At 71.3% G+C, this 56,318-nt stretch carries 54 protein-coding genes and 1 riboswitch (1 of these 55 running past the window's edge); of the genes, 34 read left to right on the forward strand and 20 right to left on the reverse strand.

Annotated elements, in window-relative coordinates:
* On the forward strand, nucleotides 1-110 hold a 110-nt coding region (locus ABZ194_RS23360), incomplete at its 5' end, for a zinc ribbon domain-containing protein (protein WP_355599178.1).
* A gap of 217 nt (nucleotides 111-327) precedes the next feature.
* Here the strand turns inward: ABZ194_RS23360 and ABZ194_RS23365 are convergent.
* From ABZ194_RS23365 to ABZ194_RS23375, 3 genes are read right to left on the reverse strand one after another with little or no spacing between them, the layout of a single operon-like run.
* Nucleotides 328-1,341, reverse strand: coding sequence for an NAD(P)/FAD-dependent oxidoreductase (locus ABZ194_RS23365; RefSeq protein WP_355599124.1), 1,014 nt, complete (start codon nucleotides 1,339-1,341; stop codon nucleotides 328-330).
* Complete coding sequence (locus ABZ194_RS23370) at nucleotides 1,338-1,931, reverse strand: isoprenylcysteine carboxyl methyltransferase family protein (protein ID WP_355599125.1); 594 nt, start codon at nucleotides 1,929-1,931, stop codon at nucleotides 1,338-1,340. Before ABZ194_RS23370 ends, ABZ194_RS23365 begins: the two co-directional genes overlap by 4 nt.
* Before the next feature lie 8 nt (nucleotides 1,932-1,939).
* Nucleotides 1,940-3,136, reverse strand: coding sequence for a 3-oxoacyl-[acyl-carrier-protein] synthase III C-terminal domain-containing protein (locus tag ABZ194_RS23375; RefSeq protein WP_355599126.1), 1,197 nt, complete (start codon nucleotides 3,134-3,136; stop codon nucleotides 1,940-1,942).
* A gap of 241 nt (nucleotides 3,137-3,377) precedes the next feature.
* Between ABZ194_RS23375 and ABZ194_RS23380 the strand changes: the two genes are divergently transcribed.
* A complete protein-coding gene (locus ABZ194_RS23380) occupies nucleotides 3,378-4,262 on the forward strand; it encodes a UbiA family prenyltransferase (RefSeq protein WP_355599127.1) in 885 nt (294 codons plus the stop codon).
* Between the two features lie 130 nt (nucleotides 4,263-4,392).
* On the opposite strand, the gene ABZ194_RS23385 is transcribed toward ABZ194_RS23380, so the two are convergent.
* Complete coding sequence (locus ABZ194_RS23385) at nucleotides 4,393-5,547, reverse strand: RtcB family protein (protein ID WP_355599128.1); 1,155 nt, start codon at nucleotides 5,545-5,547, stop codon at nucleotides 4,393-4,395.
* Nucleotides 5,548-5,812: 265 nt separating this feature from the next.
* Nucleotides 5,813-6,184, reverse strand: coding sequence for a hypothetical protein (locus ABZ194_RS23390; protein WP_355599129.1), 372 nt, complete (start codon nucleotides 6,182-6,184; stop codon nucleotides 5,813-5,815).
* A gap of 771 nt (nucleotides 6,185-6,955) precedes the next feature.
* On the opposite strand from ABZ194_RS23390, the gene moaA reads away from it, so the two are divergent.
* Genes moaA through ABZ194_RS23405 form a run of 3 tightly spaced genes read left to right on the forward strand, consistent with a single transcriptional unit; the run spans nucleotide 6,956 to nucleotide 8,863 of the window.
* Nucleotides 6,956-7,945 (forward strand): GTP 3',8-cyclase MoaA, encoded by a 990-nt coding sequence (gene moaA, locus ABZ194_RS23395; protein WP_355599130.1) that lies wholly within the window; start codon nucleotides 6,956-6,958, stop codon nucleotides 7,943-7,945.
* Complete coding sequence (locus ABZ194_RS23400; RefSeq protein ID WP_355599131.1) at nucleotides 7,942-8,556, forward strand: NTP transferase domain-containing protein; 615 nt, start codon at nucleotides 7,942-7,944, stop codon at nucleotides 8,554-8,556. Before moaA ends, ABZ194_RS23400 begins: the two co-directional genes overlap by 4 nt.
* Before the next feature lie 58 nt (nucleotides 8,557-8,614).
* A complete protein-coding gene (locus ABZ194_RS23405; protein WP_355599179.1) occupies nucleotides 8,615-8,863 on the forward strand; it encodes a DUF6457 domain-containing protein in 249 nt (82 codons plus the stop codon).
* A gap of 168 nt (nucleotides 8,864-9,031) precedes the next feature.
* Here ABZ194_RS23405 and ABZ194_RS23410 read toward each other — a convergent pair whose 3' ends face one another.
* On the reverse strand, nucleotides 9,032-9,307 hold the full coding sequence (locus tag ABZ194_RS23410; RefSeq protein ID WP_355599132.1) for a DUF3099 domain-containing protein: 276 nt from the start codon (nucleotides 9,305-9,307) through the stop codon (nucleotides 9,032-9,034).
* A gap of 109 nt (nucleotides 9,308-9,416) precedes the next feature.
* On the opposite strand from ABZ194_RS23410, the gene ABZ194_RS23415 reads away from it, so the two are divergent.
* Nucleotides 9,417-9,629 (forward strand): dodecin, encoded by a 213-nt coding sequence (locus ABZ194_RS23415; RefSeq protein ID WP_355599133.1) that lies wholly within the window; start codon nucleotides 9,417-9,419, stop codon nucleotides 9,627-9,629.
* A 101-nt stretch (nucleotides 9,630-9,730) separates the two neighbouring features.
* Here ABZ194_RS23415 and ABZ194_RS23420 read toward each other — a convergent pair whose 3' ends face one another.
* Together ABZ194_RS23420 and ABZ194_RS23425 are read right to left on the reverse strand one after the other, a co-directional pair.
* Entirely contained in the window at nucleotides 9,731-11,098 is a 1,368-nt protein-coding gene (locus tag ABZ194_RS23420) for a metallopeptidase TldD-related protein (protein WP_355599134.1), read from the reverse strand.
* Between the two features lie 32 nt (nucleotides 11,099-11,130).
* Nucleotides 11,131-12,630 carry a TldD/PmbA family protein gene (locus ABZ194_RS23425; protein WP_355599135.1) on the reverse strand — a complete coding sequence of 500 codons (1,500 nt, stop codon included), beginning with the start codon at nucleotides 12,628-12,630 and terminating at the stop codon, nucleotides 11,131-11,133.
* Nucleotides 12,631-12,707: 77 nt separating this feature from the next.
* Here ABZ194_RS23425 and fabG point away from each other — a divergent pair, with 77 nt between their 5' ends.
* Nucleotides 12,708-13,412, forward strand: coding sequence for a 3-oxoacyl-ACP reductase FabG (gene fabG / locus ABZ194_RS23430; RefSeq protein WP_355599136.1), 705 nt, complete (start codon nucleotides 12,708-12,710; stop codon nucleotides 13,410-13,412).
* A 2-nt stretch (nucleotides 13,413-13,414) separates the two neighbouring features.
* A complete protein-coding gene (gene fabI / locus ABZ194_RS23435) occupies nucleotides 13,415-14,179 on the forward strand; it encodes an enoyl-ACP reductase FabI (protein WP_355599137.1) in 765 nt (254 codons plus the stop codon).
* Between the two features lie 21 nt (nucleotides 14,180-14,200).
* Here fabI and ABZ194_RS23440 read toward each other — a convergent pair whose 3' ends face one another.
* Complete coding sequence (locus tag ABZ194_RS23440; RefSeq protein ID WP_355599138.1) at nucleotides 14,201-15,055, reverse strand: hypothetical protein; 855 nt, start codon at nucleotides 15,053-15,055, stop codon at nucleotides 14,201-14,203.
* A 173-nt stretch (nucleotides 15,056-15,228) separates the two neighbouring features.
* Entirely contained in the window at nucleotides 15,229-16,173 is a 945-nt protein-coding gene (locus ABZ194_RS23445; protein WP_355599139.1) for an aldo/keto reductase, read from the reverse strand.
* Nucleotides 16,174-16,238: 65 nt separating this feature from the next.
* On the opposite strand from ABZ194_RS23445, the gene ABZ194_RS23450 reads away from it, so the two are divergent.
* From ABZ194_RS23450 to mshC, 5 genes are all read left to right on the forward strand, one after another.
* On the forward strand, nucleotides 16,239-16,937 hold the full coding sequence (locus ABZ194_RS23450) for a histidine phosphatase family protein (protein WP_355599140.1): 699 nt from the start codon (nucleotides 16,239-16,241) through the stop codon (nucleotides 16,935-16,937).
* Nucleotides 16,938-16,947: 10 nt separating this feature from the next.
* A complete protein-coding gene (locus tag ABZ194_RS23455; protein ID WP_355599141.1) occupies nucleotides 16,948-17,523 on the forward strand; it encodes a DUF3090 domain-containing protein in 576 nt (191 codons plus the stop codon).
* Nucleotides 17,520-18,281: an SCO1664 family protein gene (locus ABZ194_RS23460; RefSeq protein ID WP_355599142.1), complete on the forward strand. Its 762-nt coding sequence runs from the start codon at nucleotides 17,520-17,522 to the stop codon at nucleotides 18,279-18,281. Before ABZ194_RS23455 ends, ABZ194_RS23460 begins: the two co-directional genes overlap by 4 nt.
* A gap of 34 nt (nucleotides 18,282-18,315) precedes the next feature.
* Nucleotides 18,316-18,528, forward strand: coding sequence for an NRDE family protein (locus tag ABZ194_RS23465; RefSeq protein WP_355599143.1), 213 nt, complete (start codon nucleotides 18,316-18,318; stop codon nucleotides 18,526-18,528).
* A 91-nt stretch (nucleotides 18,529-18,619) separates the two neighbouring features.
* Entirely contained in the window at nucleotides 18,620-19,843 is a 1,224-nt protein-coding gene (gene mshC, locus ABZ194_RS23470) for a cysteine--1-D-myo-inosityl 2-amino-2-deoxy-alpha-D-glucopyranoside ligase (RefSeq protein ID WP_355599144.1), read from the forward strand.
* A 243-nt stretch (nucleotides 19,844-20,086) separates the two neighbouring features.
* On the opposite strand, the gene ABZ194_RS23475 is transcribed toward mshC, so the two are convergent.
* The 4 genes from ABZ194_RS23475 to ABZ194_RS23490 form a co-directional block, all read right to left on the reverse strand.
* The gene (locus tag ABZ194_RS23475) at nucleotides 20,087-20,290 is read right to left on the reverse strand and encodes a cold-shock protein (RefSeq protein WP_355599145.1); all 204 of its coding nucleotides are present in this window, start codon (nucleotides 20,288-20,290) and stop codon (nucleotides 20,087-20,089) included.
* 213 nt (nucleotides 20,291-20,503) lie between these two features.
* Entirely contained in the window at nucleotides 20,504-20,980 is a 477-nt protein-coding gene (def, locus tag ABZ194_RS23480) for a peptide deformylase (RefSeq protein WP_355599146.1), read from the reverse strand.
* Nucleotides 20,981-21,055: 75 nt separating this feature from the next.
* Nucleotides 21,056-21,703: a hypothetical protein gene (locus ABZ194_RS23485; protein ID WP_355599147.1), complete on the reverse strand. Its 648-nt coding sequence runs from the start codon at nucleotides 21,701-21,703 to the stop codon at nucleotides 21,056-21,058.
* A gap of 220 nt (nucleotides 21,704-21,923) precedes the next feature.
* Complete coding sequence (locus ABZ194_RS23490; RefSeq protein ID WP_355599148.1) at nucleotides 21,924-22,784, reverse strand: PAC2 family protein; 861 nt, start codon at nucleotides 22,782-22,784, stop codon at nucleotides 21,924-21,926.
* A gap of 265 nt (nucleotides 22,785-23,049) precedes the next feature.
* On the opposite strand from ABZ194_RS23490, the gene metH reads away from it, so the two are divergent.
* From metH to ABZ194_RS23530, 8 genes are all read left to right on the forward strand, one after another.
* Nucleotides 23,050-26,514 carry a methionine synthase gene (gene metH / locus ABZ194_RS23495; protein ID WP_355599149.1) on the forward strand — a complete coding sequence of 1,155 codons (3,465 nt, stop codon included), beginning with the start codon at nucleotides 23,050-23,052 and terminating at the stop codon, nucleotides 26,512-26,514.
* Nucleotides 26,515-26,546: 32 nt separating this feature from the next.
* The gene (locus ABZ194_RS23500; protein ID WP_355599150.1) at nucleotides 26,547-27,197 is read left to right on the forward strand and encodes an HAD family phosphatase; all 651 of its coding nucleotides are present in this window, start codon (nucleotides 26,547-26,549) and stop codon (nucleotides 27,195-27,197) included.
* 203 nt (nucleotides 27,198-27,400) lie between these two features.
* The gene (locus tag ABZ194_RS23505) at nucleotides 27,401-27,925 is read left to right on the forward strand and encodes a cellulose synthase (protein ID WP_355599151.1); all 525 of its coding nucleotides are present in this window, start codon (nucleotides 27,401-27,403) and stop codon (nucleotides 27,923-27,925) included.
* Between the two features lie 262 nt (nucleotides 27,926-28,187).
* Nucleotides 28,188-29,198, forward strand: coding sequence for an ABC transporter permease (locus ABZ194_RS23510; RefSeq protein ID WP_355599152.1), 1,011 nt, complete (start codon nucleotides 28,188-28,190; stop codon nucleotides 29,196-29,198).
* A 59-nt stretch (nucleotides 29,199-29,257) separates the two neighbouring features.
* A complete protein-coding gene (locus ABZ194_RS23515; RefSeq protein WP_355599153.1) occupies nucleotides 29,258-31,036 on the forward strand; it encodes an ABC transporter substrate-binding protein in 1,779 nt (592 codons plus the stop codon).
* Between the two features lie 81 nt (nucleotides 31,037-31,117).
* Nucleotides 31,118-32,131 (forward strand): ABC transporter permease, encoded by a 1,014-nt coding sequence (locus ABZ194_RS23520; RefSeq protein WP_355599180.1) that lies wholly within the window; start codon nucleotides 31,118-31,120, stop codon nucleotides 32,129-32,131.
* Nucleotides 32,128-33,168 (forward strand): ABC transporter ATP-binding protein, encoded by a 1,041-nt coding sequence (locus ABZ194_RS23525; protein WP_355599154.1) that lies wholly within the window; start codon nucleotides 32,128-32,130, stop codon nucleotides 33,166-33,168. The genes ABZ194_RS23520 and ABZ194_RS23525 overlap by 4 nt, the downstream gene beginning before the upstream one ends.
* A 61-nt stretch (nucleotides 33,169-33,229) precedes the next feature.
* Entirely contained in the window at nucleotides 33,230-34,291 is a 1,062-nt protein-coding gene (locus ABZ194_RS23530) for a dipeptide ABC transporter ATP-binding protein (RefSeq protein ID WP_355599155.1), read from the forward strand.
* A gap of 132 nt (nucleotides 34,292-34,423) precedes the next feature.
* Here the strand turns inward: ABZ194_RS23530 and ABZ194_RS23535 are convergent, their stop codons facing one another.
* From ABZ194_RS23535 to ABZ194_RS23545, 3 genes are all read right to left on the reverse strand, one after another.
* Nucleotides 34,424-35,107, reverse strand: a complete 684-nt coding sequence (locus tag ABZ194_RS23535; RefSeq protein WP_355599156.1) for a response regulator transcription factor — start codon at nucleotides 35,105-35,107, stop codon at nucleotides 34,424-34,426.
* Entirely contained in the window at nucleotides 35,104-36,303 is a 1,200-nt protein-coding gene (locus tag ABZ194_RS23540) for a sensor histidine kinase (RefSeq protein WP_355599157.1), read from the reverse strand. The genes ABZ194_RS23535 and ABZ194_RS23540 overlap by 4 nt, the downstream gene beginning before the upstream one ends.
* Before the next feature lie 239 nt (nucleotides 36,304-36,542).
* A complete protein-coding gene (locus ABZ194_RS23545; protein ID WP_355599158.1) occupies nucleotides 36,543-37,412 on the reverse strand; it encodes a RecB family exonuclease in 870 nt (289 codons plus the stop codon).
* A gap of 168 nt (nucleotides 37,413-37,580) precedes the next feature.
* Here ABZ194_RS23545 and ABZ194_RS23550 point away from each other — a divergent pair, with 168 nt between their 5' ends.
* The gene (locus ABZ194_RS23550; RefSeq protein WP_355599181.1) at nucleotides 37,581-38,672 is read left to right on the forward strand and encodes a site-2 protease family protein; all 1,092 of its coding nucleotides are present in this window, start codon (nucleotides 37,581-37,583) and stop codon (nucleotides 38,670-38,672) included.
* A 535-nt stretch (nucleotides 38,673-39,207) separates the two neighbouring features.
* Nucleotides 39,208-40,737, forward strand: coding sequence for an FHA domain-containing protein (locus ABZ194_RS23555; protein WP_355599159.1), 1,530 nt, complete (start codon nucleotides 39,208-39,210; stop codon nucleotides 40,735-40,737).
* 50 nt (nucleotides 40,738-40,787) lie between these two features.
* Here ABZ194_RS23555 and ABZ194_RS23560 read toward each other — a convergent pair whose 3' ends face one another.
* Both ABZ194_RS23560 and ABZ194_RS23565 read right to left on the reverse strand, forming a co-directional pair.
* Entirely contained in the window at nucleotides 40,788-41,387 is a 600-nt protein-coding gene (locus tag ABZ194_RS23560; protein ID WP_355599160.1) for a TetR/AcrR family transcriptional regulator, read from the reverse strand.
* A gap of 154 nt (nucleotides 41,388-41,541) precedes the next feature.
* Entirely contained in the window at nucleotides 41,542-42,645 is a 1,104-nt protein-coding gene (locus ABZ194_RS23565; RefSeq protein ID WP_355599161.1) for a GNAT family N-acetyltransferase, read from the reverse strand.
* A gap of 114 nt (nucleotides 42,646-42,759) precedes the next feature.
* On the opposite strand from ABZ194_RS23565, the gene ABZ194_RS23570 reads away from it, so the two are divergent.
* From ABZ194_RS23570 to ABZ194_RS23620, 11 genes are all read left to right on the forward strand, one after another.
* Nucleotides 42,760-43,629 (forward strand): tRNA (adenine-N1)-methyltransferase, encoded by an 870-nt coding sequence (locus tag ABZ194_RS23570; protein ID WP_355599162.1) that lies wholly within the window; start codon nucleotides 42,760-42,762, stop codon nucleotides 43,627-43,629.
* 205 nt (nucleotides 43,630-43,834) lie between these two features.
* The gene (gene arc, locus ABZ194_RS23575; RefSeq protein WP_355599163.1) at nucleotides 43,835-45,598 is read left to right on the forward strand and encodes a proteasome ATPase; all 1,764 of its coding nucleotides are present in this window, start codon (nucleotides 43,835-43,837) and stop codon (nucleotides 45,596-45,598) included.
* Nucleotides 45,599-45,805: 207 nt separating this feature from the next.
* Nucleotides 45,806-46,915, forward strand: coding sequence for an acyltransferase (locus ABZ194_RS23580; RefSeq protein ID WP_355599164.1), 1,110 nt, complete (start codon nucleotides 45,806-45,808; stop codon nucleotides 46,913-46,915).
* Nucleotides 46,916-46,936: 21 nt separating this feature from the next.
* Nucleotides 46,937-48,151: an acyltransferase gene (locus ABZ194_RS23585; RefSeq protein ID WP_355599165.1), complete on the forward strand. Its 1,215-nt coding sequence runs from the start codon at nucleotides 46,937-46,939 to the stop codon at nucleotides 48,149-48,151.
* An 85-nt stretch (nucleotides 48,152-48,236) separates the two neighbouring features.
* A complete protein-coding gene (gene dop, locus ABZ194_RS23590; protein ID WP_355599166.1) occupies nucleotides 48,237-49,754 on the forward strand; it encodes a depupylase/deamidase Dop in 1,518 nt (505 codons plus the stop codon).
* Between the two features lie 139 nt (nucleotides 49,755-49,893).
* Nucleotides 49,894-50,014: riboswitch (cobalamin riboswitch) on the forward strand.
* Between the two features lie 29 nt (nucleotides 50,015-50,043).
* Nucleotides 50,044-50,238 carry a CbtB domain-containing protein gene (locus ABZ194_RS23595; RefSeq protein WP_355599167.1) on the forward strand — a complete coding sequence of 65 codons (195 nt, stop codon included), beginning with the start codon at nucleotides 50,044-50,046 and terminating at the stop codon, nucleotides 50,236-50,238.
* Nucleotides 50,239-50,245: 7 nt separating this feature from the next.
* Nucleotides 50,246-50,989: a CbtA family protein gene (locus ABZ194_RS23600; protein WP_355599168.1), complete on the forward strand. Its 744-nt coding sequence runs from the start codon at nucleotides 50,246-50,248 to the stop codon at nucleotides 50,987-50,989.
* The gene (locus ABZ194_RS23605) at nucleotides 50,986-51,552 is read left to right on the forward strand and encodes a histidine phosphatase family protein (protein ID WP_355599169.1); all 567 of its coding nucleotides are present in this window, start codon (nucleotides 50,986-50,988) and stop codon (nucleotides 51,550-51,552) included. The genes ABZ194_RS23600 and ABZ194_RS23605 overlap by 4 nt, the downstream gene beginning before the upstream one ends.
* Nucleotides 51,549-53,756: a putative cobaltochelatase gene (locus tag ABZ194_RS23610; protein WP_355599170.1), complete on the forward strand. Its 2,208-nt coding sequence runs from the start codon at nucleotides 51,549-51,551 to the stop codon at nucleotides 53,754-53,756. The genes ABZ194_RS23605 and ABZ194_RS23610 overlap by 4 nt, the downstream gene beginning before the upstream one ends.
* 19 nt (nucleotides 53,757-53,775) lie before the next feature.
* On the forward strand, nucleotides 53,776-54,378 hold the full coding sequence (cobO, locus tag ABZ194_RS23615) for a cob(I)yrinic acid a,c-diamide adenosyltransferase (RefSeq protein ID WP_355599171.1): 603 nt from the start codon (nucleotides 53,776-53,778) through the stop codon (nucleotides 54,376-54,378).
* Nucleotides 54,372-55,709, forward strand: coding sequence for a cobyrinate a,c-diamide synthase (locus tag ABZ194_RS23620; protein WP_355599172.1), 1,338 nt, complete (start codon nucleotides 54,372-54,374; stop codon nucleotides 55,707-55,709). The genes cobO and ABZ194_RS23620 overlap by 7 nt, the downstream gene beginning before the upstream one ends.
* A gap of 111 nt (nucleotides 55,710-55,820) precedes the next feature.
* Here ABZ194_RS23620 and ABZ194_RS23625 read toward each other — a convergent pair whose 3' ends face one another.
* On the reverse strand, nucleotides 55,821-56,318 hold the 3' portion of the coding sequence (locus ABZ194_RS23625) for a serine/threonine-protein kinase (RefSeq protein ID WP_355599173.1). It continues 381 nt past the right edge of the window; only the last 498 of its 879 coding nucleotides appear in the window; its start codon lies beyond the right edge, outside the window; the stop codon is at nucleotides 55,821-55,823.

The raw sequence follows: 56,318 nt of genomic DNA on the forward strand, positions 1-56,318 counted from the left end.
CCGAGTTCCGATGTACGGCGTGCCGCCACGAGGCACACGCCGACGTCAACGCGGCGATCAACATCCTCAGGGCAGGGCTTGCCCTTCGCGACGCTGCGCAAGCGGCTTAGCGAGAAGCCGCCCTCTTTAAGGGGCGGAGGAGTCACAAGGCCATTCTCAATCACTAAACCGGCACAGGATCGTGATGCTGTTCCGTGTCGGCGGCGGAAGCGGATGGGAATACGCCGAGACGGTCCAGACCGGTCGTGACGGGCGTTTCCACACCGACGTTTCGGTCTACACCTCCTGCTACGGCCCCGGCGTGCCCGGGGCCGTGCCGCCCCGTCGTCAGGCCAGCGCGTGCACCGCCGCGCCGAACAGGGCGGGCATCCGGTGGGCCGCCGGGACGATCAACCTGGCAGACGTCCGGTGCCGGCGGGCCTCCAGCAGCGCCCCGGTGAGCAGCCGGTGACGGCGCGACAGCCGGAGCCAGGCGCTCTCGTACGAATGCGGAGCGTCGGCCCGCAGGCAGCGCACCAGCGCCTCCGCCGACAGCAGCGCCAGCGACACCCCCTCACCGGTGAGCGCGTCGATGTAACCGGCCGCGTCGCCGACCAGCAGCACCCGCCCGGCGACCCGGGAACGCACCCTCCGGCGCAGCGGCCCCGCACCCCGCACCGGGGTCGCCGCGGGCCCCTCCAGCCTGGCCGTGAGGGCGGGGAAATCCGTCAGATGCTCGCGGTAGCCCCGCCGCCGCGAGCTCAGCACGGCCACGCCGACCAGGTTCTCACCCACCGGCGTCACATACGCCTCGCCGTCCGCGGCCCAGTGCACCTCGACGAAGTCCGTCCAGGGCACGACGGGATAGTGCTGCCGCAGGCCGTACCGGCGCGGCCGGCGATCGGGTAGTTCCAGCCCCAGCAGGGCCCGCAGCGGGGAGTGCAGGCCGTCCGCGGCCACCAGCCAGCGGGCCCGCAGCCCCCCGGCCTCCACGGTGTGATCGTCCTGCCGTACCCCGTCCACCCGGCCGCAGAGCACCTTCACCCCCACCTCGGCCGCGCGGCGGGACAGCGCGGCGTGCAACGCGGTGCGCCGCACCCCCAGCCCGTGACCGGCGCGGAACGGCGCCTGGGCCTGACGCCTGCCGTCCAGGTAGCGGATCCCCCGCAGCGCCCGGCCCTGCACCGGCACGCCCAGCGACCACAGCGCGGCGGCCCCGCTGGGCATCAGCCCCTCGCCGCACGCCTTGTCCACCGGGCCGGGCCGAGGCTCGACCACGACCGCCTCCATGCCGGCCAGCGCCGCGTGGATGGCGGTGGCCAGGCCCGCGGGGCCTCCGCCGGAGATCAGGACGTCGATCACGCCGGCGCCCGCCCCGGAGACGAGGCCGATGCCTGGTCCGGCTCGGGCTCCCGATCCGGCTCGGGCTCCGGGTCCGGGACGAGCGTGGCCAGAGCCGCCTCCTCACATCCGACCCTCACCACCATGAGCGCGGCGTTGAGCACGGTGAAGGCCACCGCAGTGACCCAGGCGCCGTGCACCAGCGGCAGCGCCGCCCCCTCCACGGCCACCGCCACGTAGTTGGGGTGTCGCAGCCGGCGCAGCCGGTAGGGGCCGCGCGTCACCGGCGGCAGCCCCGGCACCACGATCACCTCGGTGTTCCAGCGCCGCCCCAGCGCGGCGACGCACCACCAGCGCAGCCCCTGCGCGGCGGCCACCAGGGCCAGCATCGGCCAGCCGAGCGCCGGAACGAAGGGCCGGTCGGCCAGGGCCGTCTCCAGCACGCACCCGGCCAGCAGGCCGGTGTGCAGGACGACCATCCACGGATAGTGGCCGCGCCCGTACACCACCCCGCCGCGAGCCAGACTCCAGCGCGCGTTACGGCGGGCGATCACCATCTCGGCAAGGCGCTCCACCCCGACCAGCAGGACGAGCGGGAGATACCACGACACCTGATCCCCTACCAGCGCAGCAGAACGAGTTCGGAACAGAAACCGGGGCCCATCGCGATCAGCAGCCCCGGCGTGCCCGGCGGCGGTGGCCGGAGGGCGAGGGTGTCCCGCAGGACGTGCAGCACGGAGGAGGAGGACAGGTTGCCCACCTCGGCCAGCGAGCACCAGGTCAGATCCAGCGCGCCCTCCGGCAGCCGGAGCGTCTCGGCGACGGCCTCCAGCACCTTCGGGCCCCCGGGATGGCACACCCAGGCCGTCACGTCCTCCGCCCGCAGCCCGTGGCCGGAGAGGAAACCGTGCACGTCGTCGGCCAGATGGGTCCGCACCACGTCCGGGACGCTCGCGTCGAGCACCACCCGGAAGCCGGTGTCGCCCACGTCCCAGCCCATCACGTGCTCGGAGCCGGGATACAGGTGGCTTTGGGTGGCCACCACGACCGGCCCCGGGCATCTCGGGCCCCCGCCGCGGCCGTACGGCACGGCGCCCGCGGCCTCCCCCCGCCCGCCGTGACCGTCCGGTGCCGGGGTGTTCACACTTCCCTCTCGCCCCTCACAGGTGTCCGGCGAGGCGGGGTGGGCGGCCCCGTTCCCCGGCTCCCGCCCGTCGCCGCAGGCCACGACCGCCGCGGCGCCGTCGCCGAACAGCGCCCCGGCGACCAGGTTCGCGGTGGAGGCGTCACCGCGCTGCAGGGTCAGCGAACACAGCTCGACGGAGAGCAGCACGGCCACGTGGTCCGGCCAGCCGCGCAGATAGTCGTGGAGGCGGGCGATCCCGGCCGCCCCCGCCACGCAGCCGAGCCCGAACACCGGCACCCGCTTCACATCGGGACGCAGCCCGAGCCGGCCGGCCAGCCTGGCGTCCACCGACGGCGCGGCCACGCCCGTCACGGAGGTGAACAGGATCATGTCCACGTCCTGGGGGGTGAGCCCGGCGGCCTCCAGCGCGCCGCCCACCGCCTCGGCGCCCAGCTCGACGGCGGACTCGACGAAGGCGGCGTTGGCCGTCCCGAAACCGTCCAGCTTGGCGTACTGGTCGAGCGGAAGCGCCAGATGGCGGGAGCGCACCCGCGCTCCGGCGTGCAACCGGTCGAGCAGCCGCCGGTCGGCCCCCTCGGGCAGGCACAGCCGCGCGAACGCGTCGGTGATCTCGCTCTGGGGGTAGCGGTTGGGCGGGAGCGCACCGCGGACAGCGGCGATTCGCGTCATGTGGTGAATTACCCCCGAGCGGCGGACGGTACGGACACCTGCCTTGTGCCCATCTGCGCGTACGGCATGCCTCAACAGGCCGGCGGCGTCACAGCGCCACCACGCCTACCGTCGCTCCCACGACGGCCGGGCGGCCGGGTGGCCCTATGGTCGGGTGGTGGGGTGAGCGGTTCCACGGCGGATGGGCAGACGGACGGACCCATTACCAAACGAGTAGTTTTATGATCAGATAGGTGATTTCGTGACGAGCGGGCAGGCGGGCCGGGAAGGGACGCGCGGCCGAAGCCGGGGGACCGGGCTCCCGGCCGCGGTGGCGCTGGCACGGGCCTGCCACCCCGGGCCGACCGCGGCGGTCACCACCCTGGTGACCGCGCTGGCCGTGGCGGGCGGCCGTGACACGGCCGGATGCGTCCTGGTGGCCGCGGCCGTGCTCGCCGGTCAGCTCTCGATCGGCTGGTGCAACGACGCGGTGGACGCCGGACGGGACGCCGCCGCCGGCCGTACCGGCAAGCCGGTCGCAGAAGGCACGGTGAACGTGCGGGCGGTGTGGACCGCGGCCGTCGCCGCCCTGGTGCTCTGCGTGCCGCTCTCCCTGGCCTCCGGGCCGGCGGCCGGGGCCGTTCATCTCACCGGTGTCGTCGCCGCCTGGGCCTACGACCTGGGGCTGAAGGCCACCGCCCTGTCGTGGCTGCCCTACGCGGTGGGGTTCGGCGTGCTGCCGCCGTTCGTGACCCTGGGCCTGCCGGGCAGCCCGTGGGCCGCCTGGTGGGCGGTCCTCTCCGCGGCGCTGCTCGGCTGCGGGGCGCACCTGGCCAACGTGCTCCCCGACATCCCCGCCGACCTCGCGGCCGGGGTCCGGGGCTGGCCCCAGCGGCTCGGCGCCGCCCGGGTCCGGGCGCTGACCCCGCTGCCGCCGCTCCTGGCGACCGGGCTGCTCGTCTTCGGCCCGCCGGGACCACCCGGCACGGCGGGCTGGGCGGTGCTCACCGTGGCCGGGACGTTCGCCGCCGCGGGGGCCCTGCTCGGAGGAGGGGCACCCCGGATCCCCTTCGCGGCGGCCGTCGCCGTGGCGGCGGCCGACGTCGTCCTCCTGCTCACCCGGGCCACCGCGATCACCGCCCCCTGAGGGCCGCCACCGCCCGCACCGCCCCTTCCGTGGTTCCGTGCTCTTTTTATGGTCCTTTCCGGGGTCTTCGTGCCGAGTTTCACGCCGATTCGGCGAACCGGTGACGGCCAGGGCACCGGACGTATGGCGATCAGCCCTTGTAGTTGAAGACCTGGTGGAGGGTGTGCCGGATCTCGACCAGATCCTTCTGGTCCTCCATCACCCGGTCCACGTCCTTGTACGCCTCGGGGTGCTCGTCCACCAGGGCGGCGGCCCGGTCCGCGTTCCAGGTACGGCCGCGCATCGCCTCGGTCAGGGACTCGACGGACAGCTCCTGCTTCGCCCTGCTCCGCGACATCCTGCGGCCCGCCCCGTGGGAGCAGGAGTGGTACGACGACGCGTTGCCGAGACCGCGCACGATGTACGAGCGGGTGCCCATCGAGCCCGGGATCACGCCCTCGTCGCCGGTGTCGGCCTTGATGGCCCCCTTACGGGTGATCCACAGATTCTTGCCTCGGTGCTTCTCCTGCTGCGTGAAGTTGTGGTGGCAGTTGACGGTGCGGACCCGGGAGCCTTGGCCGACGACGCGGAACAGGGCGTCGGTCAGCACCTTGTCCATCCGGGCCCGCGAGGCCATGGCGTATCGCTGTGACCAGAGCATGTCCTCGATGTAGGCGGTGAACTCCGGGATGCCCTGCGCCAGATAGGCCAGGTCCGGGTCCTCCAGCCCGATGAAGTGGCGCCTCATCAGCCTCTTGGCCTCGGCGATGTGCCTGGTCGCCAGCTGGTTGCCGATGCCGCGAGACCCCGAGTGCAGCACCGTCCAGACCTGGTCGTTCTCGTCGAGGCAGACCTCGGCGAAGTGGTTGCCGGACCCGAGCGTGCCGAACTGGAGCGACACCGTCTTCTCCTGCTTGGAGGTCAGGTCGGTGTGCGGCAGGCCGAGGTCGTCCAGCGCGCGGTCCACGGCCCGGTCGTCGTGGCCCTTGCCGACACCCGCGGGGATCCGCTTCTCCACCAGCGGCATCAGGGCGTCAAGGGTGTCGGGGAGGTCGGCGGCGGTGAGCGTCGTCCGGGTCGCGACCATGCCGCAGCCGATGTCGACACCCACCGCGGCCGGAATGATCGCCCCTTCGGTGGGAATCACCGATCCGACCGTGGCGCCGATGCCGACGTGCGCATCCGGCATGAGGGCGACATGGCCCGCCACGAACGGCAGGCGGGCCGCACGGGCGGCCTGCTCGATCGCACCCCGATCGATGTCACTCGCCCATGACAGCAGATTCGGTGCGGGCTGGTTCGGCATGATAAATCTCCTCATCGGGTGAGATCAGTCTGCCGATGTTCACGATGAGATCCCACTGATTATTGGCCGTCGGCTGTCGACCGGCCGAATTCATTCGAACGGCCCCGGCCATTTGACGGCGGCGGAGTCCGGTCGGGTACGGCGCGCGACGACGCGGCGGTTCGCGCTCGTCCTCGCGGACCGGAGCGTCCTGCTCGGGGGCGGGCTGAAAGGGCCGGCCCGGCGCGTCGGCCGTCGGCGACGCCGCTGTCCCGGAGCCGTTCGTTCAGTCGGGTCCGGGGTGCCCGGAGGACGATTCCCGAGGTGGGACGGGTCTGCCGGGGGGATGGTTCTCGGGGGTGGGGGCCGGGTCGGGCGCGGGCTCGCCGGGGGGTTCCACGGGGTGTCCCGCGGGCTGCTGCGGGCGGGACCTTCTGGCCCTCTCCAGGCGCCGGTCGGCGACGAGGGTGCGGCGGAACAGCACGGCGACCACGAGGAGGATCAGGCCCGAGCCGACGAGGAAGGGGACGGTCTGGAGCGCGTCCTCGCCGGTTCCGGGGTCCCGCGCGGGAACATCGAGGACCCGGCTCGGGGCGTTTCGGCGTGTCCCGGAGGTCGCCGTCGCGTCGCCCGCACTTCCCGCCCCGGCGGAAACCACCGAGGGGGGTGTGGATTCCGGGTTTCTTGAAATGATATTTGTGGATTTCCTTTCCTGGGAAAGGGTGTTGAGTGGCCCTGGGAATCTGCCGGGATAATTCGGAGACGTTTCTCCGGCGCTCATTCGCGGTGCCGTGTCTTCGACGCCTCCGGTGCCTCCGGCGAGGGCGGGCCGGTGCTGGGGGCTCCGGGCGCGGCCGCCGTACGCGGCTGACGGCACCTCGCTGATCGGGCCGGACGGGAGATCGGTGGTGTGGGCGGGCGTGGAGGAAACGGCCATGAGGATGGGGGCCGCGAGGATCAGCTCGCGTATGAGTCTGCCCGGTACCAAGCTCACGTCGGTCCGGCTCCCTTCGCGCTGCGGAGGTTGTCGCTACGGATTATGAGCGTGTCATCTGCGCTTTCCGTGACACGGTGGGCGCTTGACACCAAAGTGTTACGCGATAAATAGACATATATCCATGAATCGCCTGAATAGCTGCTGATTAATTGCGGATGCGTTCATGGGGGCGGTGAAGCGGCCGGTGAAACAGGGGCCCCGGAAGGGGGGCGTGGCGCGGCCGGCCCGGACGGCCGGCCCCCGTGCCCGCGGGTGGGACGCCCGTGCCCGGTGGGGTGGGTGACGCCTTCGGGGAATCAACCGCCCGGCGATGATGTTGTCGCCCATAGGGAGTCTGATTTGTCGGCTAGGCGGGTGTGGCCTCTAGGCTGGCCTTTTGTGCGAATCGGGACATACGGCCGGATCGGGATGTATGGGAGGAGGTGACGCCCCGTGTTGCAGGACTCGTTCGGCCGGGTGGCGACTGATCTGCGGGTGTCCCTCACGGACCGCTGCAACCTGCGGTGCTCCTACTGCATGCCGCCCGAGGGCCTCGACTGGTTGCCCAAGCCCGAACTGCTGACCGCCGACGAGATCGTCCGGCTGGTCACCCTCGGAGTCGAACGGCTGGGCATCACCGAGGTCCGCTACACCGGTGGCGAGCCGCTGCTCCGCCGGGAGCTGGTGGACGTCGTGGCCCGCACCGCCGCGCTGGGTCCCGGCCCCCAGGTCTCGCTGACCACCAACGGCATCGGGCTCGCCCGGCTGGCCGCGCCGCTCGCCGAGGCGGGCCTGGACCGGGTGAACGTCTCCCTTGACACCCTCGACCGGGAGACGTTCACCAGGCTCGCCCACCGCGACCGGTTGACCGACGTGCTGGACGGCCTGGCCTCGGCCGCCGCGGCGGGGCTGCGCCCGGTCAAGGTCAACGCGGTCCTGATGCGCGGGATCAACGACCACGAGGCCGTCCCCCTGCTCCACTACTGCCTGGAGCGGGGGTATGAGCTCCGGTTCATCGAGCAGATGCCGCTCGACGCCCAGCACGGCTGGCGCCGGGAGAACATGGTCACGGCCGACGAGATCCTCGCGAGGTTGCGGGACTCCTTCGACCTGACGGACGACGACCCCGTGGAGCGTGGCAGCGCCCCGGCGGAGCTGTTCCTGATCGGCGGCGGACCGGCCAGGGTCGGGGTGATCGGTTCTGTGACCCGCCCGTTCTGCGGCACCTGTGATCGGGTACGGCTCACCGCCGACGGCCAGATCCGCAACTGCCTGTTCGCCACCGAGGATTCCGACCTGCGGGCCGCGATGCGCTCCGGCGCGGACGACGACGAGCTCGCCGGGCGCTGGCTGGCCGCGGTGCGGACCAAGAAGGCCGGGCACGGCATCGACGACCCGTCCTTCCTGCAACCGGCCCGCCCGATGTCGGCCATCGGCGGATGACCGTGCGGCACGACGCGTGCGTCCTGGCGGGCGGTCTCGCGAGACGCCTCGGCGGGAGTGACAAGCCCGGCCTCCGCGTCGGCGGGCGTCCGCTGATCGAGTCGGTGGCGGCGGCCGTACCGGAGGCGGAGAGGCTGATCGTCGTCGGAGCGCGCCGCCCCGGCCTGCCCCGGGCGATCTTCCGGCGGGAGGATCCGCCCGGCGGCGGCCCCGTTCCGGCGCTGCGGGCCGGGATGGCCGAGGTGGCCGCGCCGTGGGTGGCGCTGCTCGCCGCGGACCTGCCGTTCCTGACGGCCGGGCACGTGTCGGCCCTGCTGGCGGCCGCCGCGGAGGCGCCGGGGGCCGGAGCGGTGCTCGTCGACGACGACGGCCGGGAGCAGTGGCTCGCCGGTGTCTGGCGTACGGCGGAGCTGGCCCGCGCCCTGACCGGCTACGAGGGGCGGTCGTTGCACGGACTGCTCGCCCCGCTGACCCCCGCCGGGCTCCGTCTTCCCGGCAGGCCGTGGTTCGACTGCGACACAGCCGACGATCTGCGGCGTGCCCGGGGCGGTGAAGCCGGGGCCGGTGTCGGGGGAGGCGGCGGAGACGTGGGCGCCGGGGGCGGAGGATGATCCGGAGGTGAGGGGTGACCACGGACGAGGAGCGAGAGACGAGGAGTGACAGTTGAACGTGCTGGCCGAATGGACCGAGCTGGTCTGCCGGGAGCTGGGGGTCGACCCCGCCAGGATCGACAGGGACGAGCTGCTTGACCTGACCAAGGAGGTCGCCCACGGGGTGACCCGCCCGGCCGCGCCGCTGACCGCGTATCTCCTGGGACTGGCCCAGGGGGCGGGCTCGGCGCCGCAGGACGCGGTGGAGCGGCTGACCGCGCTGGCGCGTGACTGGGCGACGGCGGCCCGCGAAGAGGGCGAGGAGTAAAAGTCTGGGAAAAGGGCGACGCCGGGTGGTTACGGGGGCAAACCACCCGGCGTCGCTTCATCGGCGTTCCGACGGGGGCCCGGAACGCCGGCACCAGTGCCCCGACGGGGGACCAGGGCACTTGGTTAAAGCGTACACCTCCAACCCCTGCGATGCGTCAAGAGTTAGTCACGACCCGATCTCGCGTCGGTGGCGTGGTATCTCGTTCTGACTGTCATCCGTAACGTCGAAGGCACGCGGAGCCTGGCGTGGGGGGGCGTTGGCCCCGATCACGGCAACGTATGGCAAAAAGATCGCTCCCGCGAAAAGCAGCAGCCGTACGGGCAGCGGGGCGGGCACGGTGAAGGCCAGAACCAGGCATATCAGCCGGATTCCCATCTTGATGAAATAGCTCTTCTCGCGCTTGCCGATGTCCTCGCTCAGCGACGGCTGGGCATCGGTCACCTGATGCACCACCTGCCGCCTGGGCCATCTCCTCACCCCTCCAACCTAGACCTGGCCTCCGGCGGGTGTGAAAGTGCATGCGACCATGGCCTTCGGCAAGGAGGATGCGATGACGGATCGTACGTACCGGGTGACCGAGATCGTGGGCACGTCGGAGGAGAGTGTCGAGGCGGCCGTCCGCAACGGTGTCCGGCGGGCCGCGCAGACCCTGCGCCATCTCGACTGGTTCGAGATCACCGAGGTCAGAGGGCACATCGTCGACGGTGAGGTCGGCCACTTCCAGGTCGGCATGAAGGTGGGCTTCCGCCTTGAGGACACCTGACCCCCGCGTGGGCGCCCGCCCCGTGTTCCTGGCGGGCGCCCACGCGCCCGGCCGGCCCCGATCGTCCCGGGGGCGATCGGGGCCGGCCGCGGAGCGCGGGACTAGTTGGCCTGGCTGACCGTCGACATGTTGAAGTCGGGCACCCGGATCGGGGGCATGACGGTGCGGGTGAAGTAGTCGTTCCACTCACGCGGCAGGGTCTGCTCGGTGGCCCCGATCTCGGTGAGGCGGCGGAGCAGGTCCACCGGGCTCTCGTTGAAGCGGAAGTTGTTCACCTCGCCCACCACCTCCCCGTTCTCCACCAGGTACACGCCGTCCCGGGTCAGCCCGGTGAGCAGCAGACTCTGCGGGTCCACCTCGCGGATGTACCACAGGCAGGTGAGCAGCAGGCCGCGCTCGGTGGAGGCGATCATCTCCTCCAGCGAGCGGCCGCCCTCGGGACCCGTCATGATCAGGTTGTCGATCGCCGGGGTCGCCGGCAGTTCGGTCAGCTCGGCGGAGTACCTGGTCTGCAGCAGGCCGGCCAGCGTGCCGTCGGTGATCCAGTCCGTGGGCGCCAGCGGCAGGCCGTTGTCGAACACCGAACTCTGCCGGCTGGAGGCGTGCGCCACCACGAACGGCGCGCACTCGACGCCCGGCGCGACCGGGTCGCTGTGCAGGCGGATCGGGAGGGAGGACAGCGTCTCCCCGACGCGGGTGCCACCACCCGGCCTGGAGAAGACGGTGCGGCCCTCCATCGCGTCCCTGGCCCCGGCCGTCCAGTACAGGTAGATCATCAGGTCGGCCACCGCGGTCGGCGGCAGCAACGTCTCGTACCGCCCCGCCGGCAGGTCGATCCGGTTCTTCGCCCACTCCAGGCGCCGCGCCAGCGAGGCGTCCAGCGCGGCCACGTCCACGTCGGAGAAGTCGCGGGTGGCCACCCCCGTCCACGCCGAGCGCTTCATGTCGGGCGACTTGGCGTTGAGCTCCAGCCGGCCGGTGGGCTGGGTGTGACGGAGCCGGGTCCCCGTCGAGGTGCCCACGAAGGTGGTGGTGACGATGTGCTCGGCGAAGCCGTACAGTTTGCGGCCCCCCGCCTCGGCCGCGGCGAACGCCTCACCGAGCGCCGGGGCGAACGCGCCGAACACGCCGACGGAGGTGGGGGCGGCGGGCAGATCCCAGTCGGCGCAGCGGGTGCCCTCGATCAGGGGCCGGGCGTCCTCGGACGGCTGGGCGTCCTCCGCCGCGTGGTCGGCCGCCGCGACGACGTCGGCGAGCTGCTCGGGGCGCACCGCCGCCCGCGACACCACACCCACCCCTCGGCCCGCGATCGAGATCACGGTGAGCTGCGAGGAGCGGGCCACGCCGTTGGTGGTGAGCGTGTTGCCCGCGAACCGCAGGTTGGCGCTGGAGCCCTCGTCCACGATCACGACGGTGTCGTCGGCCGTGGAGAGGTCCAGAGCCCTCTCGATCATCTCCTGGGGGCTCATGCCACCTGCCCCGTGCCCTTCGGCTCGCCCGCTCACTTGCCACTCTCCTGCAGGGTGTTGAGGATGCGTACATCGTGGAAGAGGGCCGACGGGCAGCCGTGACTGACCGGGGCGACCTGGCCGGGCTGGCCCTTGCCGCAGTTGAACGCGCCGCCCAGCACGTAGGTCTGCGGCCCGCCGACGGCGGTCATCGACCGCCAGAAGTCGGTGGTCGTGGCCTGGTAGGCGACGTCACGGAGCTGACCGGCGAGCCTGCCGTTCTCGATCCGGTAGAACCGCTGCCCGGTGAACTGGAAGTTGTAGCGCTGCATGTCGATCGACCAGCTCTTGTCGCCCACGACGTAGATGCCGCGCTTCACCCCGGAGATGAGCTCCTCGGTGGACGGCCCACCGGGGGCGGGCAGCAGCGAGACGTTGGCCATGCGCTGAATCGGCGTGTGACCGGGGGAGTCGGCGAAGGCGCAGCCGTTGGAGGCGCCCAGGCCCTTCAGCCGCGCCATCCGCCGGTCGAGCTGGTAACCGGTGAGGACGCCGCCGGAGACGATGTCGAACCGCCGGGTCGCCACTCCCTCGTCGTCGTAGCCGATCGTCGACAGTCCGTGCTCCACCGTGCGGTCGCCGACGACGTTCATCATCGGCGAGCCGTACACCAGGGTGCCGAGCTGGTCGAAGGTGGCGAAGCTGGTCCCGGCGTAGGCCGCCTCGTAACCGAGGGCCCGGTCCAGTTCGGTGGCGTGCCCGATCGACTCGTGGATGGTCAGCCACAGGTTCGACGGGTCGACGACCAGGTCGTACAGCCCGGCCTCGACGGAGGGGGCCTTGAGTTTCTCGGCCAAATGCTCGGGGACGCGGGCCAGCTCGCCGGGGAAGTCCCAGGCGGTGCCGGTGAGATACTCATACCCCCGGCCGACCGGCGGGGCGAGCGTGCGCATGGACTCGAAGCGGCCGTCCTCGACCCGCATCGCCTCCAGCTGGGGGTGCAGCCGTACCCGCTGCTGGGTGGTGGAGGTTCCGGCCGTGTCGGCGTAGAACTTCTGCTCCTTGACCTGCATCAGCGCCGCCTGGACGTGGTCCACGCGAGGGTCGCCGAGCAGGCCGCCCGACCAGTCGGCGAGCAGGGCGACCTTGTCGCGCATCGGCACCTCGAACGGGTCGAGGTCGTACGCGGAGACCCAGGTGACATTGGAGTGGACCGGCTCGGGGGCCAGCTCGACGGGCTCGCGGTTGACGGCGGCGGAGACGACGGCCACCTCCACGGCCTGTTCGGCGACCCGCACGGCGGCCTCGGGAGTGAGCTCGATGCCGGCGGCGAAGCCCCAGGTGCCGTTCTTGACGACCCGTACGGCGTAGCCGAGGTCGTCGGCGTCGCTGGAGCCTTCGAGCCGGGCGTCGGACAGGCGCAGGGTCTCCGCGCGGATCCGTTCCAGCCGGAAATCCGCGTGCTCGGCGCCGAGGTCACGTGCGCGTTGCAGGGCTGCGTCCGCCAGCCGCCGCATGGGCAGGGCGAGGAAATCGGGATCGATCTGGCGCATGTCAACGATCCTAACCCTGTGATCTTGTTCCTCACGGACAAGTGGTTTACCCCCGGGTAGCCGATACCGTCAAAGACATGGCTCGATCTGTTCTCGTAACCGGCGGCAATCGCGGCATCGGCCTCGCGATCGCCCGCGAACTCGCCAGGACCGGTGACGCCGTCGCCGTGACCTACCGCTCAGGACAGCCCCCGGAGGGTCTGTTCGGCGTGCGATGCGATGTGACCAGCACGGCCGATGTCGATGCGGCGTTCGAGAAGGTCGAGGCCGAGCACGGCCCGGTCGAGGTGCTCGTCGCCAACGCGGGCATCACCAGGGACACGCTGCTGCCGATGATGAAGGAGGAGACCTTCACCGACGTCATCGACGCCAACCTGACCGGCGCCTACCGGGTGGCCAAGCGCGCCACGCGTGGCATGCTCCGGCTCAAGCGCGGCCGGATCGTGCTGATCTCCTCGGTGGTGGCCATGCTCGGCTCGGCCGGGCAGAGCAACTACGCCGCCTCCAAGGCCGGGATGATCGGCTTCGCCCGGTCCGTGGCCCGGGAGCTGGGCTCGCGGGGCATCACGGTCAACGTGGTCTCGCCGGGTTTCGTGGAGACCGACATGACGGCCGAGCTCGACGCCGCGCGCCAGGAGCAGATCCGCAAGAGCATCCCGCTGGGCCGCTACGCGTCCGCCGAGGAGATCGCACGCGTGGTCAGATTCCTGACCGGCGAGGACGCCGCCTACATCACCGGGGCCGTGATCCCGGTCGACGGCGGCCTGGGAATGGGGCACTGAGCATGGGAATCCTCGAAGGCAAGCGCATCCTGGTCACCGGTGTGCTGACCGACGCCTCCATCGCGTTCTCCGTCGCCAAGCTGGCACAGGAGGAGGGCGCGCGGGTGGTGCTGACCGGGTTCGGCCGGCTCAGCCTGGTCGAGCGCATCGCCAGGCGGCTGCCCGAGCCGCCGCCGGTGATCGAGCTGGACGTGCAGAGCACCGAGCACCTCGACTCGCTGGCCGACCGGGTCGGCGAGCACCTGGACGGGCTCGACGGCGTGGTGCACTCCATCGGCTTCGCCCCGCAGAGCTGTCTCGGCGGAAACTTCCTGAACACCTCGTGGGAGGACGTGGCGACCGCGCTGCACGTCTCGACCTACTCGTTCAAGTCGCTGGCCGTCGCCTGCCTGCCGCTGATGAAGGAGGGCGGCGCGGTCGTCGGGCTCGACTTCGACGCCAGCAGGGCGTGGCCGGTGTACGACTGGATGGGCGTGGCCAAGGCCGGTCTGGAGTCCTGCTCCCGCTACCTGGCCCGCGACCTCGGCAAGCACGGGATCCGGGTCAACCTGGTGGCGGCCGGGCCGCTGCGCACCATGGCCGCCAAGAGCATCCCGGGTTTCAAGGAGTTCGAGGACAGCTGGCCGGAGAAGGCGCCGCTCGGCTGGGACCTGGGTGACACCGTGCCGGCTGCCAGGGCGTGCCTGGCGCTGATGTCGGACTGGTTCCCGGCCACCACCGGTGAGATCGTGCACGTCGACGGCGGCGTGCACGCGATCGGCGGCTGAGCGGCCCGCGCCCGGGAGGGCTCAGGCCGTCCGGTGCCGTCTCGCCCGGAGCGGCTCAAGCGGTATCGACTTCTCGCCGGCCCGCCTGCTGTACAGCAGGCGGACGGCGAGGATCGCCGCGACCAGCAGTCCCGCGGTCAGCGCGGTGCCCAGGGGGTCGGGTGACCGGGTGGGCGTGACGGCTCCCCGCAACCTCTGCACGACCGGGCCCGCCGGCCAGAGCAGCTCCAGCCGGGGTGCCTCGGCGTCGATCACCGGCGGGCCGTCGGGGACCGCCGGCCCGTCCTCGTCCGCGGTGTCCGTGCGGGGAAGGGGCCGCGGCGGGCGCGGGTGCTCCTGCGGCGGCACCGGCCCGCCGTCGCGGTGGGGCCGCTGCCTGGTCCTCCGTGAGGGGCTGGGGCGCGGTGACGCCGACGGCCGCGCGGTCTCCTGGGGTACGGCCGCCTTCCCGGGGACGTCCGTCTCCCCGGGGGCGGAGGTCGCCGACTCCCCCGGGCACGTGGGGGAGTCCACCATCGGCGCGCAGACCTCGTCGAGGCTTTTGGGCGTCAGATCGCCGTCCTTGACCTCCAGGGCGGGAGTCTTGGCATCCGGCGTCGGGGCCGTGGTCGGCAGGGTGCCGTCCAGGTCGGTCCCGGCTGTTTCCGTGGTGGATCCGATGTCGGCCGGCGGAGGCGGGCCGCCCCCGGTGAGCCCGTTCACCACGTTGTTGACGGTGCCCACGGCCCTGCAGAGCCCGCCGGTCACCCCTCCCAGCAGGCCACCCCCACCGCACTCGTCCATCAGGGTGGCGGCGCTCGCGGGCCCGGCCACGACGGTGAGGAGCGCGCCCCCCAGCGTCAGCGCCAGCGCGCCGGCAGAGATCGCAATTCGCAATTGTCCCCCTTGCACATGCACATTGACGACGGAACCTCGCCGACACCCAGGTGCCCCTCCCGTCACCATTGACAGTTTTGTGGGAAGGTCGCGGTTTTCCAGGTAAAGTTGCGATTCGGTATTGAGTAGTGATACGCGAGATAGATTCTTGTTCTGGTGCCGGCGGCCCGGCCTCAGTCGGCCGAGACGTCGTCCAGCGCCTCCCTGATCTCCACCGGCAGAGTCAGGTCCTCGGCCTGGAGCACGCCGGCCAGCTGCGCGTGGGTGCGGGCGCCGACGATGGCGGAGGTCACCCCCGGCTGGTCGCGGACCCAGGACAGGGCGACCGAGAGCGGTGAGACGCCGAGCCCCTCGGCCGCGGTCGTCACCGACTCCACGACCCGGCGGCACCTCTCGTCCAGATAGGGGGTGACGAAGTCGGCGAAGTGCGGGGTCGCGGCCCGGGAGTCGGCGGGGATCCCGGTCCGGTACTTTCCGGTGAGCACCCCCCTGCCGAGCGGCGACCAGGCCAGCACCCCGGCGCCGATGTACTCGGCCGCCGCGATCAGCTCGCGTTCGGCCTCCCGGGCCAGCAGCGAGTACTCGACCTGGGCGGCCACGATCGGCACCCGGCCGGGAACCGTCCGCTGGCCGACGGCCGCCGCGGCGAGCTGCCAGCCGGTGTAGTCGCACACCCCGGCGTAGGCGGCCCGGCCGGAGGAGACGACGGCGTCCACCGTGGCCAGGGTCTCCTCCAGGGGCACGTCCGGGTCGAAGGCGTGTAGCTGCCACAGGTCCACCTCGTTGACCCCGAGCCGGGTCAGCGAGGCGTCGATGGCGGCGATCAGGTGCTTCCTGGAGGCGTCGCGCGGCCGGCGGCCGGCGGGGGTGAGCACGGCCTTGGTGGACAGCACCAGTTCCGAGCGCGGCACCGTGTCGCGGATAAGCCGTCCGAGCAGCCGCTCGGCCTCGCCGCCCGTGTAGACGTCGGCGGTGTCGATGAGGGTACCGCCGGCCTCGGTGAACGCCCGGAGCTGCGCCGCGGCCTCCTCCGCGCCGGTGTCACGTCCCCATGTCATCGTTCCCAGCCCGAGGCGGGATACCGACAGGCCGCTCCGGCCCACATAGCGCTGCTCCATGATCCGGCCAGGGTACCGCCCGGCCGGTTAAAAGTAGTGGAGTGAGGGCTGCAAGACTTGCCCGTGTGACGACCTTGCTGCTGGCCAGACACGGCCTGACCCACCTCACCGGCCCGGTTCTGGCCGGCTGGACCCCCGGCGTTCACCTCAGCGAGGCCGGGCGGGCTCAGGCGGAGGCGCTGGCCGTACGGCTGGCACCGCTGGAGCTGGACGCGATCGTCTCCAGCCCGCTGGAGCGCTGCCAGGAGACCGCCCAGGCCGTCGCCGGGGGACGGCGGGCGCGGGTGCTGACCGACGACCGGTTCGGGGAGTGCCGGTACGGCGACTGGACGGGGCGTCCGATCGGCGAGCTCGCCGGGGATCCGCTCTGGAAGGTGGTGCAGACCCATCCGAGCGCCGTGACGTTCCCCGGTGGAGAATCCCTGTCCGCCGTGCAGCACCGGGCGGTGAGCGCCGTCAGGGAGTGGAACGAGCGACTGGGGCCGGACGCCGTCTATCTGGTCTGTAGCCACGGAGACGTGATCAAGGCCATCGTGGCCGACGCGATGGGCTTGCATTTAGACCAGTTTCAGCGCATAACTGCCGATCCTGCGTCGCTCACTGCGATTCGCTACACCCCCTTGCGTCCCTTTGTGCTCAGGCTGAACGATTTAGGGGGAGATGTTGCCGGTCTCCGGCCTCCGGAGGGTTCGGAGGACGGGGACGGGGGAGAAAACCTCACCGGGAGCGACGCCGCAGTCGGCGGTGGAGCCGGGACCACGTAAGGTCGGGGCTATGCCGGTCTTCGACTACGACCCACCCGAGAGATTCGTGGCCGGTGCCGTGGGGCAACCGGGGTCACGGGCGTTCTTCCTCCAGGCCCGGGACCGGGGTCGCCTGACCACCGTCGGGCTGGAGAAGTTTCAGGTCGCCGCGCTGGCCGACCGGCTGGACGAGTTGCTCGACGAGGTGCTGAGGCGGAGCGGCGGCAGCGCCGGGGTGCCGGCCACCGCTCCCGCCGCGCTCACCGACAACGGTCCGCTCGACCTGCCGATCACTGAGGACTTCAAGGTGGGAACCATGGCCCTGACCTGGGACTCCGACACCTCGCAGGTGGTGATCGAGGCTCAGGAGGTCGCCGCGGAGGACGAGGCGTTCGAGCCGTCCCCGCTCGCCGGGTCCTCGCTGCTGCGCGTGCGCATCAGCGCCGGTGCGGCCAGGGCGTTCACCAAGCGCGCCCTGGCGCTTGTGGCGGCCGGCCGGCCGCCCTGCCCGCTCTGCGGCCGGCCGCTCGACGCGGAGGGACATATTTGTGTGCGGCTCAACGGTTACCGGGGTAGTAGCGCTTCACCGGGTGAAGGAGGCGAATGAGCGCCGAGAGTGAGTTCACGCTGAGTGCGGTTCCCGCGGCGGGGTTGGACGACGAGACCGCTCTGCGTCTGCTCCGTGACGGACGGCTGGAGGTCGCCGGCCGTCTGGTCGAGGCGACCAACATGACGCTCTACTGTTCGGTCCGGCTCGGCGACCTCACGGCGGCCTGCGTGTACAAGCCCGTGCGCGGGGAGCGCCCGCTCTGGGACTTCCCCGACGGCACCCTCGCCGCCCGCGAGGTGGCCGCCTTCGAGGTCTCGGCGGTGACCGGCTGGCGGATCGTTCCACCCACCGTCTACCGTGACGGCCCCTTCGGCCCCGGGATGTGCCAGCTCTGGATCGACGCCGACCCCGAGGCCGACCTGATGGTGCTGATCCGCAGCCGCCAGCCCGCCCTGCGGCGGATGACGGTCTTCGACGCCGTCGTCAACAACGCCGACCGGAAGGGCGGCCACCTGCTGCCGCTCGTCGACGGGCACGTCTACGGCGTCGACCACGGCGTCTCCTTCGCCGCCGAGGACAAACTCCGCACCGTCCTGTGGCAGTGGCGTGGCAAACCCCTGTCCCGTGAGGCCGTGAACGTCCTCGCCCGCCTGGAGCGCGACCTCGACCAGGGGCGCCTGGGCCACCGCCTCCGTGAGCTCCTCACCCGCGCCGAGGTGGAGGCGACCTGGTCCCGGGTCCGCAGGCTCCTGGACACCGGCCTGCACCCCCTGCCGTCGCGGGACTGGCCCGCCATTCCCTGGCCCCCGATCTAAGAGCGTTCCAGGCGGGGGCGATACCCTGCCGGGCATGTGCACGGTTGTCGTCAGCATCGATCCGGACGCCGAGGTCCCACTGATCCTGGTCGGTGCGCGTGACGGGCTCACCGACCGGCCGTGGAGTCCCCCGGGCCCGCACCGGCCGCCGGGCCCGATCGGCGGCCGCGACCTCAGGGCGGGCGGCACCCGGCCGGCCGGCGACCCCCGTGATCCGGCGGCCTTCCGCCGAGTCCTGCCGGAATGACCGGGCGCGTCCCGGTGGTTGAGAAAGTACCCCTTACCACCCACCGCCCCGGTCCGATCGGGGTGGTCTGTCTGCTGGATAGGCTCAACATATGCGATCGTGGTCTGTGCCGAAGGTCCCTCCGCTTCCCGGTGCCGGTGTCCCGCCGCGGCTGTTCGACACCGCGGCGGGAGAGATCGTCCCCACCCGGCCGGGGCCCACGGCGCGGATGTACGTCTGCGGCATCACGCCCTACGACGCCACCCATCTGGGGCACGCCAACACCTACCTCGCCTTCGACCTGGTCAACCGCGTCTGGCGAGACGCCGGCCACCAGGTCCACTTCACCCAGAACGCCACCGACGTGGACGATCCGCTCCTGGAGCGGGCCGAGCAGACCGGGCTCGACTGGCGCGAGCTGGCCGAGCGTGAGATCGAGCTGTTCCGGACCGACATGGAGGCGCTGCGGATCCTCCCGCCGCGTGAGTACGTCGCGGTGACCGAGGTGGTCGACCAGGTCGCCGAGCTCGTCGAGCGCCTGCGCGACAAGGGCGCCACCTACGACCTGGACGGGGACGTCTACTTCGACGTCGCCGCGGCGCCCAAGTTCGGCGCCGTCTCCGGATACTCCGAGGGTCTGATGCTCACCCTGTCCGGCGAGCGTGGCGGCGACCCCGGCAGGCCCGGCAAGAAGCACCCGCTCGACTGGCTGCTCTGGCGTGCCGAACGGCCTGGAGAGCCGTCCTGGCCTTCGCGCCTCGGCCGGGGCAGGCCGGGCTGGCACGTCGAGTGCACCGCGATCGCCCTGGCCAACCTCGGCGGCGGTTTCGACGTGGCGGGCGGTGGCTCCGACCTGATCTTCCCGCACCACGAGTGCGGCGCCCACGAGGGTCACGTCGCCTCCGGCGAGTGGCCCTTCGCCAGGGCCTACGTGCACGCGGGCATGGTGGCCCTGGACGGTGAGAAGATGTCCAAGTCCAAGGGCAACCTGGTCTTCGTCTCCAGGCTCCGCGGGCAGATCGACCCGATGGCCGTCCGGCTGGCCCTGCTGGCGCATCACTACCGCGCCGACTGGGAGTGGACCGCGGACCAGTCGGCCTCCGCCGAGGCACGGCTCGCGCGCTGGCGCTCGGCCGCCGGACTGCGGACCGGCCCCGAGGCGGGGAGCGTGCTTGAGGAGGTCCGTGCCCGGCTGGCCGACGACCTGGACGCCCCCGGAGCGCTCGCGGTCATCGACGGCTGGGCCGAGCGGGCGCTGGCCGGGGGCGGCACCGACCCGGGGGCGCCCGCACTCGTCGGGGACGTCGCGGACGCCCTGCTGGGCGTCGAGCTCTGAGAGGGGCTCCCGGGGTCGGGCCCTGAGAGCGAGGTTTCGGCGGCGGGCGCCCCGAGAACGCGCCCGAGCGGGCTCCTGATCCGCCCGGGGAGGGCGGCAGGGGTCCGTGAAGGGGGTGCGGCGGTGGACGTCTCCGAGGGGGAGAACGCCGGGGAAAGCATCTGGGCCCGCACCGCCGAAGCGGTGCGGGCCCAGACTGAAGCGTGCAGATCAGGTCAGCTGACCTGATCTCCTGAGTTCAGATCAGAGAACCTGAACCTGGTCGGCCTGCGGACCCTTCTGGCCCTGCGTGGTGACGAAGCTGACACGCTGGTTCTCCTCCAGGCTGCGGTAGCCGCCGGAGTTGATGGCCGAGTAGTGCACGAAGACATCGGCGGTGCCGTCGTCCGGCGCGATGAATCCGAAGCCCTTTTCGGCATTGAACCACTTAACGGTGCCCTCAGACAAAACTACTTCTCCTCATTGGGAGCCTCACCGAACCGCCAGGTCGGCGGCTCGGGGCTGCGTTGCGGACCCTACCATGCACCCGCGGAAACCATCCGGAGAAAGCTGGAATGCCCGCTGTCGGCGGACCTCATTAAGCACTTGAGATGATAAGGCTGGACTGAGAACTACGACTGCAACCAAGGAAGTCTATCGAAGTGGACTCCGAGACGCAAGTCACGGGATGGCGGCGAGGAAGCGCTCCCGCTCGTCCTCCGGGAGCCGGTCGACGAAGAGGACGCCGTCGAGATGGTCGGCCTCGTGCTGAAGGACCCGGGCGAACGTGCCCAGCGCCCGGAGGGTGACGGACTTGCCGAACATGTCGCGGGCCCGGACGGTGGTCATGTAAGAGCGCTCCAGGGGCCACCAGAGGCCGGGGGCCGACAGGCACGCCTCGTCGGCCGTGATCTTCCGCTCGGACAGCTCAAGACGCGGGTTGACCAGGTGGCCGGACCTGCCGTCCAGCTCGTAGACGACGACCCGGAGCGGGACGCCGATCTGCGGGGCGGCCAGGCCCGCGCGGCCGGCGCCGGCCCGCACGGTGGCCTGCAGGGACTTGACCAGCCCGCGCAGCTCGCGGTCGAAGGTGGTCACCGGCTCCGCCACGGTCCTCAGCACCGGATCGGCGAAAAGTCGGATCGGCTGAACGGCCACGCGCACTCCCCGAGGCGACGAGATGACACGAACAAGGTTCCCATTGTCGCATCGCCTCAATCGCGGCCGACGCGATCACCCGGGGGCGAGTGGCGCCTCGCCTTCCCCGCGGACGCGTTCCAGCCTCAGCTCCCGGACGATCTCCTCGGCGCTGTCGTCCCGCGAGGGCAGGCAGTCGGCGCCGATGAACGTCTCGTAGTAGGCGTGCCGGAAACACCCGGCCAGCAGCAGCCGGGCGCTGGCGAGCGGGTCGACCTCGGGGGAGATCCGGCCCGCCCGCCGCTCGGCCGTCAGGTACTCGGCCAGCGGCACCACCTCCGACATGAAGCCGATGTCGCTGTCGCGCATCGCCTCGCGGAAGCGGACGGTGACCGAGGGCGAGGTGAAGGCGGGCAGCGCCGCGCTCTGGACCTCGGAGTAGTAGTCGATGCCGGCCCGTGTGATGGGCAGCAGGTTGTCGTTCACCCGCCCCTTGCCGACGAGATACATCAGATCGTCGAGAATGCGGAGCCAGACGGGCAGGCGGTCCTGGAGCAGGGCGAGGAACATGTCGACCGCCTGCCCGGGGGAGGTGCCCGGCAGACGCGGATAGGAGGGGGCGTTCTCGCCGTCCTCACGTTTCATGAATACGGCCATCTCAAGAACGCGGCGGCGCGTTTCCTGTGCTTTCTGGTGCGGGTCGAGCTGTGGAGTGGCCATGGTCGCCCTAACGTGCGCTGTCACGCGGACAGTGTTCGGCGCGGTGACGGGGCCGTTCACCGGTTTTACAGAGGGTGTGTTTCTTCCGGAGGCGCGGTCGTCGCGGACCGGCCTGCCGACTACCGGTCCGGTGCAGTCCAGGCGGACCCGGATGGGCACCGATTATCACTCTAGACCAGTTAAAAAAGGAGTAAATAACTATAACTATGTTCTGTGTGTTTCGGTCATGGCCGGCGCGCTGTACTCAGCCGTCGCCGTCACGATCACGGTCACGGCGGCGGAGATAACGCTCGAACTCCGCGGCGATGGCGTCGCCGCTCGCCTCCGGCAACTCGGCGGCGTCCTTGCGCTCCTCAAGCTCCTTGACATACTCGGCCACCTCGGTGTCCTGGGACGCCAGCTCGTCCACGCCGTGCTCCCAAGCGCGTGACTCCTCCGCCAGCCCGCCCAGCGGCATCGGGATGTCCAGCAGGTCCTCCATGCGGCTCAGCAGCGCCATGGTGGCCTTGGGGTTGGGTGGCTGGGCGACGTAGTGCGGCACCGACGCCCAGAGCGAGACCGCGTGCACCCCCGCGCTCCCCAGGGCGTGCTGGAGCACGCCGACGATGCCGGTGGGGCCCTCGTAGCGGCTCAGCTCCAGGTTGATCGCCCGGGCCAGGCCCTCGTCGGTCGCCGAGCCCACGATCGGCACCGGACGGGTGTGCGGGGAGTCGTTGAGCAGCGCGCCGAGCAGCACCGCCAGCTCCACCCCGAGCTCGCGGCAGGCCGTCACGATCTCCTCGCAGAACGCGCGCCACCGCATGTTGGGCTCGATGCCGTGCAGCAGCACCACATCGCGGTCGGCGCCCGGCGGCCGGGCCACGGACAGCCTGGTGGTCGGCCAGGTGATGGACCGGGTCAGGCCCTCGCCCATCTCCACGACGGGACGCGTCACCTGAAAGTCGTAGTACTCCTCGGGGTCGAAGGAGACCAGCGGGGTCGCCTTCCACTCGTTTTCGAGGTGTGCGATCACTCCGCTCGAAGCCTCGCCCGCATCGTTCCACCCCTCGAACGCGGCGATCAGCACCGGCTCGACGAGCTCGGGTAGACCTTCGAGTTCGATCACGCGCGGCCTCCTCTATGCCTCGCCGTACTATCCCGCTAAGCCTATGCGGTGAGGGGGGGCTTTACGTCACCTTCCTCAGGTGGTGTGACCGGGCGGGGTGTTCCGGCCGGCCTGTCGTGACACGCCCGGGGGGCGGAGGGAGGCCGGTGCCCGCCGGGCCGCCACAGGAGGGCGTCGTGCGGCATTTCGCCTGAAGTACTGGACTAAATGGTCAATTGGTGCCATGAACGGTAACGGCGTGGAGCTTCCCAGTACTCTTGTCCCCATGACAAGCACCCCGTCTTTCCGTGAAGTCCTGGCCGAGCGAGTGATGGTCGCCGACGGGGCCATGGGGACGATGCTTCAGGCCCACGACGTGACCCTCGACGACTTCGAGGGTCACGAGGGCTGCAACGAGGTTCTCAACGTGACCCGGCCCGACATCGTCCGTGCCGTGCACGACGCCTACTTCGAGGTCGGCGTCGACTGCGTCGAGACCAACACCTTCGGGGCCAACCTGGCCGCCCTGGGGGAGTACGACATCCCCGAGCGTGTCTTCGCCTACTCCGAGGCCGGGGCCCGCATCGCCAGGGAGGCCGCCGACCGCTGGACGACCCCCGACCGGCCGCGTTACGTGCTCGGCTCGATCGGCCCGGGCACCAAGCTGCCCACCCTCGGGCACAAGCCGTACGCCGTGCTGCGCGACGCCTACCACGACAACGCGGCCGGTCTGATCTCCGGTGGCGCCGACGCGCTGATCATCGAGACCGCCCAGGACCTGCTCCAGGTCAAGGCCGCCGTGATCGGGTCCAGGCGGGCCGTCGCCGACGCCGGCCGGGATGTGCCGATCATCGCCCAGGTGACCATCGAGACCAACGGCGCGATGCTGCTCGGCTCGGAGATCGGCGCGGCGCTCACCGCGATCGAGCCGCTCGGCGTCGACGTCATCGGGCTCAACTGCGCCACCGGCCCCGCCGAGATGAGCGAGCACCTGCGCTACCTCGCCCACCACGCGCGCGTGCGCCTTTCCTGCATGCCCAACGCCGGTCTGCCCGTGCTCACCTCCGACGGCGCCTACTACCCGCTCAGCCCGCAGGAGCTGGCCTCCGCCCACGAGACCTTCGCCCGCGACTACGGTCTGTCGCTCGTCGGCGGCTGCTGCGGCACCACGCCGGAGCACATGCGCCAGGTGGTCGAGCGGGTGCGCGGCAGGGAGGTGGTGGCGCGCCGTCCGCGCCCCGAGGCCGGGGCGGCCTCGCTCTACCAGAGCGTCCCCTTCCGCCAGGACACCTCCTACCTGGCCATCGGTGAGCGCACCAACGCCAACGGCTCCAAGGCGTTCCGCGAGGCGATGCTCTCCGCGAACTGGGAGGAGTGCGTGGAGATCGCCCGGACGCAGGCCCGCGAGGGCGCGCACATGCTGGACCTGTGCGTCGACTACGTCGGCCGCGACGGCGCCGGCGACATGAGGGAGCTGGCCTTCCGCTTCGCCACCGCCTCCACGCTGCCGATCGTGCTCGACTCCACCGAGCCCGCCGTGCTGGAGGCCGGCCTGGAGATGCTCGGCGGGCGCGCGGTCGTCAACTCGGTCAACTACGAGGACGGCGCCGGCCCCGAGTCGCGGTTCTACAAGATCATGAAGCTGGTCCGCGAGCACGGCGCCGCCGTGACCGTCATGGCCATCGACGAGCAGGGGCAGGCCCGCACCGCCGAGGACAAGGTCAGGATCGCCGTCCGGACCATCGAGGACCTCAAGCGCGACTGGGGGATGAGGGTCGAGGACATCATGGTCGACACCCTCACCTTCCCCATCGCCACCGGTCAGGAGGAGACACGCCGCGACGGCCTGGAGACCATCGAGGCGATCAAGGAGATGAAGCGCCGCTACCCCGGCGTGCAGACCGTCCTCGGCCTGTCCAACATCTCCTTCGGCCTCAACCCGGCCGCGCGCATCGTCTTGAACAGCGTCTTCCTCAACGAGTGCGTGAACGCCGGCCTCGACTCGGCCATCGTGCACGCCTCCAAGATCCTGCCGATGTCGCGCATCCCCGAAGAGCAGCGCCAGGTCGCCCTGGACATGGTCTACGACCGGCGCCGTGAGGGCTACGACCCGCTGCAGCGGTTCATGGAGCTGTTCGAGGGCGTGGACGCCGCCTCGGTCAAGGCCGACAGGGCCGCCGAACTGCTCGGCCTGCCGCTGTGGGAGCGGCTCAAGCGCCGCATCGTCGACGGCGAGCGCAAGGGCCTGGAGGCCGACCTTGAGGAGGCCCTCGCCCGGCGCCCGGCGCTGGAGATCGTCAACGACGTGCTGCTGGACGGCATGAAGACCGTCGGCGAGCTGTTCGGCTCCGGTCAGATGCAGCTGCCGTTCGTGCTGCAGTCGGCCGAGGTGATGAAGATCTCCGTGGCCTACCTCGAACCCCACATGGAGCGGGTCGACGGTGAGACCAAGGGGCGCATCGTGCTGGCCACGGTCAAGGGCGACGTGCACGACATCGGCAAGAACCTGGTGGACATCATCCTGTCCAACAACGGCTACGAGGTCGTCAACCTCGGCATCAAGCAGCCGGTGTCGGCGATCCTGGAGGCGGCCGAGGAGAGGAAGGCCGACGTCATCGGCATGTCCGGGCTGCTGGTGAAGTCCACGGTCGTCATGCGGGAGAACCTGGAGGAGATGAACTCCCGGGGCATCTCGGAGAAGTACCCCGTGCTGCTCGGCGGTGCCGCGCTGACCCGTGCCTACGTCGAACAGGACCTCGCCGAGATCTTCCGGGGCGAGGTCCGCTACGCCCGCGACGCCTTCGAGGGGCTGCGCCTGATGGACGCCTTCATGGCGGTCAAGCGCGGCGAGGAGGGCGCGACCCTGCCCGCGCTGCGCGAGCGGCGCGTCAAGACCGGCGCCAAGCTGGCCAGGACCCCGATCGAGGACCTGCCGGCCCGCTCCGACGTGGCCGTCGACAATCCGGTCCCGAAGGCGCCCTTCCATGGAGACCGCCTCGTCAAGGGCATTCCACTCGCCGACTACGCCGCGTTCCTGGACGAGCGGGCCACCTTCATGGGCCAGTGGGGTCTCAAGGCGGCGCGGGGCGGCGCCGGGCCCTCCTACGAGGAGCTGGTCGAGACCGAGGGGCGGCCACGCCTGCGGATGTGGCTGGAGCGGATGCAGACCGAGGGCCTGCTGGAGGCGGCCGTCGCTTACGGCTACTTCCCGTGCGTCAGCGACGGCGACTCGCTGATCATCCTGGACGACGCGGGCAACGAGCGGACCCGGTTCACCTTCCCGCGTCAGCGGCGCGACCGGCACCTGTGCCTGTCCGACTTCTTCCGCCCGAAGGACTCCGGCGAGGTCGACGTGGTCGCCTTCCAGGTCGCGACGATGGGCAACAAGATCTCCGAGGCCACCGCCGAGCTGTTCGCCAAGGACGCCTACCGCGACTACCTGGAGCTGCACGGCCTGTCGGTGCAGCTCACCGAGGCGCTGGCCGAGTACTGGCACGCGCGGGTCCGCTCCGAGCTCGGGATCGGCGGCGACGAGTCGCTGGAGGACATGCTGAAGGTCAACGTCAACGGCTGCCGTTACTCCTTCGGCTATCCCGCCTGCCCGCACCTGGAGGACCAGGTTCAGCTCATGGGGCTGATCGACCCCACCAGGATCGGCGTGAACCTGTCGGAGGAGTTCCAGCTCCACCCGGAGCAGTCGACCTCCGCGCTGATCGTCCACCATCCCGAGGCCAGTTACTTCAACGTCTGACCACGGGGGGACCTCGGGGGACTTTCCGGGACATGGACGCGGTGCTCTTCGACATGGACGGGCTTCTCGTGGACAGCGAGAAGATCTGGTTCCAGGTCGAGACCGAGGTGATGGGGCGGCTCGGCGGCGAGTGGGGCCCCGCCGACCAGGCGCGCCTGGTCGGCGGTTCCATGAGGTCCACGGTGGCCTACATGCTCGGGCTCTCCGGCTCAGGCGCCGATCCGGAGCGTGTGGCGGCCTGGATGCTGGAGGGCATGACCCGCAGGCTCGCCGGCGGCGTGGAGCTGATGCCAGGCGCCGCCGAGCTGCTCACCGCCGTACGGCGGGCGAGCCTGCCCACCGCGCTGGTCACCTCCTCGGCGCGCCCGATCGCCGAGGCGTGCCTGGACGGCATGGGCAGGCACCACTTCGACCACGTGGTGACCGGCGACGACGTAACGAGGGCCAAACCCAGCCCCGAGCCCTACCGGAGGGCCGCCCGGCTGCTGGGCGTGGCCACGGCCCGCTGCGTCGCGCTGGAGGACTCCCCGAACGGGGTGGCCTCGGCCACCGCCGCGGGCTGCCGGGTGGTGGCGGTGCCGAGCGTGCTGCCGATCCCGGCCGCCCCCGGGCGCCTCGTCGTGCGGTCGCTGCGGGAGGTCGACGTCCAGGTGCTCCGGAGGCTGTCGGCCACCGGCCTGTGACCGGCCAGGCCGGGGACGCCCCGCGGCCCGCCGGGCCCCTGAGGGGAGCCGGCCCCGGGATAGGGCGGACCGGCACCCTGAGGGGGACCCCCTCGCCGAGGACGGCGACCCCTAGGGGACGGGCCCCTCCTGGGGGAGGAGGAACGGCTCCGCCCCGGCGTGCCAGGATGGATCGGGTAAGCCGACACGAGGGACGGTCCACTATGACGTTCGACCAGATCGCCTGGTTGCCGCTCTGCGCCGGGACGACCGGGGTGGGGCTGGTGCTGAGTTTCCTGCTGATGCGCCGCAGGGGGGCCGTGGCAGGGGTGCGCGGTGTGGCCTGGTCGCTGCTGCCGCTGGCGGCCTATCTGACCGGCGCGCTGCCCGCCCTGTGGCAGGTCGGTACGGCGGTCACCGGGTTCTTCGCGGGACTGGTCCTCAGCCCCACGGTGTGGGCAGGGGTGGCCGTGACCGGGCTGTCGGCGCTGTTGTTCCTGGTCTCCGGGGTGCTGCGCCGCCGCCGCACCGCCGGACCGCAGGCCGCGCCGGTGACCGGCGGCGGCGCCGGGCCCGGCGTTCCCGCCGCGCCGGGCGCCGTCGCCCAGACCCGGCCTCAGACCCGGCCTCAGACCGCGCCCCAGCCGGCCCGGTCGCAGCCGCGCAAGGCCGCGCCCGCCGCGAAGCCGGCCGCCGACGACGACTTCTCCGATATCGAGGACATCCTCAAGCGGCGCGGAATCGGGTGACGCTCCGTCACCTTCCGGTGCAGTGTCACGAACCCGAGACACAAGCCCAACGGCTCCCAGACATTCTCCTCAAGATCAGAACAAATGAATTTCGCGTGAATCACAGTTGAGCCACATAGCGCCGCCGGGGACTAGTCAGCGCAGATCAGCCCATAGATTCTGCGTCACGGGACCGTGAAAACAGTCCATAGACTTCATTACGCGCTGCCCGACCCGGGGCGCGTTTTCGGACAACGTCGTCTGGGATCCAGGGGGCTACTGTATGACCGCACCGCTCGATGTCTCCGGCCAGGCCATGGAGGCCCAGCCCGAGGCCGTTCTCCAAGGGGCGGGCGGAAAGGCCATCGAAGGCCGTTCGCTCGGTCGGATCGCGTGGATACGGCTCAAGCGTGACAAGGCGGCGATTCTCGGCGCCTTCATCGTGGTCTTCCTGACCTTGATAGCGGTCTTCGCCGAGCGCCCCTTCGGCGGCCTGGTCGCGCTGTTCGGTGACTCGCCGAGCATGCCCAACAACGACCTCATCGACCCGCTGACCAGTGCCCCGATCGCCTCCTGGGGCGGGATCAGCCTGGAGCATCCGTTCGGCCTGGAGCCGGTCAACGGCCGCGACCTGTTCGCCCGGATCCTCTCCGGCGCCCAGATCTCGCTGCTGGTGGCCTTCCTGTCCACCCTGCTCTCCGTGGTGATCGGCGCGCTGCTGGGGGTGTTCGCCGGCTTCTTCGGCGGATGGGTCGACACGGTCATCAGCCGGCTGATGGACGTCTTCCTGGCGTTTCCGCTGCTGCTGTTCGCGATCGCCATCGTGGGCGCGCTGCCCGACCAGGCCCTCGGGCTCAAGGGCAACGGCCTGAGGATCGCGGTGATCGTGTTCATCATCGGCTTCTTCAGCTGGCCCTACATCGCGCGCATCGTGCGCGGCCAGACCCTGTCGCTGCGCGAACGCGAGTTCGTCGACGCGGCACGGTCGCTCGGCGCGGGGAACTCCTCCATCATCTTCCGCGAGATGCTCCCGAATCTGGTGGCGCCGATCCTCGTCTACGCGACGCTCCTCATCCCCACCAACATCCTGTTCGAGGCCGCGCTGTCGTTCCTCGGCGTGGGCGTGAACGAACCCCAGGCCTCCTGGGGAGGCATGCTCACCCGGGCGGTGGACTACTACCAGATCGCTCCGCATTTCATGATTGTTCCGGGTCTTGCGATCTTTATCACCGTGATGGCCTTCAACCTGCTGGGCGACGGGCTTCGGGACGCCCTCGATCCGCGCGCCCGGTAGCGAAAACCCGACTGTCTCTCCATATCACCATCACTCATGACAAGGGGTGTACCACCACGATGAGGAAGACCAACGCCCTCGCGCTCGCCGCGCTGGGTACCGCGCTGACCATGGGTCTCGCCGCTTGTGGCGGCTCGGCCGGTGGCGGTGGCAACACGTCCTCCGGGAACAACGCCACCGGCGGCGCGGCCTCCACGGCCAAGCACAACGACGCGTACACCAAGGTCGTCAACCCGTCCGAGGCCAAGGGCGGGACACTGAAGTTCGCGCTGTCGGACGAGCCCGACTCGATGGACCCGGGCAACACCTACTACGCCTGGAACTGGAACTTCTCGCGGCTGTACGCCCGCCCGCTGATGACCTACACCGCCCAGCCCGGCGACGCCGGCCTGAAGCTGGTCCCGGACCTCGCGGAGGGGCCCGGCGAGGTCAGCGCCGACGGAAAGAGCTGGACCTACAAGCTCAAGAAGGGCATCAAGTACGACGACGGCACCGAGGTCAAGGCCACCGACGTCAAGTACGCCATCGCCCGCAGCAACTTCACCGACGAGCTCACCGACGGTCCGAAGTACTTCGCGCAGTACCTCGACGCCGGCGGTTACAAGGGTCCCTACAAGGACAAGGACCTCAACGACTTCAAGGGTGTCGAGACCCCGGACGACCACACCGTCGTCTTCAAGCTCAAGGCCCCGTTCTCGGAGTTCGACTTCCTGGTCGCCAACCCGCAGTCCGCGCCGGTCCCGCAGGCCAAGGACACCGGTGTCGACTACGAGAAGACCGTCGCCTCGACCGGCCCCTACAAGTTCGAGAGCCACGAGGTCGGCAAGCAGCTCAACCTCGTCAAGAACGAGAACTGGGACCAGGCCACCGACACCACCCGCAAGCAGCTGCCCGACCGCATCGAGGTGCAGTTCAAGCAGAACGCCGAGGACATCGACAACCGCCTGATGGCCGGGCAGATCCAGGTCGACCTGGCCGGTACCGGCCTGCAGTCCGCGGGCAGGGCGAAGGTCGTTCAGGATGCCGCCAAGAAGGACTCCACGGACAACCCCTTCACGCCGTTCAACCGCTACGCGATGCTCTCCACCGCGGTGAAGCCGTTCGACAACATCGACTGCCGCAAGGCCGTGCAGTACGCCACCGACAAGGTCGCGACCCAGGCGCCGTGGGGCGGCCCGCTCGGCGGCGAGATCGGCACCACCGCGATGACCCCGACCACGGTCGGCTACAAGCAGTTCGACCTCTACCCGAACGGCGCCGACCACAAGGGCGACGTGGCCAAGGCCAAGGAGCACCTGGCGGCCTGCGGCCAGCCGAACGGCTTCGAGACCAACATCGCGGTCCGCGGCGACCGTACCAAGGAGGTCCAGGTCGCCGAGGCCCTGCAGGCCTCGCTGGACCGGGTCGGCATCAAGGCCACCATCAAGAAGTACCCCTCGGGTGACTGGAGCGCGCAGTACGCCGGCAAGCCGGACTTCGTGCACAAGAACAACCTGGGCATCATGATCGCGGGCTGGGGCGCCGACTGGCCGTCCGGCTTCGGGTTCCTGTCGCAGATCGTCGACGGCCGGTTCATCAAGGCCTCCGGCAACTACAACATGATGGAGCTCAACGACAAGGCGGTGAACGAGCTGCTCGACAAGGGCATCCAGACCACCGACGCCGCGGCCCGCAACGAGATCTGGGCCGAGGTCGACAAGAAGGTCATGGAGTCGGCGGCGTTCATGTCGTTCGTCTACGAGAAGACCCTGATCTTCCGGCCCTCGAACCTCACCAACGTGTACGTGCACCCGGCCTACGGCATGTACGACTACACGTGGCTCGGCGTCAAGCAGTAGTCCTTCTCTAGCTAGCCAAAGGCAGGTGAAGGCCTGACGGTGCCCGGGAGCGACCCTCCCGGGCACTCCGGCCGAACGATCGTGGTCGCTTTCATCGTCCGCCGCGTGATCGCCGCCGTACTGATGCTCGCCGTCGTCAGCATGGCCACCTTCGCGATCTTCTTCCTCATCCCGCGCGCCCTGGGGCAGACCCCCGAGGGCATGGCGTCGCGTTACGTGGGCCGGGACGCCACACCCGAGGCGATCCAGGGGGCAGTCAAGCGGCTGCATCTGGACGATCCGCTCATCGTGCAGTACGGGCGGTTCGCCAAGGGCATCGTCGCCGGTCAGGATTACTCCCTCGGCCCCAAGAAGGCCGAGTGCCCCGCGCCCTGCTTCGGCTTCTCGTTCAACAACAACCAGCCGGTCTGGCCGACGCTCCTCGACCGTCTCCCGGCGACGCTCTCGCTCGCCCTGGGCGCCGCCGTCATCTGGCTCGTCACCGGGGTCGGCATCGGTGTCGTCTCCGCGCTGAAACGCGGCAGCGCGCTCGACCGGGCGGCCATGACGGTGGCGCTGGCCGGCGTGTCGCTGCCGATCTACTTCACCGGACTGGTCTCCCTGTCGGTGTTCGCCTACACGCTGGGCATCTTCCCCGGCGGAGGCAGCTACACCCCCGTCACCGAGAACCCGGTCATGTGGTTCCAGTCCCTCGTGCTGCCCTGGATCACCCTGGCATTTCTCTACGCGGCCCTGTACGCCCGGCTCACCAGGGCGGGCATGCTGGAGACCATGGGCGAGGACTACATCCGCACGGCCCGCGCCAAGGGTCTCAAGGAGCGCACGGTCGTCACCAAGCACGCCCTGCGCGCCACGCTGACCCCGATCCTCACCATCTTCGGCCTGGACCTCGGCCTGCTGCTGGGCGGCGCGGTGCTCACCGAGAGCACCTTCTCCATCCAGGGCGTAGGCAAGCTGGTCATCGACGCGATCCGGGGCAACGACCTGCCCGTGGTGCTGGGCGTCACCCTGTTCGCGGCGTTCTTCATCGTGCTGGCCAATCTCATCGTGGACGTCCTGTACGCGGTGGTCGACCCGAGGGTGAGGCTCTCATGACGACTCCACCCGGCTCCTTCCTGGAACTGCGCGACCTGCGCATCCACTTCCCCACCGAGGACGGCCTGGTCAAGTCCGTCGACGGTCTGTCGTTCAAGCTCGACCGGGGCAGGACCCTGGGCATCGTGGGCGAGTCCGGCTCGGGCAAGAGCGTGACCAGCCTGGGCATCCTGGGCCTGCACAAGGGCGGCCGGGCCAGGATCTCGGGCGAGATCTGGCTGGACGGCGAGGAGCTCGTCACCGCGAGCCAGGACCACGTGCGGTCGCTGCGCGGCAAGAAGATGGCGATGATCTTCCAGGATCCGCTGTCGGCGATGCACCCCTACTACTCGGTGGGCGCCCAGATCATCGAGGCCTACCGGATCCACCACGACGTCAGCAAGGCGGTGGCCCGCAAGCACGCGGTCGACCTGCTCGGCCGGGTGGGCATTCCGCAGCCCGACAAGCGGGTGGACGACTTCCCCCACCAGTTCTCGGGCGGCATGCGCCAGCGCGCGATGATCGCCATGGCGCTCTCCTGCGACCCCGAGCTCCTGATCGCCGACGAGCCCACCACGGCTCTCGACGTGACCGTCCAGGCCCAGATCCTGGACCTCATGACGGACCTGCAGCGCGAGTTCAACTCCGCGCTGATCATCATCACCCACGACCTCGGCGTGGTGGCCGAGCTGTCGGACGACATCCTGGTGATGTACGGCGGCAGGTGCGTCGAGTACGGTTCCGCCGAGGACATCTTCTACCGGCCCGAGCACCCCTACTCGTGGGGTCTGCTGGGATCGATGCCCCGGCTGGACCGCGAGCCCACCGAGCGCCTGCTCCCGATCAAGGGCACCCCGCCCTCTCTGATCAACGTGCCGTCCGGCTGCGCCTTCAACCCCAGGTGCGCCTTCGCCGACCGTACCGAGGGCAGGTCCACCTCGCAGGTGCCCGAGCTTCTGGAGACCGAGGGCGGCCACCTGGTCCGCTGCCACCTGCCCCGCGCGCAGCGGCGGTCCATCTGGGACAACGAGATCAAGCCGATGTTGGAGAGCACGTGAGCGAGCGTAGCCAGCGAGCCGACGGGCGCACGGGATGCCCTCGATCGACGGAGGAGGACGCGTGACCTCGGCCGAGAACAGGGAGGCCGCCGCCGCGGCCGGTCCCGACGTGCTGCTGTCCGTTCAGGGCCTCCAGAAGTACTTCCCGGTGACCAAGGGCCTGCTCCGCCGGCAGGTCGGCGCCGTCAAGGCCGTCGACGGGGTCAGCTTCGACGTCCGCAGGGGGGAGACGCTCGGCCTGGTCGGCGAGTCCGGCTGCGGCAAGAGCACCACCGGCCGGCTGATCACGCGTCTGCTGGAGCCGACGGCCGGCCGGATCGTCTTCGACGGGCACGACATCACCCACATGTCCCCGTCGAGGATCCGCCCGCTCCGCCGCGACGTGCAGATGATCTTCCAGGACCCCTACTCCTCGCTCAACCCCCGCCACACGGTCGGTGCCATCGTCGGCGCGCCCTACCGCATCCAGGGCATCAAGACCGAGCAGGGCACGAAGAAGGCGGTCCAGGAGATCCTGGAGCTGGTCGGGCTCAGCCCCGAACACTACAACCGCTACCCGCACGAGTTCTCCGGCGGCCAGCGCCAGCGCATCGGCATCGCCCGCACGCTCGCGCTCAAACCCAAGCTCATCATCGCCGACGAGCCGGTCTCCGCGCTGGACGTGTCGATCCAGGCCCAGGTGGTCAACCTCCTGGAGGACCTGCAGAACGAGCTCGACCTGACCTACGTCATCGTCGCGCACGACCTGTCGGTCATCCGGCACATCAGCGACCGGGTCGCGGTCATGTACCTCGGCAAGATCGTCGAGCTGGCCGGCCGCAGGTCCCTGTACGACTCACCCATGCACCCGTACACCACCGCCCTGATGTCGGCGGTTCCGGTGCCCGACCCGGCCCGCCGCAAGGACCGCGAGCGCATCCGGCTCCAGGGCGACGTGCCCAGCCCGCTCAACCCGCCGCCCGCCTGCCGCTTCCACACGAGGTGCTGGAAGGCCCAGGCGGTCTGCAAGACGGTGGAGCCGCCCCTCGCCGAGCTGGTCTCCGGTCACCAGGTCGCCTGTCACTTCCCGGAGAACGCCCCGGGCGCGAGCGAGTCCGTGCCCGCGGGGACCGTCTCCGCCTGACCCCCGGTCCACGTCCGCCCCCGTATGGCTCGCGCCGGCCGTACGGGGGCGGGCGTCTGAGGATTTCATCCTTGCCGCGCCGGCGCCAGGCCGGATTTTCCGCACGCCCTCCCAAGGCGGCCTCCGATGGGCCTAGGGGATGGCCCCGGGGGTGATCAGACCGGTCTCGTAGGCGAGGACCACGGCCTGGACCCGGTCGCGGAGGCCGAGTTTGGTGAGCACGTTGCCGACGTGGGTCTTGACCGTCGTCTCGCTCACCACCAGTTCGGCGGCGATCTCCGCGTTGGACATGCCCCGGGCGATCAGCCGGGTCACCTCCAGCTCCCGTTCGGTCAGCCGGTCCAGCCGGGCCGGGGTGGACTGCTGGTGGGCCGAGGGCAGGCGGGCCCCGAACCTGTCCAGCAGCCGCCGGGTGACGCTCGGCGCGACGATGGCCTCTCCCGCCGCGACCACCCGGATGGCCTGCACCAGGTCGTCCGGCGGCACGTCCTTCAGCAGGAAGCCACTGGCTCCGGCGCGCAGCGCCTCCACGATGTACTCGTCCAGGTCGAAGGTGGTCAGCACCAGCACCCTGGGCACGTACGCGCCGGCCGCCGCCTCCCTGACGATCCTGCGGGTCGCCTCGATGCCGTCCACGCCCGGCATCCGGATGTCCATCAGCACCACGTCGGGCAGCAGCGCCCGCGACTGGTCCTGGGCGGCCTTGCCGTCCCCGGCCTCGCCGACCACGGTGATGTCTGATTCGGCCTCCAGGATCAGCCGGAAACCGGTGCGCAGCAGTGGCTGGTCGTCCACCAGCAGCACTCGGATCGTCATCGCACGTCCTTGAGGGGAAATCGGGCATGGACCTCGAACCCGCCCTCTGGACGTGGGCCGATCCTCAGAACTCCACCATAGAGGGCGACACGCTCGCGAATGCCCACCAGTCCGTGACCGGCCCGCCCACCGGCCACGGGGGCGGCCCCGGCACCCCGGCCGTCGTCCTCGACCCGTACGGCCAGCTGGCCGGCCTCGTGCCGCACCGTGACCCGGGCCCGGGCCCGGGGACCGGCGTGCCGCAGGCTGTTGGTCAGCGCCTCCTGGACCAGTCGATAGGCGGCCAGGTCGACACCGGGGGGCAGGGGGCTCCGCTCGCCCTCGATCCACAGCTGGGTCGACAGGCCCGCCTCGCGCATCTGGGCGACCAGCGCGGGGATCTCCCCCACGCCGGGCTGCGGGTTCCGCTCGGCGGGTGCGGCGTCGGTTCTGAGCACGCCCACGAGGTTGCGCATCTCCGCCATCGCGGTCCGGCCCATCTCCTCGATCGCCGACAGCGCCTCCCCGGCCCCGTCGGGGTTGGTGGACAGCACCCGGCGCGCCGCGGACGCCTGGACGGTCATCACACTCACGTGGTGGGCGACCACGTCGTGCAGCTCGCGGGCGATGCGGGAGCGCTCCTCGGCCCTGGCCGCCCGCGTGTCGGCCTCCCTGGCGCTCTCCACACGCTCGGCCCGGTCGCGCAGCTCGGCGAGGTAGGCCCGCCGCAGCCGGGCGCTCCGGCCGACGATCCACAGGGTCATGGTGACGACGGCCACCAGCAGGTGGGTGCTCCAGTCGCCGAGCGCGCCGGTCAGCGACGCGGAGACGACATGGCAGGTGAAGCTCCACACCAGCCCGCACAGGCTGAGCGCCAGGCCGCGGCGGGCGGCGGCCGTGTAGACCAGCACCAGAACCGCGGGCCAGAGCAGGGTGCCGCTCTGCCCCAGTGCCGCCAGCGTGACGCAGCCCAGCCCGGCCAGCGACAGCATCAGGAACGGCCGTCGGCGGCGCAGCACCACGGTCAGGGAGCCGGTCGCGAGCAGGACGAGGGCCGCCCCTCCCGGGCCCCCCAGGCGGCCGTCCGGGGCGTCGAGGAGGACGGGAAGGTATGCGCAGAGCACCGCGGTGACCGCCAGTGCCGCGGCCAGGACGGTGTCGGGGAGCAGCGGGCGGTCGTGGAGCCAGGCCCGCAGCCGGCCAGGGGGGTTGCGCACACAATCAATGTAGGCGTCCCGTTCCCGGGACCACCCTGCTGCAGGCGGATATCCTCCCTCATCCCCGCGGATGACGCGGCGATCCGGAGTGGGTCCCCGGGGACGCCCGCGCCGGGTCCGCCAGGGGCCGGCCGGATCCGCGCCCGCGTGGCGGACGGGACCGTGGCCGCGTCACCGGGCACGACGGGGCTGGATCCGCGCCCTCGTGGCAGGGCCGCCCACGGGCGGTGCGCCGGCGCTCAGAGCTCGTCGGTGGCGGCCCTGGGCGTGCGGCGGGTGCTGCGCACGGTGTCGCCCGGCTGCCGTTCGGGCAGCGGCGGAGGGGTGCCGCCGAACTCCGGGCACAGCTCCTGGTAGTGGCACCAGCCGCACAGCCGGCTGGGCCTGGGGCGCCACTCGCCGGTCTCCAGGGCCCGCTCGATGGCCGACCAGAGGGCGCGCACCTTGCGCTCGGTGGCGCGCAGATCAGCCTCGTCGGGGGCGTAGCGCAGCACCTCGCCGTCGCCGCCCAGATACATCAGCTGGAGCAGGCGGGGCACCGAACCGCGCAGCCGCCACAGTGTCAGCGCGTAGAACCTCATCTGGAACAGCGCCCTGGCCTCGAAGGCGGGCCCCGGCGCGCTGCCGGTCTTGTAGTCGACCACCCGGACCTCGCCGGTGGCCGCGACGTCCAGCCGGTCGATGTAGCCGCGCAGCACCAGGCCGTTGTCGAGCGCCGCCTCCACGTACAGCTCCCGCTCGGCGGGCTCCAGGCAGGTGGGATCCTCCAGGGTGAAGTAGCGCTCCAGCATGGCGCGGGCCTGGGCCAGCCACTCGGCCCGCTCCCGGTCGTCCGCGAACATGTCACCGTAGGCGGGCTCCTCGGTCAGCAGCCGGTGCCACTGCGGCTCCAGCAGCTCCAGCGCGGCGGCCACCGTACGCGCCGGGGCCGGCAGATCGTAGAGACGCTCCAGCACCGAGTGGACCATCGTGCCGCGCACCGCGGCGGGCGACGGCGGCTCGGGCAGCCGGTCGATCACCCGGAACCGGTAGAGCAACGGGCACGTCATGAAGTCACCGGCGCGGGACGGCGACAGCGCTCCGATGATCGTGGGCTCGGTCAGTGACATGTCCGCACTGTAGGTCACGGTGACGACAGTTTGGACCCGAGGTGGCCTCGTGGCGTCTGCGAGTGGCGCGATGGCGCGTAGCATCGAGGCTTGAAGACCACGTGAGCGAGGAACGGTGAGTCAGCGGTGAGCAGTGAGAGCCCGCGCGAGGACAGCCCAGGACTGCGGATGGGGCGGCCGTTCGGCATTCCGGTGTACGTCTCGCCGACCTGGTTCATCGTGGCCGCGTTCATCACCTACACCTTCCAGCAGCCGGTGAGCTCCATGCTGCCCGAGCTGAGCGTCCCGATCACCTATGTCGTCTCGTTCGTCTTCGCGGTGCTGCTGTACGTGTCGGTGCTCCTGCACGAGCTGGCCCACTGCGTGGTCGCCAGGATGTACGGCCTGCCGGTCCGCCGCATCACCCTCTATCTGCTCGGCGGCGTCTCGGAGATCGAGCGTGAGCCGGACACCCCTGGCAGGGAGTTCATGGTGGCCTTCGCCGGGCCGCTGCTCTCGCTCGGGCTGGCCGCGATCGGGTTCGCCGCCTACGGCCTCTTCGACCTGTCCGGCGTCCTCGGCGTCCTCATCCTGCAGCTGTGGGTGGCCAACCTGATCGTCGGGGTGTTCAACCTGCTGCCGGGACTGCCGCTCGACGGCGGGCGCATGTTGCGCGCCGGGGTCTGGAAGGCCACCAGGAACCCCGGTTCCGGCACCGTCGCCGCCGCCTGGGTGGGCCGGGGGCTGGCCGTCACCCTGATCGCGGTCCCGGTCGGCCTGGCCCTGGTCAGCGGGCAGGCGCCCAGCCTGAGCATGCTCGTCTGGTCGATGCTGCTGGCCTCCTTCATCTGGTTCGGCGCCTCGCAGGCGCTGCGCGGTGCCCGGGTGCGGGCCCGTATTCCGCAGGTGAACGCCCGGGTCCTGGCCCGGCGGGCCATCCCGGTGACCGGTGACGTGCCGCTGGCCGAGGCGCTGCGCCGGGCCGCGGAGGCCCAGGCGGGGGCGATGGTGGTGGTCGACCACGAGGGCCGCCCGACCGGGATCGTCAACGAGGTCGCGGTGGAGGCCACCCCGGAGAACCGCCGCCCCTGGGTGACGGCCGGCTCGCTGGCGCGCAGCCTCGAACCGTCGATGGTGCTGGCCGCCGACCTGTCGGGGGAGTCCCTGATCGAGGCCATGCGGGAGGCGCCCGCGGGGGAGTACCTCCTGGTGGAGCGGGGCGGTGAGATCTTCGGTGTGCTGGCCACCTCGGATGTGAACCGGGTGTTCACCGGGGTCTGAGCGAACCTGGGGGACCTTCCGGCCTCCAGCCGGACGCGGACCGATACGGTCGGGTGGTTCGGTGGAAATTAACCCTTTTGTCGCACTCGTTTTCAGCCTGCGTCAGGACTAGTGTTCTGGCCAACCGAACCGGTCGGCGACGGAGCTCAAGGGACGCACAATCGGCACCCCCCAACATGCCGGTCCCGGCCGGTGCCCTCACTCCGGAGCCGTCCGGCCCGGCCGGACGGAGCGATTCGCCGGGACGCGCTCGGACACCCCTCCTCCGGTCCGCCGCCGCGGCCGTGATCGGCGCGTCGCCGGCCGTCGCCGCCGGCACCGGGCTCCGGGCCGTCCGGTCACGGCGACCGGCCGCCGGCCCCGCTCACGGTGGCCGCTCCGGGGGGCGGCGGGGGGCCGGTCCGCCACCTGGAAGGACCGGTCTACCCTGTTCGGTTTGCTGACGCTCGTTCCTGAAGGGCTTCTGCTGTACTTTTTGCTACGGGCCGATGCGAGTGCCGTTCATTCGATGGCGTTTTCGGGGAGGGAGAGTTCTGTGACCGACGAGGGCTTCGGAGTGGTGCGTCCGCTTCCGGGCAACGGGCTGGTCGCCCATGTGAGTGGCCTGCTGCTGGTGTGTGACGCGGCCGAGGCCGTCGAGGCGGACCTGCTGGCGGCCCTGCGGGAGACCGCGGCGTCCGGCGGGGACGGCCGCGCGCTGGCCCGCCGCGTCGCCCAGGTGCTGGCCGTGGTGATGGGTGAACCGGTGGCGTGCGCCGTCGCCGGCTCCGTGTCCGACGGGGTGGCCGTGCTGGTCAGCGGCCCGGCGTCCGCGTCGGTCACCGGTTCCGGCGGCGAGGTCCGGCTGGCCGGGCGTGACGCGCTCACCTGGTCCGACCGGCTGGTACCCGGTCCGGTGACCCAGGTGGAGCTGCGTCTTCCCGAGGCGGGGGAGGCGCACCCGCTCGCCCGGCTGGACAGTGGTGTGATCACCGGCGGCGGTGTCCGGTGCGACCTCGCCGAGGCCGGGGCGGCACCCGAGGCCGCTCCGCGGCGGGAGTCCTCCAAGGAGTCTCCGGTGGAGTCCGGGAGGGAGCGGCCCCCGCGGGCCACCGGGCGACCGGCGCCGCCGGTGGAGTCCGCCCCGCCGGCCGAGCCTCAGCCCGCCTCCCCGTCCTCCTCGCCTGCTTTGTCTGCTTCGTCCTTGTCGTCTCCTTCCCCCTCCTCCCCGTCTCTCCCGTCCCCCTCGTCCGCCGCCGGATCCGCCGAGTGGCCCGCGCCCGCCCCCGGGCAGCCGGAGTGGCCGGCGCCCCCGGTGGAGTCCGTCCCGCCCGCCCCCTATCCGATGGGCCCCCCGGAGCGCTACGCCACCGCCCCGCCCGCGCCGCCGGAGCCCGCCGTGCCGCAGGCGTGGCACGCCGAGTCCGCGGGGCTCCAGGGGCCGGTTCCCGGCCACGTCCCGGCCGTGATCCAGCACGGGGACGGGGAGAACGGTGGTGGCGGCGACGCCCGCGACCAGCCGTTCGAGTACGAACCGCCGGCATCGGGCGGCCCGCAGGGCGCCCCCGAGCCGCAACCGCCGGCGCAGCCGGAGCCCCAGCCCGAGTCACGGCCGCTGGTCTACGGGGTGGACTGCAAGAACGACCACTTCAACGACCCGCGCGTGCCGTACTGCGCGGTCTGCGGCATCGCCCTGGTGCAGCGCACGCTCGTCCCCTACAAGGGGCCGCGCCCGGCGCTGGGCGTGCTGCTGCTGGACGACGGCACGACGCTCCGCCTCGACAGCGACCACCTGGTGGGCCGCGACCCCGAGCGGGCCCCCGAGGTCGCCGACGGCTCGGTTCACCCGGCCAAGGTCACCAGTCCCGACGGTTCGGTCTCCCGCCGTCACCTCCGGGTGGCGCTGGACGGCTGGGACGTCAGCCTGGTGGACCTGGGGTCGGTCAACGGCACCCAGATCCAGCCGCCGGGCGACCCCAACTTCTACGACATCCCGCCGAACGAGCCGGTGGTGATCCTGCCGGGCACCACCGTGCGGGTCGGCGTCTCCCGCACGATGCGCTACGAGTCGCACCGCAACCGTTAGGGGTTCCATCCGGGAAGCAGGGGTTCTGCCCGGGGGCCGGTGACGCTCCGCTACGCCCCGCCGGTCCGGAGCCGGTCCAGTTCGGTGCCGAGCAGCCGCTCCAGGCGGTCGGCGCCGAGCCTGTCGGGGTAGAGCAGCCGGTGCACGCTCAGCCCGTCCACCAGGGCCAGCAGCCGCTCGGTGACGTCGCCGAGCTCCTCCGAGGTGCGGATCTCCCCGGCCTCCGCCGCCGCACCGAGCAGGCCGCGCACCAGGCGGCGCAGCTCCTCGGCGCGGGCGCGCTGCGCCCGCAGCGTCGCCGGGCTGGTCAGGCTCCGGCTCCAGAACCCGATCTTCAGCCCGCTCTCCCCGGCGCGCTCGTCGTCCAGCGGCAGGTTGTCCATGAGCAGCTCGTGTAGCGCGGCCATTCCGCCGCGACCGGCCGGCCGGCCGCGGAACCGGTCTGTGACGCGGCGGTGCGAGGAGCGCAGCGCCGACAGCATGATGTCGTCCTTGTCGGCGAAGTAGTGGGTGAGCACGCCGTTGGAGTAACCGGCCTCCCTGGCGATCGCCCTGATCGTCGCCGCCTCGATCCCCTCTCTCAGAATGATGCGGCGGGCCGCCTGGACGATCTCCTCGCGGCGGCCCGCATGATCCACGATCTTCGACATCTCGATCCCTTCCCGGATCCCGCTCGCCGGCACGGTATGCGGACGCCCGGCCATTATTCGCGCAAAACGTGAGGAGGGCTCGTCGCGTCCGCCGCCGGCCTCGGCCCGCACCGCGGACGTGCTCGCCCGGCCCGTGGAGCCGATCTTGGAGCTACTACCGCCGAGGGCGGAGCCGGCACCACTGCAGATCGTCCAGGCGCGTGCCGTCCGGGCCGGGCAGCAGGCCGCGCAGGAGGGCCTCCCGGGTGAAGCCCGCGCGTTCCAGCACCCGTTGCGAGGCGACGTTCTCCGGTGCGGTACCCGCCACGATCCTGTCCAGGGAGGTGTGCTCGAAGGCCCACTCCACCAGCAGGGTCACCGCCCGGGTGGCGAACCCCCTGCCACGGAACTCCGGCAGCATGCTGTAGCCCGTCATGGCCTGGCCCAGCGGTGGGATGATCATGCTGAGCTGGATGTGCCCGGCGAAGGCGTCCGTCACGGCGTCCCGGACGGCCAGCTCCAGCCGGTCGCCCGTCAACCGGCGCATGCCCGCCTCGCGGCAGCGGGTCTCGCTCTCCACCGGGTCGGGGGCCTCAGGGGGGACGCTGTAGTGCATGACGTCGGGCAGGTTCCGCATGGCGTGGTAGTCGCCGGAGTCGGCCGCCGCCAGCGGCGCCAGCCGTACCACCCCGTCGGACAGCGAGCCGCCGGGGAAACCGGGCAGGAACGGCCGAACCGGGTCACCGCCGTCGCCGTACGGCCTGGCGAAGGCCACCAGATCGCCGCGGGTCCCGTCCCTCCGTGTCTCGGCCGAACGGCGCACGCCCTCGTGGTGGAAGCCCGAGGCCATCGCGACCCGATGGGCGGTCAGGTTCTCCACGTCGGCCAGCGTCTCCACCCGCCGCACCCCGTGGGCGAAGGCCCACCCGGTGAGCGCCCTGACGGCCGCCGTCGCCACCCCGCGTCCCCGCGCCCACGGCGCCACCAGGAAGCCGATCTCGCCGTTGCCCCTGAGGTCGGGCGTCCCGAGCTCGACGGCGCCCGCCCACTCGCCCGTTGCGGCGTGGGCGACGGCGAACGAGGCGCCACCGGATCTCCACGTCCGCTCGGCGGCGCTCAGCCGGTCGAGCGCGTCGGCGTGGGTGTACGGCACCGGCACGGACGGCAGGAAGCGGGAGACCAGGGGGTCGGCGCAGGCGCGGGTGATCGGCTCGGCGTCGGCGCCTGCGGGGGCGCGCAGGACGACGGGGCCGGCCGGGATCACATCTCGGGGAAACATTCCCAACTGCTATCAGTTGCGGCGTACGCGGACCAGTTGGTTCCCGGCTCCCCGTGAGGGGCGCGGCCTCCGGGACGGGACGGGCCGCCGCCGTACGCCGATAACCTTGCGGACATGGGTTTTCGCAGGCATGGGCCGTTTCTGGCCGGGGATCAGGTGCAGCTCACCGATCCCAAGAACAAGCGTCACACGGTGACGCTTAAGGAAGACGGGGTCTTTCACACGCACAAGGGTGCGATTCCGCACAGCGACCTGATCGGGCAGCCCGAGGGGTCGGTGGTGCGCTCCTCCGGCGGGACCCAGTATCTCGCGTTCAGGCACCTCCTGCAGGACTACACGCTGTCCATGCCGCGCGGTGCCGCGGTCATCTATCCGAAGGACTCGGCGCAGATCGTCGGCATGGCCGACATCTTCCCCGGCGCGCGCGTCGTCGAGGCCGGGGTCGGCTCCGGCGCGCTCACCTGCTTCCTGCTCCGGGCCGTCGGCCGGGAGGGCACGGTCACCTCCTACGAGCGGCGCGAGGACTTCGCCGAGGTCGCGACCAGGAACGTGGAGAAGTTCTACGGCGGCCCGATGGAGCAGTGGCGCCTGGTCGTCGGAGACTTCGTGGACGCGCTCGACGAGAGCGACGTCGACCGGATCATTCTCGACATGCTCGCCCCGTGGGAGTGTGTCGACGCGGCGGCCAAGGCTCTCACGCCGGGTGGTGTCATCTGCTGTTATGTGGCGACTACGACCCAGTTGTCCCGCACGGTGGAAACTCTGCGCGAACACGGGAGTTTCACCGAGCCCCATGCGTGGGAGACCCTGATTCGCGACTGGCATGTCGAGGGCCTCGCCGTACGGCCCGATCATCGGATGGTCGGCCACACAGGGTTTCTCGTCACCGCCCGCCGCATGGCGGACGGGGTGGCGCCGCCACCCCGTCGCAGGCGTCCGGCAAAGGGGGCATATGGCGAAGAGTCCGCGACCTCCACTACTTGATGACGATTCAGCCACGAGAGTGGGTCGGGGCGTGACACGGGAACAGATTTCCGTGTTCCTATGCTCCATGGACTAAACCCGCCATAAGGGATTATTCAGTGCCTACTTAATGTAGCCATACGAACACCGCTCGGTCAGGTAAGGGACAGCCCCCAGATGGGTAGGGTTTTGAGTAGTCGGTCTCGACTGGGAAGGAGGTGACGCCGTGGCAGCTCGCGACGACGCTGAGGCTCGAGCCGCGCAGCGCGAACGGGAGGTCGCTGACCTCACAACACAGGTCTCCTTCCTGCAGGAGGAGATCACCGTGCTACGTCGGAAGCTGACGGAGTCTCCTCGGCAGGCCAGGGTCCTCGAAGAGCGTCTCCATGAAATGCAGGCGAATCTCACGGCCGTCACCGGCCAGAACGAGCGCCTGGTGGCCACCCTCAAGGAGGCCAGAGACCAGATCGTCGCGCTCAAGGAGGAGGTCGACCGGTTGGCGCAGCCGCCGTCCGGGTTCGGCGTGTTCCTTGAGTCCAGGGAAGACGGCACGGTGGAGGTCTTCACCGGTGGCCGCAAGCTTCGAGTGAACGTCAGTCCGGCGGTGGAGGCCGAGACGCTCCGGCGCGGCCAGGAGGTCATGCTCAACGAGGCGCTCAACGTGGTCGAGGCCCTCGGCTACGAGGAACTCGGCGAGATCGTGATGCTCAAGGAGCTCCTGGAGGACGGCCAGCGCGCGCTGGTGATCTCACACGCCGACGAGGAGCGGGTGGTGAGACTGGCCGAGTCGCTGCTCGACCAGCCGATCAGGGCCGGTGACTCGCTGCTGCTGGAGCCGCGCTCGGGCTACGTCTACGAGCGCATTCCCAAGTCCGAGGTCGAGGAGCTCGTCCTGGAGGAGGTGCCCGACATCTCCTATGAGGAGATCGGCGGGCTCATGCGGCAGATCGAGCAGATCCGGGACGCGATCGAGCTTCCCTACCTGCACGCCGACCTCTTCCGCGAGCACAAGCTCCGCCCGCCCAAGGGCGTGCTGCTGTACGGCCCGCCCGGTTGCGGAAAGACGCTGATCGCCAAGGCCGTCGCCAACTCCCTGGCCAAGCAGGTCGCGGAGAAGACCGGCCAGTCCGGCAAGAGTTTCTTCCTCAACATCAAGGGTCCCGAGCTGCTCAACAAGTACGTCGGCGAGACCGAGCGGCACATCCGCCTGGTCTTCCAGCGTGCCAGGGAGAAGGCCTCCGAGGGCACCCCGGTGATCGTGTTCTTCGACGAGATGGACTCGATCTTCCGGACCCGCGGCTCGGGTGTCTCCTCCGACGTCGAGAACACCATCGTTCCCCAGCTCCTGTCGGAGATCGACGGCGTCGAGGGCCTGGAGAACGTGATCGTGATCGGCGCCTCCAACCGCGAGGACATGATCGACCCGGCGATCCTGCGGCCCGGCCGCCTGGACGTCAAGATCAAGATCGAGCGGCCGGACGCCGAGGCGGCCAAGGACATCTTCTCGAAGTACCTCGTGGAGGATCTCCCGCTCCACCCCGAGGACCTCTCCGAGCACGGCGGCAACCGCGGGGGGACCATCTCCGGCATGATCCAGCGGGTGGTCGAGCGTATGTACACCGAGAGCGAGGAGAACCGTTTCCTTGAGGTGACCTACGCCAACGGCGACAAGGAGGTCCTGTACTTCAAGGACTTCAACTCCGGTGCCATGATCCAGAACATCGTGGACCGGGGCAAGAAGATGGCGATCAAGCAGTTCCTTGAGTCCGGGCAGAAGGGCCTGCGGATCCAGCATCTGCTGGCGGCCTGCGTGGACGAGTTCTCCGAGAACGAGGACCTGCCCAACACCACCAACCCCGACGACTGGGCCCGCATCTCCGGCAAGAAGGGCGAGCGGATCGTCTACATCCGCACCCTGGTGACCGGCAAGCAGGGCACCGAGGCCGGCCGGTCCATCGACACGGTGGCCAACACCGGCCAGTACCTCTAGCCCCCGCCGGTGGCCCCTGGGCCACCGGCACCCGCCGGCGCCTGCGAAGAGCGGCACCACGGAGAGCGGCACACGGAGGCGGCGCCTCCCCTCGGCCCGAGGGGAGGCGCCGCCTCCGTCGTGTGTGGGGAGAACGCGCCGGACGGCCGGGCGGAGTATGGCAGGCTGGATGTCACTAAGACCTCTTATGTACCGATTGGCAGATTCTTGCCCACTTCCCGCGCCGCGCGCCTCACCGAGATCGACCTGCTGCGCTTCGTCGCGGCCGCCGCCGTGCTCGCCTTCCACTTCGTGGAGTTGAAGGCGTGGGGCGGCGTCGAGTTCGCGGGGCTGAGGAAGGTCAGTGTCCTCGGGGTCTACGGCGTGCAGCTCTTCTTCATGATCAGCGGTTTCGTGATCCTGATGAGCGTCTGGGGGCGGACGGCGGGGGAGTTCGCGGTCTCCAGGGTGGCCCGCCTCTACCCGGCCTACTGGCTCAGCGTGGGCGTCCTCGGCGTGCCGGCCCTGACCGGTCTGTACGGCCCGGGTCTCAAGCCCTGGGAGATCCTGGCCAACCTCACCATGGTCCAGCAGGGCCTGCGGATCCCCGACCTGGGCGTCGTCTACTGGACGCTCTGGGCCGAGCTGCGGTTCTACCTCCTGATCGGGCTGTTCGCGCTGGTGGGCGTCACCTACCGGCGCTGTGTGATCTTCCTCTCCGCCTGGCTGTTCCTGGCGCTCACCGCGACGGCGACCAAGAGCGCGCTGCTGGAGTTCCTGTTCATGCCCTGGTGCGCCCACTACTTCATCGCCGGCATGGCCCTGTATCTCGTCCACCGGTTCGGGTCCTCGGCCGTCCCCTGGGCACTCGTCGGGTTCTGCTGGATCCTCGCGGTGGTCCGCGCGGTCACCGAGGGCGGGGTGCGGGTGCGGGAGTACGTGGGGCAGGCCGCCGGGCCGTACCTGATCATCGGGGTGCTGACGGCGATCTTCGTGACGATGGGCCTGCTGGCCCTGGGCAGGCTGGCCTGGCTGCGCCGCCGGCCGGCGTTGGCCACCCTGGGCGCGCTCACCTACCCCCTGTACCTCCTGCACCACCCGGTCGGCGCCCTCCTGGTCGCCCCGCTCGCCCCGCTCCTGCCCAAGGGGGTGGTGCTCGCCGTCGCCGTCACGGCGGCCCTGCTGGTCGCCCATACCGTGAGCCGGTGGTTCGAGCCGTGGGCCATGGGACGGCTGAGAACCGCGCTGACCGCCTCGCTCGCGGCGATCCGCCGCGAAAACGAGATCCCGGAGGACGGAACCCGGATGATCGAACTGCCGTCAAAGGTGCGTGCGTGAACATCTCGGTCCGGTCGCTCCATGACCGGCACGGCGGTCCGGGGGAACGGCCGGCTCGGTGAGCTCGACCTGCTGCGGTTCGTCGCGGCCATGGCGGTCGTGGCCTTCCACTACTTCATCGCCTTCGCCTCCGTCTGGGGGGATCGTCCGGCGAGGCTGTTTCCGGCGATAGCCCCGCTGTCCGGTCTGGGCGTCCTCGGTGTCGAACTGTTCTTCATGATCAGCGGTTTCGTGATCCTGATGAGCGTCTGGGGCAGGGGGCTGGGCGCGTTCGCGCTCTCGCGCCTGGTGCGGCTCTTCCCCGCCTACTGGCTCAGCGTGGGCGTGGTCGCGGCGGTCTACGGGCTGACCTCGGTCACCGCTCTCGACCCCAGGCTGAGCCCGCGGGACTACCTGGTCAACCTGACCATGCTCCAGCGCGCGGTGGGCGTCCTGGACGCGAACGGCGTCTACTGGTCTCTCTGGGCCGAGCTCCGCTTCTACCTGCTGATCTCGGTTCTGGTGGTCATCGGGGTGACGTTCGGGCGCTGCCTGGTCTTCATGGGCTGCTGGCTGCTGGCGGCCGGGTTCTTCGCCGCGAGCGAGAACGAGTGGGCGCAGCTGATCGTGATGCCCAGGTACGCGCCGTACTTCGTGGCGGGCATGGCCTTCTACCTGATGACCCGCTACGGGCCCCGGCTGGTTCTGTGGTGCGTGGCCGGGGTCAGCGGCGGGCTGGCGGTCAACTCGGCCCTGGAGCGGGTGGCCGGCCGGATCGAGGCGGTGGGCTACCAGGCGATGCCGGTGCCCGGCTGGGCGGTGGTGGTCACCGTGGCCGGTTTCTACGCGCTCCTGGCGCTGGTGGCGCTGGGCCGGCTGCACCGGCTGCGCGGGCGTGCCCTGGTCGTCCTGGGCGCGCTCACCTACCCCCTCTACCTCTTCCACCCGACGGTCGCGGCCGTGCTCGTGCCCGCCCTGCGAGACGCCCTGCCACCCTGGCTCACCGGACTGATCACCACGCTGGCGGCGATGGCGCTCTCCTACCTGGTGTACCGGGTGGTCGAGCGGCCGGTCCAGGAGTTCGTCAAATCCCGGCGGCGCCGGCGGGCCGTACCGGCCGCCCCGTCCGGTTCCCCGGCCCCCGCCGCGCCCGCCGACATGCCCGGCCCCGCGCCTGTTTCCGGGTTCGGGGCCGCCTCGGGGCCGCCGTCTCCGCCCGAGATCTCCGCGGCAGGCGAAAAGGCCTATGTGCCATAACTGTCCGGCCACCGGGCATAGTGAAGGGTCTAGGGTCGGGGATACAGACGATGGAGAAACCAGTCCGAACGAACAGAGGGTGCGCATGACGGTACGGCGGGTGATGGGCATCGAGACCGAATACGGGATCTCCGTGCCCGGACAGCCGGGGGCCAACGCGATGGTGACCTCCTCCCAGGTTGTGAACGCCTATCTGGCGGCCTCGGCCGCCAGAACACGGCGGGCGCGCTGGGACTTCGAGGAGGAGAACCCGCTGCGCGACGCCCGGGGGTTCGATCTGTCCAGGGAGCTGGCCGATCAGAGCCAGCTCACGGACGAGGACCTGGGGCTGGCCAACGTGATCCTCACCAACGGGGCCCGGCTGTATGTGGATCATGCCCATCCCGAATACTCCACGCCCGAGTGCACCAATCCGCGGGCCGCGGTGATCTGGGACAAGGCGGGGGAGCGGGTCATGCACGACGCCGCGGTCCGCGCCTCGGCGATCCCGGCCAACGCTCCGATCCAGCTCTACAAGAACAACACCGACAACAAGGGCGCCTCCTACGGCTGCCACGAGAACTACCTGATGAGGCGGGCCACGCCGTTCGCCGACATCGTCAGGCACCTGACGCCGTTCTTCGTCTCCCGGCAGGTCGTCACCGGCGCCGGCAAGGTCGGCATCGGCCAGGACTCGCGCGGCGAGGGCTTCCAGCTCAGCCAGCGGGCCGACTTCTTCGAGGTCGAGGTGGGGCTGGAGACCACGCTCAAGCGGCCGATCATCAACACCCGCGACGAGCCGCACGCCGACCCGGAGAAGTACCGCAGGCTGCACGTCATCATCGGCGACGCCAACATGTCGGAGATCTCGACCTACCTGAAGCTGGGCTCGACGGCGCTGGTCCTGGCCATGATCGAGGACGGTTACTTCACCCGCGACCTCGTGGTGGACAACCCCGTCCAGGCGCTGCGCGCGGTCTCCCACGACCCGACGCTGAAGTACGAGATCTCCATGCGCGACGGCCGCAGGCTCACCGCGGTCCAGCTCCAGATGGAATACCTGGAGCTGGCGCGCAAGTACGCCGAGGAACGCAGCGGCAACGGCGTGGACGAGCCGACCAAGGACGTCCTGGACCGCTGGGAGTCGGTCCTCACCCGCCTGGCGGAGGACCCGATGCAGCTGTCACGGGAGCTCGACTGGGTGGCCAAGCTGGAGTTGCTGGAGGGTTACCGCACCCGCGACGGCCTGCCCTGGTCCCATCCCCGCCTGCAGCTCGTCGACCTCCAGTACTCCGACATCCGCCCCGACCGCGGCCTGTACAACCGGCTGGTGGCCCGCGGCCGGATGCAGCGCCTGGTGACCGAGGACGAGGTCCAGCGGGCCATCGAGGCCCCGCCCAGCGACACCCGGGCCTACTTCCGGGGCCGCTGCCTGAGCCAGTTCAGCGAGTCGGTGGCCGCCGCCTCCTGGGACTCGGTCATCTTCGACATCCCCGGCCGCGAGTCGCTGCAGCGCGTCCCGACCATGGAGCCGCTCCGCGGCACCAAGGCCCATGTGGGCGAGCTGTTCGACCGCTGCCGCTCCGCCGCCGACCTGGTGACCGCCCTCACCGGTGAGCAGTGATCGTCGCCTTTGGGGGAGGCGCCCGGACGGGCGCCTCCCCCAAAGGCGACGTCCGGACGCCCCGGCGAGGCGGAGGTGTCTCCGCCAGGGACGCGTCCGATGCCGTGTGGATTGACGGATGACGGCAAACCGAGGTACGTTCCGGGTGTTTTGTGGCGGTGCGAGGGAAATCCGGTGAGATTCCGGTGCGGTCGCGCCACTGTAACCGGGCCCTTCGGGACCGGGAGCCAGGTCACTCGGCCGCCACCGACCTACGAAAAGGGACGCGTCAATCCCGGAGGAGGTGGCCGTGAGCCAGATCTCGGTTCCGCAGGCCCAGCCCATCCCATGGCAGGCACTCACCCGCTGGCTGCTCGCCGTACCGGTGCTGCTGCTGGTCGCCTACCTGGTCGCCTTCGACCAGGGAGCCGTCTCGCAGGCCGGTAACTACCTGCACGAACTCATGCACGACGGGCGCCATCTGCTCGGCGTCCCGTGTCACTGAGCCGCACGTGATCGTCAAACTCATCGTCCGGGGCATGCTCGTCGGACTGCTCGCCGGCCTGTTCGCGGCCGTCTTCGCCTACACCGCGGGCGAGCCGCGCATCGATCGGGCCATCGCGCTGGAGGAGGCGGCCGCGGCGGCCTCCCCCGCCGGTGCCCACTCCCACGAGGCGGCCCAGCCCGCCCACTCCCACGACGAGGACGAGGCGCCCGTCAGCAGGAACGGCCAGCGCCTCGGACTCTTCCTCGCCCTCGGCCTGTACGGCGTGGCCGTCGGCGGCCTGTTCGCCCTCGTCTACGCGGCGGTGCGCGGCAGGGTCGGCCCCCGATCGGAACCGGTGCTCGCGGTCACCCTCGCGGCGGCGGCGTTCCTCGCGATCGTCCTGGTGCCCTTCCTGAAATATCCCGCCAACCCGCCTGCCGTCGGAGACCCCGAGACGATCGACCAGCGGACGGTGCTCTACCTGACCGCGGTGGTCGTCGGGATCCTCGCCGTCGGCGCGGGCACCGCCGCCTACCGGTACGCCTCCCGGAGCGAGCCGTGGCTGCGCTGGCTGGCCGGCGGCGCGTCCCTGCTGGTGCCGGTGGCGGCCGCCTGGATCCTCCTGCCGGAGATCGACGAGGTGCCCCCGGGCTTCCCCGCCGACCTCCTGTGGGACTTCCGTATCGCCTCCCTCGGTACCCAGGCGGTGTTCTGGCTTGGCGTCGGCGCGCTCTTCGCCTTCGCCGCGCGCCGACGCAGCCCGGTGTGACGGCCCCGGTGGGGGTCACCCGCCTGCTGCTCGTCTCCCACGGGTCGACGGCGGCGACGGCACGGGCCGCGTTCCCCGGCGACGAACCGCTCGACGGCCCCGGCCTGCGCCGGGCCGCCGGGCTGACCCCGCCGATCGGGCTGGGCGCCGCGGCGGTTCGCGCCGCCGAGCTGCGCTGCGTCCAGACGGCCGAGGCCCTCGGACTGCGGGCCCCGCCCGATCCGCTGCTCGCCGACTGCGACTACGGCCGGTGGAGTGGCCGGACACTCGCCGAGGTCGAGGCGGCCGAACCCGAGGCGCTCGCGGCCTGGCTCACCGAGCCCGCCGCCGCGCCCCACGGCGGGGAGTCGATCGTCGACCTCCTGGGCCGGGTCGCCGGCTGGCTCTCCGGCCGAGCGCCGGGCCGGATCGTGGCCGTCACACACCCCCCGATCATCCGTGCCGCGATCGTCCACGCCCTCGGGGCACCCGCCCCCGCCTTCTGGCGGGTCGACGTCGCGCCGCTGGCCCGGGTCACGCTCACCGGGCGGGGCGGCCGCTGGCGGCTGAGCTGTTCCGTATGACGACACCCAAGGAGATCTCCAAGGTGCGTGATCCGCGTTACCCCTTCACCGCGATCGTGGGATCGGAGGACCTCAAGCTCGCCCTGGTCCTGAACGCCGTGTCCCCCGGCGTCGGCGGGGTTCTGGTCCGGGGCGAGAAGGGGACCGCCAAGTCCACGATCGTGCGGGCCCTGGCGGCGCTGCTGCCGCCCGTCGAGGTGGTGCGCGGCTGCCGCTTCTCCTGTGACCCCGCCACGCCGGACCCCGAGTGCCCCGACGGGCCGCACGGGACGCCCGCGGTGTCCCCGGACCCGGGGGCCCAGGGCGGCATCGTACGGCCCGCCCGGCTGGTCGAGCTGCCGGTGGGGGCCTCGGAGGACCGCCTGGCCGGTTCGCTCGACCTCGAACGGGCGCTCACCGAGGGGGTCAAGGCGTTCGAGCCCGGCCTCCTGGCCGGTGCCCACCGGGGCGTGCTGTACGTGGACGAGGTCAACCTGCTCCACGACCATCTGGTGGACCTGCTGCTCGACGCCGCCGCGCTCGGCACCTGCTACGTCGAGCGGGAGGGCGTGTCGGTGCGGCACGCCGCCCGCTTCCTGCTGGTGGGAACCATGAATCCGGAGGAGGGGGAGCTCCGGCCGCAGCTGCTCGACCGGTTCGGGCTGACCGTGGAGGTCCGGGCCTCGCGGGAGCCGTCCCAGCGGGCGGAGGTGGTACGGCGACGCCTGGCGTTCGAGGCCGATCCCGTGGAGTTCGCCGCCCGGTGGGCCGGCCGGGAGCGGGCCCTGGCGGCGCGCGTGGCCGAGGCCCGGGCCCGGGTGGCGGACGTGGTCCTGCCCGACTCCGCGCTGCGACGGATCGCCACGGTCTGCGCGGCGTTCGAGGTGGACGGGCTCCGGGCCGACCTGGTCACCGCGCGGGCGGCGATCGCCCACGCGGCCTGGCACGGCCGCGCCGCCGTCACCGCCGACGACGTCCGCGAGGCCGCCAGGCTCGCGCTTCCGCACCGTCGCCGCCGCGACCCCTTCGACGCCCCCGGCCTGGACGAGTCCAAGCTGGAGGACCTCCTCAACCAGGTCCCCGACGACCCCGACGACCCCGACGACCCCGACGACTCCGACGACCCCGACGACTCCGGCGGCCCCGAGGACCCCGGGGGGCCCGGCGGCTCGGAGAACGACGGCCCCGGCGGCGAGGCCGGTGACGGCAAGGGGGCCGGAGGCGACGGCCCCGGCTCCCCGGACCCCGCGTCCGGCGCCCCGCCCGGCCCCTGCGACCCGTCCGCCGACGCCGACGCCGACCCCTGCCTCGGCCCGGGCGTCGATCCCGGCCCCGGTCCAGACCCCGGCTCCGGCGAGCCCGCCCCCGTCGGCCGATCCTCCGCGGATCCGGGCGCCGAGCCGGGAACCGCCCGGCGCGAGCGGACCTTCGACGCCGACCCGGCCCGACGGGCCAGGCTGTTCACCGTCCCCGGCGTCGGCGCCGGAGCCCCCGGGCGCCGGTCAAGGGCCGCGACGCCTCTCGGCCGTACCACCGGAGCCCGGATCCCCCCGGGGCGGCCCGCCTCCCTCCATCTGCCGGCGACCGTCGCCGCCGCCGCGCCGTACCAGGCCGGACGCGGCAGGAGCGGCCCGGGGCTGCTGCTGCGGCGCGAGGACATCCGGGAGGCGGCCAGGGAGGGCCGGGAGGGCAACCTGGTGCTGTTCGTGGTGGACGCGAGCGGGTCCATGGCCGCCCGGCGGCGCATGCGCGCCGTCAAGGGCGCGGTGCTCGGCCTGCTCATGGACGCCTACCAGCGCCGTGACAAGGTCGGGCTGATCACCTTCCGCGGTACCCGCGCCGACCTGATCCTGCCGCCCACCTCCTCCGTCGAGGCGGGCGCGGCCAGGCTGCGCGAACTGCCCACCGGCGGACGCACCCCGCTGGCCGCCGGGCTGCTCCGCGCCGCGGAGGTGCTGCGGGTCGAGCGCCTGCGCGATCCGGGCCGCCGTCCACTGCTGGTCCTGGTCACCGACGGGCGGGCCACCTCGGGAACCGTCGAGGAGGCCCACCGGGCCGCGGGCCTGCTGACGGGGGTGGCCACGGTGGTGGTGGACTGTGAGGGCGGTCACGTCCGCCTCGGCCTGGCCGGGTCCCTGGCACGGCGGATGGGCGCCGAGAGCGTCCGCCTCGACGACCTCACCGGCCTCGCCGGGATGATCCGTGAGCGGCGGACCGCCGCATGACAGCGAGAGGCTGACAAGGATGCCGCAGGGAAAACCGGTCAGCGTGCCCGAGGACGGCCTGACCACCCGGCAGCGCCGTACCCGGCCGCTGCTGATCGTGCACACCGGCCCGGGCAAGGGCAAGTCCACCGCGGCCTTCGGCCTGGCCCTGCGCGCCTGGAACCAGGGCTGGCCGATCGGCGTGTTCCAGTTCGTCAAGTCCGCCAAGTGGCGCATCGGTGAGGAGCGCGCCCTGCGCGTGCTCGGCGACTCCGGAGAGGGCGGCCGGGTCAGCTGGCACAAGATGGGGGAGGGCTGGTCCTGGATTCAGCGCCCCGGCAGCGCCGAGGACCACGCCGCCGACGCCCGCGAGGGCTGGGAGCAGATCAAACGCGACCTCGCGGCCGAGACGTTCCGCCTGTACGTGCTCGACGAGTTCACCTACCCGATGAAGTGGGGCTGGATCGACGTCGACGAGGTGGTCGCCACCCTGACCGGCCGGCCGGGCAGCCAGCACGTCGTCGTCACCGGCCGCGACGCGGACCCCCGGCTGCTCGCCGCCGCCGACCTGGTCACCGAGATGGGCAAGGTCAAGCACCCGATGGACGCCGGGCAGAAAGGCCAGAAGGGCATCGAATGGTAGCCCGCCTGGTGATCGCGGCCCCCGCCTCCGGGGCGGGGAAGACCACCGTCGCCACCGGGCTGATGGCCGCGCTCACCAGGCGGGGCCTGGCGGTCTCGCCGCACAAGGTGGGCCCCGACTACATCGACCCGGGCTACCACGCCCTGGCCACCGGCCGTCCGGGGCGCAACCTCGACCCGTGGCTCGTGGGGGAGGAGCTCGTCGCCCCGCTCTTCCTGCACGGCGCCGCGGGGGCCGACCTCGCCGTGGTCGAGGGGGTGATGGGCCTCTACGACGGGGCCGCGGCGAGCGAGTTCGCCTCCACCGCGCACGTCGCCAGGCTGCTGGACGCCCCGGTGGTCCTGGTCGTGGACGCGGCGAAGCAGAGCCGGTCGGTGGCCGCGCTGGTGCACGGGTTCGCCTCCTACGACACCCGGCTCAGGTTCGGCGGGGTGATCCTCAACCGGATCGGCTCCGCCCGGCACGAGGACATCTGCCGCGAGGCCCTCGCCGAGAGCGGCGTCCCGGTGCTGGGCGCGATCCACCGCAGCGACGCCGTCGCCACCCCCTCCCGGCATCTCGGGCTCGTCCCCGCGGCCGAACGCCGGACACAGGCCGTCCGGGCCATGGACGCCGTCGCGGCGCTGGTCGACGCCTCCTGCGACCTGGAGGGGCTCATGCGGCTCGCCCGCACCGCCCCGCCGCCGCCCGCCGTTCCGTGGTCGCCGGGTCCGGCAGCGCCCGTCACGGCGAGGGTCGCGGTCGCCGGAGGGCAGGCGTTCACCTTCGGCTACACCGAGCAGACCGAGCTCCTGGCCGCCGCCGGAGCGGAGGTGGTCACCTTCGACCCCCTCGCCGACGAGTCCCTGCCCGAGGGGACGCGGGGAGTGGTGGTCGGTGGCGGCTTCCCCGAGGTCTACGCGGGGGAGCTGTCCGCCAACGAGCCGCTGCGCAAGGAGGTCGCCGCGTTCGGCGGGCCGATCTCGGCCGAGTGCGCCGGCCTGCTCTATCTCGCCAGGCGGCTGGACGGCAGGCCGATGTGCGGGATCCTGGACGCCGACGCGCGGATGACCGGCGCGCTCACCCTCGGCTACCGCGACGCGGTGGCGGTCCGCGACTCGGTGCTGACCAGGAACGGTGAGCGGTATCGAGGCCATGAGTTCCACCGCACGGCCGTCGAGCCCGTGCCGGACCGGCCCCTGTTCCGCTGGCGCGGCGGCGCGGACGGGTTCGCCGGCGACCGGGTGGTCGCCTCCTACCTGCACCTGCACTGGGCCGGCAGTCCTCAGCTGGCCACCCGGTTCGTGGCGGCCTGCCGCCGGCCGGTCCGAGGGCTAGCGGAGAACGGTTGATCCCGTGCTCCGCACGCGGCCCCGATGGATCTCGGGCGACTGCCCTCGACGCCGGATCTCATACGGAGTCCGGCCCGCGACGGTGCCGTGCGCACGGAGAACAATATTGATCTACAACGTAAAGGGCGCGGCCGGTGGCCGCATGGACGGCGCCACCGTCACCCCCTCCATCCTGAGCACCTCCAGCAGCATGCGCGCGGCCTGATCGGCGGTGAGACGGGCCGCCGGATCGCTCCGCAGCAGCCCCTCCAGGACCGGGAGCAGCGACCCCGACTTCGCCGGGGCGTCGGGACTCCCGGCCGACGCCGTGCTCAGGACCGTCAGCGGATTCGAGTCCGGGTAGGGGGGCCGTCCCTCCGCCGCGAAGTACAGGCTCGCCCCGAACGACCACAGGTCGGCCGCCGGGGCCGCGGCCATGCCCCGCAGGCGCTCCGGCGCCAGGTAACCCGGTGCGCAGCCGAGCGGCACGGCCGTCGCCGCGCTCGCCGCGCCGTACAGGGCCGCGATGCCGAAGTCGGCCAGCACCACCCGGTCACCGGTCAGCAGGATGTTGCCCGGGTTGATGTCCCGATGCAGCACGCCGGCCTCGTGCGCGTGGCGCACCCCCGC

Origin of the sequence: Streptosporangium sp. NPDC006007 (assembly GCF_040614315.1) — a bacterium.
Taxonomy (GTDB): Bacteria; Actinomycetota; Actinomycetes; order Streptosporangiales; family Streptosporangiaceae; genus Streptosporangium.

What these genes read in the sequence shown, in the direction of transcription:
- ABZ194_RS23375 (WP_355599126.1), bottom strand. Translation starts at nt 3,136, where the DNA reads ATGACGCGAATCGCCGCTGTCCGCGGTGCGCTCCCGCCCAACCGCTAC.
- ABZ194_RS23385 (WP_355599128.1), bottom strand. Translation starts at nt 5,547, where the DNA reads ATGCCGAACCAGCCCGCACCGAATCTGCTGTCATGGGCGAGTGACATC.
- ABZ194_RS23400 (WP_355599131.1), top strand. Translation starts at nt 7,942, where the DNA reads ATGACCGTGCGGCACGACGCGTGCGTCCTGGCGGGCGGTCTCGCGAGA.
- ABZ194_RS23415 (WP_355599133.1), top strand. Translation starts at nt 9,417, where the DNA reads ATGACGGATCGTACGTACCGGGTGACCGAGATCGTGGGCACGTCGGAG.
- ABZ194_RS23420 (WP_355599134.1), bottom strand. Translation starts at nt 11,098, where the DNA reads ATGAGCCCCCAGGAGATGATCGAGAGGGCTCTGGACCTCTCCACGGCC.
- ABZ194_RS23425 (WP_355599135.1), bottom strand. Translation starts at nt 12,630, where the DNA reads ATGCGCCAGATCGATCCCGATTTCCTCGCCCTGCCCATGCGGCGGCTG.
- fabG (WP_355599136.1), top strand. Translation starts at nt 12,708, where the DNA reads ATGGCTCGATCTGTTCTCGTAACCGGCGGCAATCGCGGCATCGGCCTC.
- fabI (WP_355599137.1), top strand. Translation starts at nt 13,415, where the DNA reads ATGGGAATCCTCGAAGGCAAGCGCATCCTGGTCACCGGTGTGCTGACC.
- ABZ194_RS23445 (WP_355599139.1), bottom strand. Translation starts at nt 16,173, where the DNA reads ATGGAGCAGCGCTATGTGGGCCGGAGCGGCCTGTCGGTATCCCGCCTC.
- ABZ194_RS23455 (WP_355599141.1), top strand. Translation starts at nt 16,948, where the DNA reads ATGCCGGTCTTCGACTACGACCCACCCGAGAGATTCGTGGCCGGTGCC.
- ABZ194_RS23460 (WP_355599142.1), top strand. Translation starts at nt 17,520, where the DNA reads ATGAGCGCCGAGAGTGAGTTCACGCTGAGTGCGGTTCCCGCGGCGGGG.
- ABZ194_RS23465 (WP_355599143.1), top strand. Translation starts at nt 18,316, where the DNA reads ATGTGCACGGTTGTCGTCAGCATCGATCCGGACGCCGAGGTCCCACTG.
- mshC (WP_355599144.1), top strand. Translation starts at nt 18,620, where the DNA reads ATGCGATCGTGGTCTGTGCCGAAGGTCCCTCCGCTTCCCGGTGCCGGT.
- metH (WP_355599149.1), top strand. Translation starts at nt 23,050, where the DNA reads ATGACAAGCACCCCGTCTTTCCGTGAAGTCCTGGCCGAGCGAGTGATG.
- ABZ194_RS23500 (WP_355599150.1), top strand. Translation starts at nt 26,547, where the DNA reads ATGGACGCGGTGCTCTTCGACATGGACGGGCTTCTCGTGGACAGCGAG.
- ABZ194_RS23505 (WP_355599151.1), top strand. Translation starts at nt 27,401, where the DNA reads ATGACGTTCGACCAGATCGCCTGGTTGCCGCTCTGCGCCGGGACGACC.
- ABZ194_RS23510 (WP_355599152.1), top strand. Translation starts at nt 28,188, where the DNA reads ATGACCGCACCGCTCGATGTCTCCGGCCAGGCCATGGAGGCCCAGCCC.
- ABZ194_RS23515 (WP_355599153.1), top strand. Translation starts at nt 29,258, where the DNA reads ATGAGGAAGACCAACGCCCTCGCGCTCGCCGCGCTGGGTACCGCGCTG.
- ABZ194_RS23525 (WP_355599154.1), top strand. Translation starts at nt 32,128, where the DNA reads ATGACGACTCCACCCGGCTCCTTCCTGGAACTGCGCGACCTGCGCATC.
- ABZ194_RS23535 (WP_355599156.1), bottom strand. Translation starts at nt 35,107, where the DNA reads ATGACGATCCGAGTGCTGCTGGTGGACGACCAGCCACTGCTGCGCACC.
- ABZ194_RS23545 (WP_355599158.1), bottom strand. Translation starts at nt 37,412, where the DNA reads ATGTCACTGACCGAGCCCACGATCATCGGAGCGCTGTCGCCGTCCCGC.
- ABZ194_RS23550 (WP_355599181.1), top strand. Translation starts at nt 37,581, where the DNA reads ATGGGGCGGCCGTTCGGCATTCCGGTGTACGTCTCGCCGACCTGGTTC.
- ABZ194_RS23560 (WP_355599160.1), bottom strand. Translation starts at nt 41,387, where the DNA reads ATGTCGAAGATCGTGGATCATGCGGGCCGCCGCGAGGAGATCGTCCAG.
- ABZ194_RS23565 (WP_355599161.1), bottom strand. Translation starts at nt 42,645, where the DNA reads ATGTTTCCCCGAGATGTGATCCCGGCCGGCCCCGTCGTCCTGCGCGCC.
- ABZ194_RS23570 (WP_355599162.1), top strand. Translation starts at nt 42,760, where the DNA reads ATGGGTTTTCGCAGGCATGGGCCGTTTCTGGCCGGGGATCAGGTGCAG.
- ABZ194_RS23585 (WP_355599165.1), top strand. Translation starts at nt 46,937, where the DNA reads ATGACCGGCACGGCGGTCCGGGGGAACGGCCGGCTCGGTGAGCTCGAC.
- dop (WP_355599166.1), top strand. Translation starts at nt 48,237, where the DNA reads ATGACGGTACGGCGGGTGATGGGCATCGAGACCGAATACGGGATCTCC.
- ABZ194_RS23610 (WP_355599170.1), top strand. Translation starts at nt 51,549, where the DNA reads ATGACGACACCCAAGGAGATCTCCAAGGTGCGTGATCCGCGTTACCCC.
- cobO (WP_355599171.1), top strand. Translation starts at nt 53,776, where the DNA reads ATGCCGCAGGGAAAACCGGTCAGCGTGCCCGAGGACGGCCTGACCACC.
- ABZ194_RS23620 (WP_355599172.1), top strand. Translation starts at nt 54,372, where the DNA reads ATGGTAGCCCGCCTGGTGATCGCGGCCCCCGCCTCCGGGGCGGGGAAG.